The following is a 44,759-nucleotide window of genomic DNA, read 5'->3' as shown; positions in this document are numbered from 1 at the left end:
TTTTGGGTGTCGGGAGAGGACGGGGGGAGGGGGGGGGGGGAGTTGGTAGGGGCGCAGGGGGCCGACTGTCTTGTTTCCCCCCGGGGGGGGGCCCCCGCCCCCCCCCCCCCCCCCCCTCTCCGTCGGCAGCGGGCGTCCTACGCGGTCACGCGGGTCCCGGCCCAGTGGCAGGCGACCTGCGCCTCGCCGCCCCCGCCGAGCACTTCCAGGTCCTGCCCGCGGCACGCGTCCGCGACCCCGGCCCGTTCGGCCTCTCCGCTCGCCAGGATCTGGCATCGGACGTGGAAACGGCAGCCGGGCGGGATGCGGGAGGGGTCCGGCGGCTCGCCGGTCAGCACGACCGGCTCGCCCGGCGCCTCCGGCAGCACCGACAACAGGGCCTGTGTGTACGGGTGCTGAGGTGCCGTCAGTACCTGCTCGACCTCGCCCGTCTCCACGATACGGCCGAGATACATCACGGCGACCCGGTCGGCGATGTTCCAGGCAAGGCCCAGGTCATGGGTCACCACCAGGGCGGAGAGGCCCAGTTCGGTGCGCAGCCTCAGGAGCAGGGCCAGGATCTCGCCGCGTACCGAGGCGTCCAGGGAGGCCACCGGCTCGTCGGCGACGAGGAGTTCGGGTTCCAGGACCAGCGCGCCCGCGATCACCACGCGCTGGCGCTGGCCGCCGGAGAGCTCGTGCGGGTAGCGGAGGAAGAAGCGCTCGGGGGGCCGGAGCCCGGCCCGGGAGAGCGCCTCCGCCACGGCCGCACGTTCGTCGCCGCCGTAGCGGTGGATACGCAGTCCCTCGGCCACCGCGTCGTACACGGTGTGCCGCGGGTTGAGCGAACCGCTCGGATCCTGGAGGACCAGCTGGACGCGCTTGCGGTACGCCTTCAGGGCGCGGGAGGTGTAGTCGAGCGGCTTCCCGTCGAAGGTGACCCCGCCGCCGGTCGGCGGGACGAGGCCGAGCAGGGACCGGGCCAGCGTCGTCTTGCCGCAGCCCGACTCCCCGACCAGGGCCACGACCTCGCCTGGCCGGATGTCCAGGTCGACGCCGTCGACGGCGCGGGCCCGCTCGGCCCCGTGCCGTCCGGGGAAGGAGACGCGCAGCCCCTCGGCACTCAACAGCGGTTGCGTGGCGGGGCGTTCACGACCGGCGCCGGGGGAGGTGGTCACGCGGTACTCCTCGCGTCGTCGTCCGTGGTGCCCGGGCGGGCGGTTGTCGCGCCGGGGGCGGGGGGTGCGGTGCCCGCGTGGGCGGTGGAAGTGCCGGTGGCGGAGGGTGAGTCGTCCGAGCCGGCCATGGGGGTGGCGGGTCCCGCGTGTGCGGTGGCGGGCCGGGGGTCGGTCGTGCCGTCAGGGCCGGCGGGTGCGGCGCCCGAGTGGGCGGCGTGGGTGCCGGGATCGGGGGTGGTGCGGGCCGGGGCCGGGGCGTCCTGTCCGGGTGCGGTGCCGACGTGCACGCAGGCCGCCCGGCGCCGCGGGCCCGCCGTACGCAGCGGCTGGTCCTGCGTGGCGCAGCCGTCCAGTGCCACCGCGCACCGGGGATGGAACGTGCAGCCGGCCGGCAGGTCGGCCGGGTCCGGCGGGTCGCCCGGCAGGCCGCGCGGCGCGAACCGGGACGCGGCGTCACCGATCCGCGGGAACGCCGCCGACAGGGCCCTGCCGTACGGGTGCCGCGCGTCCTCGTACACCTGCCGGGCGGGGCCCTCCTCGACCACGCGGCCCGCGTACATCACCGCCAGCCGGTCGCACGTGTCGGCCAGCACCGCGAGGTCGTGGCTGATCATGACGAGGCCCAGGTCCTGGTCCGCGACGAGCCGTTCGATCAGGCGCAGGATCTGCGCCTGGATCATCACGTCGAGCGCGGTGGTCGGTTCGTCGGCGACGACCAGCCGCGGGTCGCAGGCCAGGGCCATGGCGATCATGACGCGCTGGCGCTGTCCGCCGGACAGCTCGTGGGGGTACGCCTCCGCGCGGGCGGCGGGGAGTCCGACCTGCTCCAGCAGTTCGCCGGTCTTCTTCCTCGCGCCCGCGGGGGTGGCCTTGCGGTGCAGCAGGATCGGCTCGGCGATCTGGTCGCCGATGCGGTGCACGGCGTTCAGCGAGTGCATCGCGCCCTGGAAGACGATCGAGGCGCCCGCCCAGCGGACCGCACGCACCCGGCCCCACTTCATCGTCAGGACGTCCTCGCCGTCCATCAGGATCCGTCCGCTCGTGCGCGTGCCCGCGGGCAGCAGCCGCAGCAGCGCGAGCGCCAGCGTGGACTTGCCGCAGCCGGACTCGCCGGCGATGCCGAGCTTCTGCCCCGCTTCCAGGCAGAGGCTCACCCCGCGTACGGCGGCTGCCCCGCCGGCGTAGGTCACTTCGAGGTCGCGGACGTCGAGCAGGCTCAACGGGACACCCCCAGCCTGGGGTTGAGGACGGACTCCACGGCACGTCCGCACAGCGTGAAGGCGAGGGCCACGACGGCGATCGCCACGCCCGGCGGCACGAGGTACCACCAGTCGCCGGAGCTGACCGCACCCGCCTCACGCGCGTCCTGGAGCAGCCCGCCCCAGGACACGACCGTCGGATCGCCGAGGCCGAGGAAGGCGAGCGTCGCCTCGGCGAGGATCGCCGAGGAGATGATGAGGGTCGTCTGCGCCAGCACCAGCGGCATCACGTTGGGCAGCACATGGCGGGACATCACGTGCCAGTGGCCGCCGCCGAGCGCCTTGGCGCGTTCGATGTACGGCCGGGACTCCACCGCCAGCGTCTGGGCGCGCACCAGCCGGGCCGTCGTCGGCCAGGTGGTGACGCCGATCGCCAGGATGATGGTGCCGAGGGAGCGGGACAGGACGGTCGCGAGGGCGATCGCCAGGACGAGCGTCGGCATCACCAGGAACCAGTCCGTGATCCGCATGATCACCGTCGCGTACCAGCCGCGGAAGTGCCCGGCGGTGATGCCGATGAGCGCGCCGATCGCGACGGACAGGACGGCGGCGAGCAGCCCCACGAGCAGCGAGACGCGGGACCCCCACACCACCAGGCCCAGCAGGTTCCGGCCGAACTGGTCGGTGCCCAGCGGGAATTCGGCACTGGGGCTCTCCATGGGGCCGCCCGGCGCGTCCGTCACGTTCTGCACGCCCGCGCCCACGGTCAGCGGCGCGGTCAGTGCGACCAGCGCGAACAGCGCGAGCGCGGCGAGACCGACGACACCGGCCCGGTGGGCGCGGTACTGCCGCCAGAAGCGCGCGGCGGAACGGCGGCGGCGCTGCCGGGCGAGGGCGCGCGGTCCGGCCGTGGACACGCGGGGGACTGCGCCGGGCGTCAGCGGCCCGTCCGACTCGGTCGTGGTCATCGGCCCACCCGGGGGTCCAGAAGCGGATAGATCAGGTCGGCCAGCGTGTTCATCACGATCACAGCCGCCGCGAAGATGAAGAACAGCCCCTGCACCAGCGGCAGATCGGGCACGCTCAGCGCCTGGTAGAACAGGCCGCCCAGCCCCGGCCAGGAGAACACGGTCTCCACGAGGATGACGCCCGCGACCGTACGGCCGAGGTTGACGAAGATCAGCGTGACCGTCGGCAGCAACGCGTTGGGCACCGCGTGACGGCGGCGGACCTGGTCGTCCCGCAGGCCCTTGGCGCGAGCGGTGGTGAGGTAGTCGCTGCCCATCTCGTCCAGCAGCGCGGAACGGGTGACGAGCAGGGTCTGCCCGTACTCGACGGCGACCAGCGTGACCACCGGCAGGACCAGGTGGTGGGCGACGTCGAGGACGTACGCGAAGCCCTGCTCGCCGCCCGACTCCATGCCGCCGGTCGGGAAGAGTCCGGGGACCGGCCCGATGCCCACCGAGAAGACGATGATGAGCAGCAGCCCGAGCCAGAACGACGGGATCGAGTAGAGGGTCAGTGCCAGACCGGTGTTGAGCCGGTCGCCGAGCCCGCCGTTGCGCCACGCGGAGCGCGTGCCGAGGAAGATGCCGAGCACGGTGTACAGGACGAACGCCGTGCCGGTCAGCAGCAGTGTGTTCGGCAGCGCCTCGGTGACCTTGTCCATGACGGGCGCCCGGAACTGGTACGACGTTCCGAGGTCACCGGTCAGCGCCTTGCCGCAGTAATCCGTGAACTGCTGCCACATCGGCAGATCGAGCCCGAACTCGCGCCGGTAGTTGGCGAGTTGCTCGGCCGAAACCTGGCGGCCGCCCGTCATGTACTTCACCGGGTCGCCCGGGATCAGCCGGAAGAGGAAGAAACTGGTGACGAGAACGGCGAGGAGCGAGACGGCCGCGCCGCCCAGCTTGCCCGCCACATAACGCAGATACGCCGTGGTGGTGCGCGCCCTCGGGCCGCGGGCCGACGGCCCGGCCGTAGCCGGACCGCCGGTCTCCTCGACCAGCGCTGGTGTTGCCTCAGCGGTCATCAGTGGCTCTTACTACTCGCTGTTCGCGGTCTTCTCGTCGATCGCGACCCGCTCCCTACTCGCGGTCCTCGGCGGTGGAGCGGCGCCGCATCGCGAGGAACACCCCGGCACCCGCCAGGACGACGACCCCGGCGACGATGCCGATGATGACGCCCGTCGAACTCGAATCGCCGGAGGACTCACCGGAAGAGGCGGCGGGAACCGCCGACCACCAGCTCCAGTAGCCGTCCTGCCCGAAGATGTTGCCCGCGGCCTCGGGCATGGTGGTGATCGACTTGATCTGGTCGGTGCGATAGGCCTCGACCGCGTTCGGGTACGCCATCACGTTCATGTAGCCGGAGTCGTACAGCCGCGACTGCATCTGCTTGACCAGGTCCGCCCGCTTGGCCGTGTCGTACTCGGCGAGCTGCCGCGCGTACAGGTCGTCGTACTTCTTGTCGCAGATGAAGTTGTCGGTCGCGCCGGTGTCCTTGGGGGTGGCGGGCAGCGCCGCGCAGGTGTGGATGGAGAGGACGAAGTCCGGGTCCGGATTGACGGACCAGCCGTCGAACGCGAGGTCGTACTCGCCCGCCAGCCACGGATCGGTCACGTTGTCCAGGCAGTTGAGCGTGACGCCGATGCCGAGTTTGCCGAACCACTCCTTGAGGTACTTGCCGACCGCCTTGTCGTTCGGGTCGGTGGCGTGGCACAGGACGCGGTAGTTGATCGGCTTGCCGTTCTTCTCGACGCGCTTGCCGTCGCCGTTCTTCTTGTAGCCGGCCTCGTCGAGGAGCCGGGCCGCCTCGGCCGGGTCGTACGCGAGTTCCTGCCCGGCCGACGGCTTCCAGTAGTACGTCGAGAAGCGCGGCGGGATGTACCCTTCGCCCTCGACGGCGTGGCCTTGGAACACCTTGTCGATGAGGGCCTTGCGGTCGACCGCCCGGAACAGCGCCTGGCGGACCTTCTGATCGAGCAGCGACCTGGCCCCGTCGCCGAAGTGCTTGCCGTTCCTGGCCTGGGCGCCCGGGTTGGTGGCCAGGGCGTAGAAGCGGCGGCCGGGGGCGTCGTTGACCTTGATGTCGGACTGGCTCTTGAGTGCGGACGCCTGGGCCGGCGCAAGTCCGGAGACGAACGACACCTCCCCCTTCTGCAGGGCCGCGACCGCCGCGTCACCGTCCTTGTAGTACTTGAAGACCAGCTCGTCGAACTTGGGCGCACCGCGCCAGAACCTCTTGTTGGGCTCGAGCCGGACGTAGCTGTCGGCCTTGTAGTCGGTGAGGACGAACGGTCCGTTGCCGACGATCGGGAAGGTCTTGTCGTTGTTGAACTCGGAGAAGTCGTCGACCTTCTCCCACACGTGCCGGGGCACGATCGGCACGTCGAGCGCCGCCATCGTGGCCTGCGGCTTCTTGAGCTCGATGACCAGCTCGGTGGGGCTCGGGGCCGTGACCTTCCTGAAGTTGGCGACGAAGCTGCCGTTGGCCGTCGCCGCGCCCTCGTCGGTCATCATCTTGTTGAACGTCCACGCCGCGTCCTCGGCGGTGGCCTGCTCGCCGTCCGACCACTTGGAGTTGGAACGGATCGTGTAGGTCCAGGTGAGCTTGTCCGCGGAGGGCGACCACCTGGTGGCGAGGCCCGGGATCGCGTGGTTGTCCTTGGGGTCGTAGTTGGTCAGGTACTCGTACATGAGCCGGTGGATGCTCGTACTGACCAGGCGCGACGCCAGGAACGGGCTCAGCGAGTCGACACTCTGCGCGACCGCCACGGTGAGGACCCGCTTGCCCTCCTTGGCCTGGGCCGGCTGCGACGCCGGGTTGAGCGGGGTCGCGAGACCGGCGGTGAGAGTGAGTGCTGCGGCGCCTGCGAGGGCGACGAGCCGGGGCAGGCGGATCCGTGGGCGCAACGGCACTCTGCCGTGCTGATCGGGTGTGTTCATGGGTCGGTGACCTCGCGTCATCGCTCGCACGGGGATGGCTTGTCGAACTGCTGGACCAGGGTTGATCGGGTGACGCCGGCGGGGTTGATGTGTGTGTCTATCAGCGGCGGTCTCCGCACGTCAACGGCGCGTGAACCCCATGTGGCCTGCGGAAATAACGAGTTGATGCGGATTTCCCGCTCATTGGTCCAGACCCCTGAAGCCGCCCAGGTGGGGGCCTGACGCCTCGTATCGTCCATGCGTACGCGAGGCAGGGGTGAGAGGGGATCCGGCTGACATGCGAAGGGCCCGCACCGTCCTCGACGGTGCGGGCCCGAGCGGCGACCGGCCCCCGGGAGGGACCGATCGGGTTACTGCTGAGGGGGCGGGGGCGGGGTCTGCCCCGGGTGCGGCGGGTAACCGGGCTGCGGGGCGCCCTGGTGGGGGACATCCGGCTGCGGGGCGCCCTGGTGGGGCACGTCCGGCTGCGGGGCGCCCTGGTGGGGCACGTCCGGCTGGGGGGCGCCCTGGTGCGGGATTCCGGGCTGCGGGGCACCTTGCCGCGGCGCACCCTGCTGCGGGTGGGCCTGCTGGGGCGGGTAGGGCTGGCCGGGATGCGGCGGGTACACCGGCCCGGGCTGTGCCTGCGGCTGCGGCTGCTGAGGCACCTGTCCCGGCATCGGCTGTCCCGGCACCTGGCTCGGAACCGCCTGTCCGGGTGCGTACTGGCCCGGAACCGGCTGTCCGGGCACCTGTCCCGGCATCGGCTGTCCTGGTGCGTACTGTCCCGGCATCGGCTGGCCGGGTGTGTACTGGCCCGGGATCTGCCCGGGGAAGGGGCCGCCCGGCGCCTGTCCGGGCAGGGCCTGCCCCGGCATCGGCTGCGGCGGCACCGCCTGGCCCGGCAGCGGCGGCGCCGCCACGGGCGGCGGATTGCCGTCGGACGTCCACAGGCCGTGCGACTGCTGGTGGCGCGCGATGTCCTCGGCCACCATCGCCGACAGGTTGAAGTACGCCTCACGCACCTTCGGCCGCATCATGTCGAGATCGACCTCGGCACCGGCCGCGAGGTGCTCGTCGAACGGTACGACGACGACACCCCGGCAACGCGTCTCGAAGTGCGCGACGATGTCGTCCACCTTGATCATCTTGCCGGTCTCACGCACCCCGGAGATGACCGTGACGGACCGCGAGACGAGATCCGCGTACCCGTGTGCCGACAGCCAGTCCAGCGTCGTACTCGCGCTGCTCGCACCGTCGACGGACGGAGTCGAGACGATGATGAGCTGGTCGGCGAGGTCGAGCACGCCGCGCATGGCGCTGTAGAGCAGGCCGGTGCCCGAGTCGGTGAGGATGATCGGGTACTGCTTGCCGAGCACGTCGATCGCCCGGCGGTAGTCCTCGTCGTTGAAGGCCGTCGACACCGCGGGGTCGACGTCGTTGGCGATGATCTCCAGCCCGGAGGACGCCTGCGAGGTGAACCGCCGGATGTCCATGTACGAGTTGAGGTGCGGGATCGCCTGCACGAGGTCGCGGATCGTCGCGCCGGTCTCCCGGCGGACCCGGCGGCCGAGCGTACCGGCGTCCGGGTTGGCGTCGATCGCGAGGATCTTGTCCTGCCGCTCGCTGGCGAGCGTGGAGCCGAGGGCGGTGGTCGTGGTCGTCTTGCCCACGCCGCCCTTCAGGCTGATGACCGCGATCCGGTAGCAGGACAGCACCGGGGTACGGATCAGCTCCAACTTCCGCTGGCGCTCCGCCTCTTCCCTCTTGCCGCCGAGCTTGAACCGCGAGGCGCCCACGGTCGGACGGCCGCTCTTCGGCTTCTGCTTCTTGTTGTTGAGCAGCCGGTCGGAGGACAGCTCCACCGCGGCGGTGTAGCCGAGGGGTGCGGCACCCGGGTTGGTCGGCTGCCGCTGATCGTGCTGGATGGGCTGCGGCCAGGCGGCACCGGCACGGGGATCCACGGGCGCGGCCGGGGGCTGAGCCTGCTGCGGGTGCCCTTGGTACGGAGGGTCCTGCTGCACGGGGCCCTGCTGCGCGGGGCCCTGCTGGACGGGCGGCTGCGGAAAGCCGTAACCGGGCTGCTGCGTCGGGGTGTTGGGCGCGGCCGGCGGAGCGGTGTGCGGGAATCCGTACCCGGACTGGGCGGCCGGGGGCTGGGGCGCGGGTGCCTGCGGGGCCGGTGCCTGCGGGGCCGGCGCGTCGGGAGCGAGGGTGCCGGGCTGGGGGAAACCGTAACCACCCTGCGGCGGGACCGGTGCCCCGGTCTGCGGGAAGCCGTAACCGGACTGCGGTGCCGGGGCCTGCGGGGCCGGCGGCTGGGGAGCGGGCGCGTGCGGAGCGGGGACGCCCGGCTGCGGGAAGCCGTAACCGGCCTGGAGGGCCGGCGGGGCGTCGGCGGGCGCAGGCTGTGCCTGGGCGGCGTGGGGCTGCTCCGGCGCGGAAGCCGTGGCCCAGGTGGCCGGGGCCTGCTGCGGGGCCTGCGGCGGGAAGGGTTGCGGCGCCTCGGGCCGGGACGGCTGCTGGGGCTGGAAGGGCGGCGGCTGCGGCGCGGGTGCCTGGGGCGGCACGGGTGCCTGTGCGGGGGCCTCGGCCTGCTGTACGTGCGTGGCCTGCGGCTGGGGCTGCGGGGGCACCGGAGCCTGGGGCGCCGTCGGCTCGGCCGGCTGCGTCGACGCGGGCCACTGAACCGCCGGGTCGGGCGCCGCGGGCTGGAACGCGGGCGGCAACGGCGGAAGCCCGCTCTGCGGCACCGGCGGCGGAGTCCAGGCCGGGGAAGCCGCCGGTACGCCACCGGAGGGGTCGGCGGTGACATCCGCGCCGGCGTCGGGCCGGGCGTCGGGCTGCGCCGGTGGTTCCGAGACCTGGGGGGCGGAGGTGTCCTCCGGGACGTCGGGGTCCGGCGCTGCGGCGGCGGTCTGGACGGAGCCGGATACGGCGGCTGCGTCGTCGGGTGCGGCGTCCGGCGTCGCGGAAGGGGCCCCGCCCTCGGCGCTGGCGCCGGCACCGGGGTCCTGGGCGGCGTCGGCCGTCTCCGCGGCGCCTGCGCCCTCACCGGCACTGCCGACCGCGGGCGGCTGCGCGGAGTTTTGGGCCGGCTCCGGAGAGCCGCCGTCCGTGCCGCCGTGCGGATGGGCCGCGCCGGCGGTGTCGGCGACACCGGGGGCGGCCGGAGCCGCGGCTTCGGGAGCGGACGCGGCGGGTGCCACGTCGACGGGCGCGGTTCCGTCGGACGCGGTTCGGTCCGACGAGGTGCCGTCCGACGCGGAGGCGGCGGAGGGTGCGTGCGTGGGCGCGTCGGAGGAAGCGACCTCGGCCCCGGTGCTGTTCCCGGCCTGTTGCCCGGACGCAGAACGGTCGGATCCGGATCCCGAGCCGCCTGAACCGGATCCGCCTGAACCGGATCCGCCTGAACCGGATCCGCCTGAACCGGACCCGCCTGAACCGGACCCGCCTGAACCGGACCCGCCTGAGCTGGACCCGGAGGAACCACCGGCCGCGTCGGACCCGGGCCCGGAGGCACCGGCCGCGTCGGAACCGGCTCCGGACCCGGAGGCTCCGGACCCGGAGGCTCCGGACCCGGAGGACCGGGACCCGGAGGACCGGGACCCGGAGGACCGGGACCCGGAGGACCGGGACCCGTCGGAACCGGCGTTCACCCCACCGGTTCCCGCCCCCGTCCCGTCGGCAACCGCCGACTCGGCGGCCCGCGACGCGATCTCACGCCTCAGCGCCGCGGAGGAGAAGCGCATGGTCGCGCCGCTCTCCAGATCCCCGTTCCCGGCATCCGCCTCGGCGGTCGGCGCGGTCGGCGGGGCCGGAGGTGCCGGTGGCGTCCAACTCTGCTGCTGGAAGCCGTCCGGAGGCGGCGGAGGAAGGTCGACGGGCACGCCGACCGGCGGAGCGTGCGTCGGCACCGCGCCGACGGGATGGGCCGGATCCACCGCGCCGACGGGAGGGGCAGGAGGCGCCGGGGGAGCCGCCGGTGACGGGGCCTGCGGCTCCGGAACCGGTGCCGTCTCCGCCGAACCGCCCGAGGCGTTCTGCGTGTACCAGGCAGGCGGCGCGTAGTCGATGGTGAACTCGCCCGTCGTCTCGATGGCGGACTCCGCGTCGGACTGGTCATCGCCGGGCGTGGCCCAGCCCCCGCGGATCCCGTCCCGATCGCTGTTCACAATTCCTCCTGGTGTGGTCGAGCACCCTCATGCCGTGCTGGGGCGACCGCTCTCGTTGTCCGAAGTCGTCCGAATCCGCCCAGCTGTCCCCCTGGGGTGCCGACGGCCCCTCTCACGGGTCTCGATGTCGCGCCCGGTCCCAGCCTAATCACCACAAGCGCCCCCAGGGCAGGCCCGTCCGCCCCTCCGCGCCCGCCCGCTCCGTCACCCGTCGCCAGGAGGCCGCGCACGCACCTTCCCCGCGCACGAACAAAACGGGTGATTGCGGTGAACGAGCCGAGCGAAAGCAGGGCCGAATCGGCCACAAATGCCCCATACGGGGCGGTCGTTGGTCGGATCAGTCCATCCTGCGTGGCGTACCCAACAATCCGGTCTCGGCGTCCGTCGGCTGGGTCATCACGTACTGCCGGTCGCGGTCGGCGCACCAGAGTGTGACGCCGTCGGCCAGCGTCGGCAGGGAGTCCATGTCCCCCCGGGGCAGCGCCAGCGTGCGGCCTATCTCCGCGGCCTCGTCCGGGGAGACGCGCTGCACCCCGACGAGCCGCGCCTGCCGCATCAACCGCGGGGCCACCGGGCTGAGATACGGCAGCAGCGTCAGCACCGCCTGCCAGGGACCCGAGACGACCCGCCCGCGCGGCGGCCGCATCCCGCAGTCCCGCACCACGAGCACCGGGTTCCCGGCCGACGCACCCTGCGGCGGCACCCGCCCCACGTCGTACACGGTCATCCCGGTCTGCCCGCCACCGACGGCCTGCACCATCTGCGCCCAGGCCTGCGCCCGCCCCGTCTCCACGGCGACACGCGTCCCCGTGGCCGCCGCCCGCAGGGCCAGCACCTGCGCGGTCCACAGTCCGCCGATCAGGACGACGTCGTACGGAGTGGGCCTGTTGAGGCCCAGCACCGCGGGCTGTCCCTCCGCGTCCACACCGATGACGACCCCGTCGTCCCCGATGGGCAGCGCGAGGGACTCCAGCTGGTCCGCGGGCAGGGTGTGGCGGCCGTGCCGCGGGCCGAGCAGCCCGAACCCGCTGCGCACCCGGCCGCGGAGCCGGTCCGCGGCCGACGGTTCCGGAGCGCCACCGGACCCCGGGCCCCCGCCGGGCGCGAACCCTCCCGCGCCCGCGCCCGGCACGTACTGTCCGGGGGGATACGCGCCCGAACCGCCCGCCGGCTGTGACGTCGTGGCCGTCATCGAGCACCTCCGAGAGGCAGAGTGGCGAGCACGCCGGGCAGTTGCTGACGGTCGAGCCGGGCGAGACCCACCCCGGCCTGCCGTGCGGCGCCCTCCAACGCGCGCCGCGCGGCGACCAGTTCGTCGTCGGAGCGCCCCGTCACCCGCAGATGCCCCGTGAGCGACACCTCCTGCCGCTCACCGCGCGCCATCGTGAGACTGAACGTCGTGGCCAGCGCCGGAACGGCCGTGAGCAGCGCCACGAGCTGCGGCAGCGCGGGCCCCCGCCCGCCCAACTGGGGCCAGCGGCGCACCCAGTACGTCGTATGTCTGCGGTTGTCGCAGCGCCAGCTCCGGCCGGACTCCTCGGTCCGCCGCTCCGGCACGTCGGTCCGCCCGGCCTCCGCGGTCACCAGCGGGTTCGCACACGCCGACGTGGCGACGGCCGCGGTCAGCTCCTCCTCGTCGAGGACCGTCGTACGGAAACCGGCCCCCGTCAGCCTGCTGGCGAGATGGTCGGCGGCCCGCACGACACACTTCTGCGCCCCGACGAGCCCGCCACCGCGCGCGGCCACGGCCTCCGGGCACAGCTCCGGGTCCAGCTTCAGCGCGATCCAGGTGATGCGCACCGCGGGGGCACCGGTCTGTGCCTGCAACGGCGCGTAGTTGCTCACCGCGACGGACTGCTGGGGGAGATGCAGCGCGGGCGCGGGCTGCGTGTGCAGCACGACCTGCGCCGACTCCAGCCGGATCCCGTCCACGTGCAGAGCGTCCGCCACCAGGCCCAGCGGCAGCGGCTGCCGGCTCCGCTCGGCCCGCAGCGCCGTCGCGTCGGCCTCCACCTGGAGAACCGCGGTCACGAACGTGCCGTCACCGATCATCCCCACGGACCGCCGGTCCCGGCCGCCGTACGCGTAGGTGCGCAGGCTCGGGTCGCACTCCACGGCGGGGGCCAGCCCGGGCTCCGTGCCCGGCTCTATGGGCGTACCCGCCGCCTGGCGGAGACGGGTGCGCAGGGCCCTGGCCGTACCGAGCCATTCGGGCAGGGAGCGGCCGCGGCGGCGTACGAAGGCGAGGAGCACGAGGACCAGCGCGACCACGCCGGCCACGGTCAGCGCCAGCGGGCCGATGACCCAGCCGGTCAGCAGCACGGCGGCGGCGAGCTCCAGCAGAACGACCCGTTGCAACCGGAACGACCCGAACTGCCCGGGCCGCGTACGCAGTTGCAGCGCGTCCGGTTCCCGCGGCTGCGTGCGCGACGCTGACGGCTGCCCCGCGTGCGGCGGCCGGGGCTCTGCGGCACCGCGCGCACGCGACCGCTCGCGCATTCGGGCACGCGTTCCGGAAGCCATCACTCCATCCCCCCGCTCTGCTCACAACTCGCTGGAAATCCGCCACCACAAAGGGCCCTTGAAGGTCCAGGTACCCTACCCGCTCCACGAGACCGTCCTCTTACCAGGCATAGTAGGGGGCCGGTCCGACAACGGAGGGCGGGGGGACGGTGCCCCCCGAGCGCCGACCAGGCGAAACACGGGGAGAAGCAGGCACACATGGCATCTCGGCGGGACCAGCTCAACGCCTACACCTTCGCGAAGCGCCGCATGCTGGCATCCTTCGTCCAGTCGTCCCCCGACGGCTCCGAGGAAGGGGCGCCGCGCCCGCTGCGCGCCGTGGTCCCGGGCATCGTCGTCGGAGTGATCGTGATGGCCGCCTTCGGGGCGTGGGGCATGTTCAAGCCGACCGCTCCGAAGGGCTGGGACGCCCCCGGCGAGAAGGTGATCGTCGCCAGCGAGTCCACCACCCGCTACGTGGTCCTGAAGACCAGGGGCAAGACCCGGCTGCACCCCGTCCTCAATATGGCGTCCGCGAAGCTCCTCCTCAAAACGGGTGAGGGTGAGGTCGTCACCGTGGACGAGTCGGTCCTGGACAAGGGCGACATCCCCCGCGGCGTCACGATCGGCATTCCGTACGCCCCCGACCGCCTCCCGTCCGAGAAGGAGGCCGGCTCCGCGAAGCGCTGGGCCGTCTGCGAGCGCCCCAGCGCCGGCGGCCGGTCCATCCAGAAGGCCGCGTTCGTCCTCGCCCCCCGCGACATGAACAGGACCGAGGGCACGAACAAACTGCGCGGCGGCGAGCTCATGTACGTCGTCGGACCGGACAGGACCCGCTACATCGTGGACGCGCACGGCACCGCCTACGAGGTCGGAAAGGACGAGCTGCTGCTGCGGACCCTCGTCGGCTCCGGGCGCGAACCGGAGCGGGTGTCCGACGCCTGGCTGAAGACCCTGCACCGGGGCGACGCCGTCACCTTCCCCGAGGTGCACGGACGGATCGGCGCCGCAGCGGACATCGAGGGCAGCCTGCCGGCCGAGGCGAACAAGGTCGGCATGGTCCTCAAGGCACCCGACGGCGACACCGACCAGTACTACGTCGTCCAGCCGGGCAAGGTCGCCCCCGTCTCCGACTTCACCGCCACGCTGCTCCTCAACAGCCGGGCCCTGGTGGACCTCGGCCAGGCCAGCCGGGCGCTCGACGTCAGCGCGGGTGCCTTCGTCCCCACGACGGACGAGTTCGCCGCGGACCGCGACTGGCCGACCCACGAACCGAAGGCCGTCAACGACGCGGGCACCGCCGAAGGCAGCCGCAACACCGTCTGCAACGTCCTGCGCGACGTCGACGAGGAGAACAAGGGCGCCACCACGCTGAGCACTTGGGCGGGCACCGCCTTCCCCGCCGTCCTGCCGACCGGCTCCGACAGCGCGTACGTCACGCCCGGGTCCGGCCAGCTGTACCGCCAGTTCAAGGGCGAGGAGATCAAGGCGGGCGGCGTCTTCCTCGTCACCGACACCGGCCTGCGCTACGCCATCCAGTCCAACGACGACGGCGACACCGGCGGTTCGGGCATCGGCATCACGGCCAAGGAGCGCAAGCAGCTCCAGCAGGAGGCCAAGCAGGCCCAGATCCGCCTGGGTTACGCCGACGTGGACCCGGCGCCCGTCCCGGCCGAATGGTCCCGGTTCCTGTCCACGGGTCCCCGCCTGTCGACGTCTGCGGCCCGCCAGCCGCAGGGCTCGTAGGACGGGGGAGACCATGCCGTACGCATCCTCCGGCGCCCTGGGCTCCGTCCGTACGGTCGCCGCCGCGGCCGCGACGCTGATCCTCGCCACCCTCGCCCTCGCGCCCCCGGCGACCGCCGACTCCTCCACCGACCAGTGCACCTTCCCCAACAAGAAGTACGCGGGCCGCCCTTGGTCCCTGCAACGCGTCCTCCTGGACGAACTGTGGAGCCAGTCCCGGGGCAAGGGCGTACGGGTGGCGGTTATCGACACGGGCGTCGACGTCAAGAACCCCCAGCTCACGCACGCGGTGGACGCGTCGACCGGCGCCAACTTCCTGCCGGAGAAGGACGACAAGGGCGAGAAGATCGACCGCGGCAACGCCCAGGGCACCACGGACACGGTGGGCCACGGCACGCGCGTGGCGGGCATCATCGCGGCCCGCCCCACCTCGGGGACGGGCTTCGTGGGACTCGCCCCGGCGGCGACCGTCATCCCCGTCAAGCAGAACGACGCGGAGGGACACGGCACGGCGGACTCGCTCGCCCGCGCCATCCGCCACGCGATCAAGGTCAAGGCCGACGTCATCAACATCTCCCAGGACACCGCGAACGCCGTCGAGCCCGCCCCCGCCCTGAAGCAGGCGGTGGACGCGGCCCTGGCGCAGCAGATCGTGGTGGTCGCCTCCGCGGGCAACGACGGCCTCGGCGGCAACGTCAAGCGGACCTACCCGGCGTCGTACCCCGGCGTGCTGGCCGTGGCGTCCTCCGACCGCAACAACGAACGCGCCCCGTTCTCCCAGTCGGGCGGCTTCGTCGGCGTGGCCGCCCCCGGCGTCGACATGATCTCCACCGTCCCCGGGGGCGGCCACTGCACCGACAACGGCACCAGTTTCTCCGCCCCTTACGTGGCCGGAGTCGCCGCGCTCATCAAGGCGAAGCACGGCGACTGGACCCAACGCCAGATCGTCGCCCAGATCGAACAGACCGCGGAGCGTTCCGTCGCCGGTCACGACCGTTACGTCGGCTGGGGCGTGGTGGACCCGGTCCGCGCCCTGACGGAGGACGACCGGCCCGTCGAGACCCCCACCCCCCACGAGGGCGTCACCAAGGCCGAGGCTCCCACCCCCGCCGAGCTCCGGCTCGGCGAGTCCCCGGACGAGCGCAACGCCCGCCTCGGCACGTACGTGGCGGTGGGCGCGGCGGTCCTGGTCGCCGCGCTGGGCGGAACGGCCGTGGCCCTCCGCGACGCGCGGCGCCGGGCCCGCCGCGTGACGGGCAGCGGGCCCGGCCCTACCCCTTGAGGCAGCCGAGCGTCTTCACGGTCGCCGGCATGTACGCCCGCATGAACCTCTCGATGGCCACCCTGCGGTCCGCGTCGAACTTCCCCCGCGTCACCTTGAGCGCGAGGGTGAAGTGATCGGCCCCGCTCCCGTCCCGGCAACGGGTGGTGGCGATGGCCCCGTCATCACCGGCAACGGCACTGTCGGCGAGACGGAGGGGACGGGGGTTCTGGAGCCCGGTGACGGAGTTGCCGGGGGAGGCGGCTTCCGTTAGGTCGGCTGGGCCGCCGTGCCGCGCAAAGTTGAAGCGGAGGGCATCACGCTTTCCGACAGATACGACGCACCAGTAGGACTGGCCCACTTCACGCCCTGCGCTGGTCCACTCTTTCACCTCTCCGAGCGGACGCAGTAGAGGCTCTGAGAGACGTTTACCGACAGGCGTCCCGCAGAGGGAAGCGGGGATCTGCTCATCCGGTGTCGCCTGGGCACAAGCGGTCAGCATGATGGTGAGGGCAACAGGCCACACACACCTTCCCGAACGCCTACGGACCGAGCTCATGTCGTCCCTCCAGAGATGCCGGCCGCACGCGCGATTCCAGCATCCGCCGCCTGATCGGTATCAAATTGGCGGCTCAACGGCACACCACCACCTGATCCGTGTACCTTCCACCATTGCTCGGTCAGCGCCATCAGCTGACCATTCCGATTCCTGTACGTGGTGACTGTTTCTTCCGCCGCCTTCTCATCAAGGCGCCTCTGTTCGTCGGCGAGCCACCGCTCAGTCACGTAGTCCACCCCCGCCTGGACCTCTCCGCTGCCCACCGGCAGGTGACCGATGGCCTGGTCCACCACCCACTTGCCCGGCAGCTCGGCCGTCTTGGGCTCCGAGGCGGTCTGCGCGCGGGCCTCCTCCAGGAAGCCCACCGTGCGCCCCGCGCGGAGGAGCGACTCCTCGGGCTCCCGCTGACCGGGCTCGTGGATGTCGGAGACCAGCGCGTGGTTGATCCCGCGATTCAGGGTCCCGTACGCGCCCTGTTCCTTGGAGACCTGCTTCACGACCTCGAGAAGCTGCTCCTGCTTCAGCGGAGACGCGGACATGTCGACACTGCTGGCCGAGGCGTGCACGGCGTCACCGTGATTGGCGAGGATCCCGGCGACGGGCTCCCGCAGGGAGGGCGGGAAGTCGTCCCCGCTGTCGGCCAGGTACCGCAGCGACGACCGGAGGACGGCGTCGTTGTCCTTGGTGTGCCGTACGAACTCCGCGTCCTTGTCGGAGGGATCGATCCCGGTCGTCGCGGCCTGGAGCGCGGCACCGAACCCGGCACGATCGTCCCCGTCCAGGACGGCGCCGTAGGCCGGAGCCTTGGCGCCGTCCTGAGCCTGCTGGACGACCTTCCAGTCACGTTCCTCCATCAGGTACTTCATCCGGTCGTCCGATTTCAGATAGGACGCGGCGGTGTCCGGGTCGTGGCTCATGACACCGAGCAGCCCGTCCAGTGGATCGTTGGCGAACCAGCCGCCCCGCTTGCCGGCGTACTCGCCCTTCAGATCCCAGATGCCGGGGTCGTTCTTCTCCGCCCGGATGATGTCGTCGCCCATGTCCGCGAGGAACTGGGGCGCGTAACCGTCCCCCTTGTCCATGAGCGTGACCAGTGACTGGTACCCACGGGCCTTGTCGAGACGGGCACCTTGGTAATCAGTCTCGTAGCGCTCCACGCCCGCCTTCCGCATGTCGGCCCGCCAGCCCTCGTACCACTGGGACCTCGTGTCCCTGGTGGCGGTGGCGAGCGTGCGCGCCAGCCCGGACTCGATGGCGGAGAAGTCGCCGGCGCCCCTGCCGCCCCGGACGTGGATGAGGTCGTTCAGCCGGTTCGTCATCCTGATCGTCCCGCCGGCGCCGAGCCCGTCGAGGAACATGCGGCTGAACGCCTGGTCGCGGCCGTTGTCGCGGAAGGTGCGCCGCAGCTCCGCGATGTCGCGGTCGGACAGTTCCGCACCGCTGTTGAGCCGCAGGGCGATGGCGTCCGCGGCCTCGGCCTCGTACTGCTCGATGTCGCCGCGGGCACGGGAGTTGAAGCCGTTGAAGGTGCCGTCAGAGACGTCCGAGTCGACGGCGACGGCCTTCAGGGCGATCTCGACTCCCCGGTCGGCGTCTTCGACGGCCCGGACCGCACGGTCGAGACTGTCCTGCCAGGAGGACGTCGACGTACAGGCCTTCTGCGCACCACCTGCCTTGTCGTGGCCCTCGTACGAGACGACTCCCCGCTCGGAGACCCGCATCCCCGCCGCGACGGCGTCCTTCCGCACGGCCCGGACCTTGGCGCGCAGCTCGACGAACTGCGTGTGGGCGTCCCGCAGCAGCGACGCGACCGCTCTGGCCTCGGTCTGTGCGGCCCGGAACTCCTTGAGGGTGATGTCGAAACGGGCGTTCGCGGCATGCGCGCTCTGTCCCTTCCAGGAGTGCCCCACGGAAACGCCGTGCACGTCCCGCTTGTATTGGGCCTCCCGCTTCTCGAATTCCGCGGCCATGGCGTCCCAGCGTTCGGCGGCGGTGGTGAGGGCCGAGAGGTCGGTGGTCATGATCTCGTGGTACGTCGGCATGGCTTCCCGGGATGAGGGGCTCGGTGGGTGCGAACAGCGCAACGGGGGCGCCGGCTGCGGGCGTTGGCGGGGCGGACCGGCTCAGAGCAGGTCGAGGCCCGAGGGCCGTCGCACCTGCGCACCGATCCCTGCGTCCGTCTTCTGGAAGAGCACGGAGGTGCTCCGCAACGCGTCCTTCTCCGAACCGAGCCGGTCCATGAGAGCTTTGACCTGGTCGCTCCAGGCCCTGTGCGCCCGCTTGAGGGCCCCGGACGTCACCCATCCGTGCCCGTCCCGGCCCGCGAACTCCTTGACCACCGTGCCCGTTTCCTCGTCGGCCCAGGCTCCGGCTTTCCGCGTGTCGGGCTCGAGGTGCTCCTCGATCGCCCGCGCGGCGGCCTTCTTCTCAGCCGGACGTGACGCCAGATCGGGCCCACCGCCACCGGTGGCACTCCGCTGAGCCGGCAACTGATCCAGCCGCACCCCGGCGCCCTGCCCCGCGACCCGCCCCCGCGTCTGCTCCCACTCGTCCCACGTCACGGCAAGCTTCCTCCCCTGCGCGCACCCTGAGTTGTTGTCAGTGACGCAGAGTAGCGTCGATGGAAGCTGGCAGCCGGACTGTGAAGAGGGGTGGAGGGTCGGGGGGCGCGGGTGAGTGCCGTGGGCGGGTTGCCGCGACTCGTTGGAGGGACAGGGGTGGTGCCACTTGACCGTCCGGCCGGACGGGGCGAACGACGTCAACGCTGCGCAGGGCGGTGCACCCGCAGGTTTTGTAGTTGCAAAGATCCGCTCGGATCGACGGCGACGGCCGGGGATGGTGAGAGTCACCACTCGACCACGGTGGAGATGTGCGATTTGGCGCTCTATTTGGACATTTGAGATCGCCTGCCGGTCAACACCCGGCGACGTCCCGGCGGTTTCGTAACTGACTCAGCACAAAGTTCAGTTGGCCGGGATTTACACAGTGACTACAGTGGTCAACGAGTGTGTCGCGTGCGGCTGGGCCGCCGCGGCCACTCAGTGGCTGTACAAACGGGGAACGGGGAAGGGGACTGATCGTGCTTCCTGCGGACATGGGCGGCGGGGGCGTTGGCCTCAAGCGGGGCCTGGAGGCGCTCAAGGACTTCAAAAAGCGCGTGGACACACTGCTGACGGAGTTCGAGGGCTCGGCGGCCAGCTCGTCCAAGGTCGCCGCGCACACGATCCCTCAGCACGCCTTCAGCGGGACAGGCAACTTCCCCGAGGCCGCCGGTCTGTACACCCAGTACCACCGTGTGCACGAGCGCCTCACCTCCCTCTCCAAGACGCTGGGCCTGCAGATCGAGGCCATGGGCATCGCCGTGCACGGTGCGGACGTCACGTTCGACAACCTCGAAGAGGATCTGCGGCACCGCTTCTGGGCCATCAAGGCCAAGGTGGACCACGAACACGAGGCAGCGCAGCGGGCCAAGGACGGCAAGGCCCAGCCTGAGCGCAACAACGACAAGAAGGTCGACGGCGGGTGGGCGTATGACCGATAAAGAGCAGCCCAAGAACGTACACGAGGCCGCCGCCGTTCAGGTGGGCGTCACCGACATGCCCAACCGGGTGTCGGAGATCATGCACGACGCCTTCGGGTTCGGGCGCATGAACGCCTTCGGCAGCACGAACTTCGAGGGACACACCCTCAACGCCATGATCGACCTGGTCGAGAACACGCAGCCCGAGGAACTCGAACGCGCCGGCGAGGCTTTGTGGAAGGCGCGCGACGCCATCAGCGCCGCGGCGAAGGAGCTCAGCGAGCACATCGACCGTGTCGAATGGGAGGGCGAAGCGGCCGACGCCTTCCGTACCTGGGGGAAGAACCTCGCCAAGGACTCGACGCTCCTCGCGGACTACGCGGAGGTCGCGGGCGTGCAGATCACCGCCGCGGGGACGGGCCTGGCGTCCGTGCGCAAGGCGATGCCGCCTCGGGACAACAGGGCCGACAAGAAGACCGTCGACGACATCCCCACCCCGGGCAGGGTCGAGGGGAACAAGGACTACGCCGCGGCCCTGAAGGTCGAGAAGGACCGCCAAGAGGCGATCAACCAGATGAACCGCCTCGCGTCCTTCTACTCGGTCTCGGAACAGACCCTGGCGGCAAGCGAGCCGCCTACGTTCTCGACGATGCCGGATCTGGGGGTTCCGAAGCCTGTCACGCGTGCGAAGAACCCTGATCACATCTCAGGCCCTATCCCTTCGGAACAGGGCACCGGGCGAAACACGAGCGACTCGGGGACGTCAGTCGGGCACGCAAGCCCCGTCCTTGAGAAACACTCAGGGGTAGCGGACTTGCAGGAACCCGACCCCCTTCCCACCTCACACATCGGCACGCAGATCGACAGCGTCGCCACGCCGCCGACGGTGAACACGCCGCCAATCACCAGCACACCCGTGTCCACCACAGGTGTAACGCCGCCCTCCACCAATGTCCCTGTGCCATTGGCTCAAGGGTTCGTGAAAACGGGCACGACCGGTCCGTCAAAACCGATCCGCGCCTCGGGTGTTCCCCGGGCTTCTGCTCAGGCGCAGGGGGTCGCGCGGCAAGGTGCGGCAAGAGCCGGAAATCCAGCCGCCACCGGACGCACCGGGAACCCGGCTGCCGCCGGGCGGGCCGGAACTCCTGCCGCCGCCGGGCGCGCGGCCGCGAACGCAACGAACCGCACTGGCAATGCGATGGGACGTGCCGGATCGACCGGTCAGGGTGGGGCCGGGGGACGGTCACCAATGGGCCGGGCGGTGACCGGAGGCACGCCGAAGGTCACCGGGGCGAGCGGCGCACCACGAAGCGGTGCCACGGGCGCAGGACGTGCCAACGGAGTTGTGGGTGGGCGTCCGACAGGGACTGCCCGAAGCGGGTCGGGTTCGCGAGTGCCCCGGGGCACGGTCATCGGCGGCGAGGCTCAGGCTTCCGCCCGGAACACCGGCACCGGATCAAGAGTCGGACAGCGTGGCGTGATTGGAAACCCGCCCGTGACGAGCGGTGAGGGTCGCGCCGTGGGTCGATCGGCAACCAATCCCGATGGGGTGGTTGGTGCCCCCCAAAGGCGCTCTGCACGGAGCGCGCGCGGAGGCACCACTGGCGGTTCGGGGCTGGTGCGTAGCCCTTCGGGCAACAACCAGCCCGCTGACGAGGCTGAGCGAAGCGCCTCGCGGAGGACGGACCGGCGTGTGACAAGGGAAGAAGCCAGCCCGCCCGACAGGCAGGGTTCTGCTTCATCAGTGACCGACAGCCGCGAGCAGGGACATCCAAAGGCATGAAGTCAGAAATCAGCCGACCCGGCACTGAAATTGGCACGCGCCGGGGCAGGGTTTGGAGGCGGACTGCCTCGACAACGGCGGCATTCGGAGTCTGCGTCGCCGCCTCTACCGCTATCGCTCCGCACGCCTACGCTGACGGCACCTCCCCGAAGCAGTGGTATTTGGATGCCATGTCCGCCCAGGAGATGTGGAAGGTCAGCACCGGTAAAGGCATCAAGGTCGCTGTCCTGGATACCGGCGTAAACGCCTCGACACCGGCGCTGAAAGGGCAACTGCTGACCGAGGACATCCCGCGGGAAGTGGCTTACGGGGCGACCAAGGACTACGACGGTCACGGTACGAGCATGGCCGAGTTGATCGCAGGCACGGGCCGTGGAAGTGGCGTCAAAGGCCTCGCACCAAGCGCGAAAATCATTCCGATCCGGGTCTCGTTGTCCTCACTGAAAGACAAAGCGGAAATCAAGCGTACAGCTTCGCCCGCTGAGGCGATTCGGGCAGCTGCGGACTCCGATGCGCAGATCATCAACATGTCGTTCGGTGGCTTCCTTCCGGAGGACGACGAGAAAGCGGCTGTAAAATACGCGGCGTCGAAGGGGAAGCTGCTTTTCGCTGCTGCTGGCAATAGTGAGAGCACCAACAGAGACGAGTTCATCGGATACCCGGCAGGATTCTTCGAGGTCGTCGGAGTAGGAGCGGCCGACAAGAGCGGTGCCGTAGGGAAGTTCTCGCAGTCAGGTGACTACGTAGATTTGGCGGCCCCCGGCCTCGACGTACCCGTCTGGTGCGACAACACCTTCCAGCGGTACTGCATGGGCAAGGGAACGAGTCAGGGTTCCGCAATCGCCTCCGCCTCCGCCGCCCTCATCTGGTCCGCTCACCCCACCTGGACCGCGAACCAGGTGCTCCGTGTCCTGATCGACACGGCAGCGCGCGACTGGCCCAAGAACACGCCGAGCAAGTACCTGGGCTACGGCCTGATCCGGCCCGGATCCAATCTGATCAAGGGCAAGGGCGACCCGGGTCCCGCAGACGTCAATCCGATCACCAACGAGAAGACGCCGGCCGGTGAGGCGGGCGCCACTCCCTCCGCATCCGTCCCAGCCTCGTCACAGCCCTCGAAAAGCACTTCAGGCGGCCGGACTTCAACGGCAGGATCAAGCTCGGAGCCGTCCGACGGCAACACGCTGTGGGTGGTCCTGGGTGCCGTCGCCGCGGCGGCGGTGATCGCGGGAGGCTGCTTCGCCGTGCTGCGTGCGCGCCGCAACGGCTGAGCACGTCCTCCCCTCCGGCCCAACTTTCCAGGCCGGGCCGCGCATTCGCCGACCGGTGACCCGCGCACCCGGCACGTTCGTACGGCAATCCAGGAAGGAAGCCCATTCATGGCAGACGGCCAGCGGCTATCAGATGCCCAAGTAATCAAGCTCGAGCAGGACATCGCGACGAAGTTCGAGTCGATCAAGGGGCAGGTCCACCGTCTTCAGGGGACCATCGACAGCCTCGAGAGCGGTCAGTGGAAGGGCATCGGTGCCGGTGCCTTCAACACCAAGCAGTACGAGATCAACACGTCCCTGGTGCGGATCGGCAACATCCTCACCAAGTTCCTCGAGGCCATGACCGCCACCAGGAAGATCAAGGACGGCACCGAGGACGACGTCCGCCAGGCCGTCAACAGCATCAACGTGCACGACGGAGCCCCGAAGTCGAGTCTCGCCGGGTTCTGAGCGAGTGCCGCCTCGGACACCCGAGGCCGGATCCGTCGATGCACAACATGAAGGAGTGGAGTGAGTATGGCCGGCAACAGCCACGATGAACTCGTAGTCAAGTACGGGGCGCTTGACGCAGCCGCGACCGAGATCGGCAACCAGGCCAAGCAGCTTGAGCAGGACCTGGAAGAGATCAAGAAGATGGTCGCCAGTGTCGCCTCGGGCTGGGAGGGCGACGCGCACGACATGTACAAGCAGCAGCAGGCCCTGTGGGACAAGGAAGCCCGGGACATCCACCAGGCTCTGGTCTCCATCGCGCAGGTCGTCGGCCGCGCCGGCGGTGACTACATGGGCGGCGACAAGAAGGCCGCCAGCTACTACGCGTAGCGCTGATGCGCACAGGTCACTGGGGTGGGCGCGCGCGGGAGGCGCCCACCCCGAACTGTGCCCGAGCGCTCTGCCCGCGTTCTGGCCCTCAGGGACCGGCGGTCACGACAGGCATCAAGCACCGCTCATACGCGCCGACGCCGTCTCGCCGTCCTGAACCCGGCGCGCGCGTTTCGCGAACGTGGTGACGGCCTCGGTCATCAGCTCATTGCTCATGTCGACGCCGGTCGCTGCTTCCCCCATGGTCAACGCTGACCGATCGTGGCCTGGACGAAGAACCCGATTGGCGTCGGCAACCTACTGGGAACCTGCTGTGCACTCGGCTGACTCCTCGACATCCCTGGTGTAGGAGACGATGAGGCGCTTCATGGCCTCAGCGTCCTTGTGCTTCGACCCCTCTGCCTGTACGGCGGTGTACAACTCCTGTCCGTGCTCCTTATCGATGCAGCCGCGAGTCTTCCCGAAGGCCTCGTTGTCCGAGTATCGGAACCTACCGTCAGCTGAAGAATTCTCAGGCGCGTCAAGAGTCTGGCCGGCCGCGAAATAGGCTGTCGTCTTGCCCCTTTCCAGCCAGGCCTGCGTAGTGGAAACGACGAGCTTATTGTCGACGAGGACCTCGCATCCCTTGACTGCCGTGTGGGAATCATCTCTCACGGTGATCTGTTTTCCTGGGGGGAGGAAACGGGCGAGCTCATCGGAGGAGATGGCCGTTCCGCACAGCTCGTGAGGAACGGCATATTCGCGATTCTCCTTGTCTCCGCTGCACCCAGTGGCCATAAAAGACAGGGTGACGAACGCGGCAGAGGTAACTAAAAGGGGGAGTCCCGCAGCGTTTCGACGATGACTCATCGCGATTCTCTTCCAATGCTCGACTTGGTCAGGAGTAAGCGATACTTCCCGGGGCCTGGCCTTCCAGAATGGCCCGCGCATTGACATAACCCTGGCGTCCGGCCTCCCGCGCCCAGGTGGAAGCGTCACCGGCATCGACCGAGCGGTGTTCCTCCGCTGCGAGACGAGCAGCCTGCCCGGAGACCTCTGCGTTCCTCATCAGGCCGTCCTGCCAACGCTCACCCATCGTCTTCTGGACGTCATCCAGAGCATGCCCTTCCGCATCTTTGAAGACAGACTCGAGAACCACGCTGGTCACAGTGCCGGCGCCGCCACCGACTGCCGCTCCGACCCAAGGTGTCGCGACGAACGACGTGCCCACTCCGACAACTGTGCCAACCCCACCGGAAATGAGGTTCTTGTACTGGGACACGGATTGCTCGTAATCCTTGTCCTTGTCGGAGGCATCTTCTCCGATGGCTTCCTGACGGCCGAGCCCGAGGGTGCCGGAGACTTCGCCGGACCTCCCCGCGATCTGCCGGACTACGAGTTCCTCGTCCTCGGAGACGCGTTGGGCTGACGGCAGGTCCGGGTCCAAGTGGTAGTCCATCAGCTTGGCCATGTAAGCCTTCTGGCCGACCTCGACCGCGGCATATCCCTCTTCATTCTGTCCGACAGTGAAGAGGAGCTTGGTGATGTCCGTATGCTGGAGTTCGGCCTCCGAACCGGCGACTGGGTAGAGCTTCTCGATGTCTCGCCAGTCGTCCGAGTCCGGGTCTCGTTGCACGTCACTCATGCCTCTGTTGATGTCAGGCAGATATTCTGACGTGATCTGACCGACACTGTCGGACATGTACCCATACTTAGTCAGTCGCTCGGGATCGTCTGCAATCGATGCCACCAGGCTCTCCATGAGCTTGGCCTGTTCCAGGTTGTGTGGAGGGGTGTCCGCCGTAGGCAGCTCACCGGCAGGATGCCCCGTGGTCGCCGCCTCCAGAGCCAGCGCCAGATTGTTGCGACCCTCGTTGCTGTCGTCGCCCTTGTCGTTCTGGTCCAGCGGCCAGTCCCGCTCCTCGAAGAGGTAGTCGAAGTTGGACAGGGACTTCCTGACGTCCTTGCCGTCCTTCTTCTCGGTGAAGTCGTGGTCCTCGTCCTTGCTGACGAAGTCGTCGTTGAAGAACTCGGTCGCCGCGTCCGGGCTGTTCGACAGCGCTTTCAGGTAGCCGGTCATCGGGTCCCAGCCAGAGTCCGTGCCGGTGCGGTTGATGAGCAGGTCCACGCCCAAGCCCTCGCGCCGCCAGGCCCCGTGACGGCCGTTGTCCGTGAACTTCTTCTCCGTCGCGATCAGCTTGTCGCCGTAGTCGACCAGGAACCTGTCGTCGTAGTCGCCCCACCGCATCAGGTTGGACATGACCTGCGCACCGAGGGGGAAACCGCCGCCCCGGCCGACGGGCTTGTCGGCCAGGTCGACCATGCCGCTCTTCCACTCGGTCATCGCGCCCGTGTCGCTCTGTGTGGCGTTGGCCAGAGTGAGGCTCAGACTCTTCTGCAGGTCGTCGTACTGGTCCACCCGTTTGCTGCCCACCGCATAGGCGCTGTGCACGTCGTTGAGCCCGGTCCAGAAGTCGAGCGTCCCCCTCGGCCCGAGCTGCGTGGCGAACTCCTCGGCGAACAGGTCGTCGTTCGCGTACTTCTTCAGGCCGGCGTTGAGCCGGTCGAAATCCGCGACGCTGAGGTCCTCCGGCTTCTTCTTCGCCAGTCCGGCCAGCTCATCGGCTTCCTTGATGGCGTCGGCGGCGGCGTCCCGGTTGGCGTAGCTCGCGTCGGAGAAGCCGAGTCGGCTCTGGTCTGCCAGCGCTTGCAGGACCTTGCTGGCGGAGTTGTCGCTCTCCGTCGCGTCGTCGAGGATCTTCTGGATCTCATCGCGCAGACTCGTGACATCGCCGGCGTCGTGTTCGGGCGTATCCGCACGATCAGGATGGACGTGTGTGGCCACCGTGAACCCGCCGCCCGCTGTGGTCGTGATCGTCAGGTTCTTCTTCAGGCCGCGTGCGATGGCGTCTTCGAGCTTGCCCTTGTGGTTCTTCAGTTCGCCGAGGGTGTCCCGGAGGATGTTCCGGATCGAGGTCGCCTGGGTGTGGGCGTCCTCGAACTCGCCGGCTGTCTTGCCGACGAACTCCTTGGAGACGGTGGCGTTCTCGCCGGTCCAGTTGGCTTTGTTGGCGGCGCCCCTGAGGCCCTTGTCGGCGGACTCCTTGAGTTCGTCGAGGTCACCGATCATCGTGGTCCAGTCGGTGACCGCATCTTCGAGCAGCTTGAAGTCGGCGAAGCGGAGCGCGTCGAGGTCCATCAGTCGCCCTTCTTGTCCTTCTTCTCGTCCTTGTCGGCGTAGGCGGGGTTCTTGTCGCCCGGAGCACCGACGCGTTCGTCGAAGCCCTGGTCCAGGACGTCGATGCTGCTCATCTGGCGCCGGATGTAGTGGTCGTCGCCGGCGTGGAGTTTCTTGGTGACCTGCATGTGGTTCGAGATGTGGGCGCATGCGTCTCGCAGCGACGAGAGCTGCTCGTCCCAGCGGGCGGAGACGTGCTGGAGCCCGCCACCGAGGGCGAAACCCTGCTTGGTCAGGTCACCGGCGGCCTTGTCGCTGCTGGGGACGGCTCTGCGACCCTTGTTCCACAGGTCGTTGTACAGCGTGAACGCCTGCTCGCCGATCTTCGCCAGGTCACCCTGATGCACGGTGAGATCGCCGTACCGGCCGGGATCCGTGACACGGCCGCCACCGCCGCCCGGCTCCAGCTGATTGAGCTGCATGTGGGCCGACTGACGCTCGGCCGCCTGCGACTTCAGCTGTTCCCACTCGTCCCACGCCATGCGCGAACCCTTCCCCGTGTCCCCGTCGAGCCCACCTCAAGGAGAGGCCCGTTCCGTCAACGACCAACTGGTCAGATCCGCGCGCCCGACACAAGAGCCTCCACGGACCCGGCCACCCTCTCCACAGACCCGGCCACCCTCTCCACAACGCCCGAAGCGCCCAACACCCGAGCCTCACTCAAGCCCACCCGAGCCCCGTCAGTACTCGCCCGCGACCAACCCCGTCTGCACCAGGGGCTTTCCGCGTCGCCGGGAGACGAAGACCCCCCGGCCCACCGGCATCGGCCGGGGACGCACCCCGCCGAGGATGTCCCCCTCGCCCGGGTCACCGGCCATCACGACACCCTGCGCGCCCAGTTCCTTCATGCGCTGCATGAACGGCTCGTACGCCGCGCGCCCCGCGCCCGCCGTCGACCGCGCGATGATGAAGCGCACGCCGACGTCCCGGGCGAAGGGGAGGAGTTCCGTCAGGCCGCCCAGCGGGTTCCCGCTCGACGTGGACACCAGGTCGTAGTCGTCCACGATCACGTAGACCGTCGGCCCCTGCCACCAGCTCCGGTCCCGCAGCTGCTGCGCGGTCACGTCGGCCGTGGGCGTCCGGCGCTGCATCAGGTCGGCGAGCGCGGTCATGTGGTGGTCCATGGCGTTGGACATCGGGATGTACTCCGCCAGATGCGAGGACGGCGTGACACCCAGCAGGGACCGCCGGTTGTCGACGACGAACAGCTTGCACTCGTCGCCGGAGTAGCGCGCGGTCAGCTGCCGGATGAGCAGCCGCAGCAGGTTCGACTTGCCGGTCTCGCTCTCGCCGAAGACCAGGAAGAACGGGTCCTGCTCGAAGTCGACGAAGACGGGTTCGAGGTTGTCCTCGTCGAGGGCGAAGGCCACCCCGCGCCGGGGGAACCGGTCGCCCGGAGGCAGTTGCTCCGCCGGGAACTCGCGCGGCAGCAGACGTACTTCGGGCGCACCCGGCCCCTGCCAGTGCCGGGCGACCTCCGTCGTCAGCGCCGCGGTGGCGTCGGCGAGGTCGGTGTCCGAGGTGAGGCCGTCGATCCGCGGGACGGCGGCCATGAAGTGCAGCTTCTGCGGCGACTGGCCGCGTCCCGGCACACCCGTCGGGACGTTCGCCGCCACCTTGCGGTCCAGCTCCGAGTCCATCGTGTCGCCGAGCCGCAGCTCCAGGCGGTTCATCAGGTGGTCCTTCAGGTTGGACCTGACCTCCATCGACCGGGACGCGGACAGCACCACGTGGATGCCGTAGCCGAGGCCCCGCGCGGCCATGTCCAGGACGACCTGCTCCAGACCCTCGTAGTCGGTGCGGAAGTTCCCCCAGCCGTCGATGACGAGGAAGACGTCGCCCCACGGCTGCTCGGTCAGTGAGATCTCGCCGCGGCCGCGCTTGGTGCGGAACTCCGCGATGGAGGAGATGCCGGACGAGCGGAAGTACTCCTCGCGGCGCGTCATGACGCCGTACACCTCGGCGACCGTGCGGCGCACCCGCTCGGGGTCCAGCCGGGACGCGACACCGCCGACGTGCGGCAGCCCGGCGATCGCCGACATCCCGCCACCGCCGAAGTCGAGGCCGTAGAACTGCACTTCGGCCGGGGTATGGGTCAGGGCGAACGAGGCGATCAGCGAGCGCAGCAGCGTCGACTTGCCGGACTGCGGGCCGCCGACGATCTGCATGTGGCCGGCCGCGCCGGAGAAGTCGACCCACAGCGGGTCGCGGCGCTGCTCGTACGGCTTGTCGACGAGTCCGACGGGGACGACAAGGCGTCCCGCTCCCTCGTACCCGGGCTGGGTGAGCCCCCGGCCCTCGACCGCGGTCAGACCGGGCAGCAGCCCGTCCAGCGACGGCGGGCTGTCCAGCGGCGGCAGCCACACCTGGTGCGCCGCCGGCCCCTGCGCCTCCAGCCGGCGCACGATCACGTCGAGGACGGTGTCCGCCAGCGCGTCGTCCGTGTCGGACGCCTCCGGACGCTGCTGGGGCACGGTCACGTACTGCACGGGCACCTCGGCCGCGGTGAACACCACCGGCCGCCGGTCCAGCGGCAGCGTCCCGCCGAGCGCGGCGGCCCGCGCCGAACCGGAGCGGTACACCCCGGACACGTACGCCGCCTTGAACCGCACCATCTCGTCCGTGCCGTATTTCAGGAAACCCGAACCGGGCACGTTCGGCAGCTCGTAGGCGTCCGGCACGCCCAAGGCCGCACGCGACTCGGCGGCGGAGAACGTGCGCAGACCGACGCGGTACGACAGGTACGTCTCCAGGCCGCGCAGCCGTCCCTCCTCCAGGCGCTGGGACGCCAGCAGCAGGTGCACGCCCAGCGAACGGCCGATACGGCCGATCTGCACGAACATCTCGATGAAGTCCGGCTTCGCGGTGAGCAGTTCGCTGAACTCGTCGATCACCAGGACGAGGGAGGGGATCGGCTGGAGCGGGGCGCCGGCCGCGCGCGCCTTCTCGTAGTCGTGGATGTTGGCGTAGTTGCCCGCGTCGCGCAGCATCTCCTGGCGGCGGTTGAGCTCACCGCGGATGGAGTCGCCCATGCGGTCGACCAGCGTCAGATCGTCCGCGAGGTTGGTGATGACGGCCGCCACGTGCGGCATCTGCGCCATGCCGGCGAAGGTGGCACCGCCTTTGAAGTCCGCGAGGACGAAGTTCAGGGTCTCCGAGGAGTGGGTGACCGCGAGGCCGAGCACCAGGGTGCGCAGCAGCTCCGACTTGCCGGAACCGGTCGCACCCACACACAGGCCGTGCGGCCCCATGCCCTCCTGGGCGGCCTCCTTGAGGTCCAGCATCACCGGACGGCCGTCCTCACCGACGCCGATCGGCACCCGCAGCCGCTCGGCCAGCGAACGCGGCCGCCAGGTGCGCTTGGTGTCCACCGACGCGGCGTCGCCGAGACTCAGCAGGTCGGTGAACTCCAGGTTGGCGAGCAGTGGTTCGTCGTCGTCGCCGCCCGACGCCATGCGCAGCGGGGCGAGTTGCCGTGCCAGCGCCTCGGCCGACTCGTAGGAGAGGGCGTCGGGGATCCCCTCGTAGACGACGCCGTGCCCGGACTCCAGGTGCAGCTCCTGCGGCTGTACGACGATGGACAAGTCGCCCTGTGTGCCCGCCGGTTCACCGGGCACGACCTCGAGGACCGTGACGCCCTGGAGGCCTTCGGCGGAGGCGAGGACCGAGTCGGGCAGCAGCGACAGGCCGTCGAGTACGACGACGATGTGCGGTTCGTCGGTGAGCGGGGCGGCGTTCGGGTGGAAGCGGGGGCGGCCGGTCAGGCGGGTGGCGAGCAGGTCCTCGAGCTCGTGGGTGTCGCTGCCGATCAGGCGGCGGCTGCCCGCGCCGTCCACCGCGCCGGGCGCCTGCACATGGGGCAGCCACTTGGCCCACTCCCAGTGCGGCAGGGCATCCCGCCCGGCCGCGACCACGATGATCAGGTCCTCGGGGGAGTGCAGGGCGGCCAGCGAACCGGTCAGGGCGCGCGCCGAGGCACGTACGGACTGCGGCTCACCGCTGATGCTCACGTGGTAGAAGGCGCGCAGCGAGACCGCCATCGGCAGGTCGTCCAGGGTGCTGTGGGTGGCGACGAACCGCTGCATCGCGCCCGCGGTCAGCGGCTCCAGCTGGTCCACGGGGCCGGTCTCGGGGGTGAGCAGCGGGGTGGCGAGGGACTGCGGGCCGAGACCGACGCGGACCTGCGCGAAGTCCTCGTCGCCCGGGCGCCGCTCCCACAGCCGGCTGCCCTCGGCGACCAGCGCCCACAGCTGCTCGGGCGAGGGGTGCAGGTAGTACTGGGCGTCGCGCTGCGCCTTCGCGGTGCCCACGGCGGCGCGCCGGGTCTGCGACAGGTAGCTCAGATAGTCGCGGCGCATGTCGGCGAGCTGGCCCTGGGAACCGCGCCGGAACCGCACCACCATCGCGATGGACATGGCCACCGTCGAGGCGATCATCACCATGCCCATGATCTTCATGAACGGCTGCCCGCTCGTGAAGAAGAACACCACCGAGCCGCCCATGCCGAGGGTCGGCAGCAACTGCATGAGGACGCTCTCCTGATGTCCTCGCGGCAGCTCGGGCGGAGGCTGCAGGACGACTTCGTCCGTGGGCACCTCGGACGGCAGCGCCCGCGGCGGGCGCTTCACGACGATGTGGCTCACTGCTCACCAATTCCCTTGCCGGCCCCAGGGTCTTCCGCCCGCCGCCCCGTGTCAGGCGGACGCAGGCCGCCGCGTGATCCTACTGACTTCACGCGGGACCGGTGGGCGGTAGGGTGCCGGATGTTCGCGTGAGCACACACGAACCAGGCTGGAGAATCAGGGCATTTCGCGCCATGTGGAGGTGCGTGGGGCCCGCTGGCCGACCGGACGGGCCCAGGATCGGCGCCTCGCCGGGCGATCGGCGGAGCACCCCGCGGAAACGGGCGCAGGACCTTCACAGCCCAGTTCCACAACCATCACTGAGGGGGAGCAGCAGGTGAGCATGACGGCCTCCGCGACGATCACCGGAGCCGGCGGTCCCGGTCCCGCGGCCCCTTCCGGGGCGGGCGCGGGTCTCGGTTTCTGCCGGGTCACCATCGTCGCGCCGGACAGCCGGATCGACGTGGCGCTGCCCGACGACATCCCGGTCGCGGACATCTATCCGGAGATCCTGCGGCTCTCCCGGCAGAGCCCCGCCGAGGGCGCCCCGGTCGGCTACCACCTGGTACGCCGCGACGGTACGGTCCTCGACAGCTCCCGCTCCTTCGCCGCCCAGCGCATTCTCGACGGCGAACTCCTCACGCTGCGCCCCTTCTCCGAGTCGCTGCCGCCCGCCGTCTTCGACGACGTCTCCGAGGCGGTGGCCTCCGCGGTCACCCGCGAGCGCACCCTGTGGAACGGCGACCTGACGCGCGCCGCGGGCCTCGTCGGCGGCGGTGTCCTGCCGGCGCTGCTCGCCTTCGTCGCCTGGACCGCCGACCCGCTGCACGACATGCACAGCCTGCCCGGCATCCTCGCGGCCGTCGCCGGCGTCCTCCTGGTGGTTTTCGCCGCCGTGCGCGCCCGGGTCTACGACGACCGGGCGTCCGCGATCGCGCTCGGGCTCGGCGCCCTGCCGAACACGGCGGTGGCGGGCTCCGGACTGCTGGCCCTCGCCGCAGGCCAGGGCATCGGCAAGCTCCAGTTCCTCCTCGGCTGCGCCGCGGTCCTGGTGGCCTCGGTGGTCCTCACTCTGTGCTCCCCGCGCGGCGACGGCCCGTTCGTGGCGTTCGTGTGCGCCTCCGCCATCGGCCTGATCACCGTGTTCGTGGCGCTCCTCGCGCACTGGACGCCCCCGGAGACGGCCGCGCTGTGCGCGCCCGTCGCCGTGGGCGCGCTGGCCTTCCTGCCCGGCCTGTCCATGCGCTTCGCCCGCCTGCCGATCGGCTTCGACCCGCCGAACAACGCCCAGCGCAGCGCGTACGGCACCGATCCCGTGCCGCCCGAGCCGGTCGACGCCGAACGCATCCAGGCGCAGGCCCGCCGAGGCCACGAACTGCTCGTCGGCCTGGTGGGCGGCTGCGCGCTCGTGGCCGTCGCGGCCTGCGCGGTGCTCGGTTTCTCCGACGACGTGTGGGGCCGGCTGCTCGCCCTCGCGACCGGCGTCGCGCTGCTGATGCGCGCCCACCTCTTCCGCTACACCGCCCAGGTGGCGCCCATCCTCGCCGCGGGCCTCACCGCCCTCGTCCTGCTCGGCCTCGGCCTGGCGCTGAACCCGCCGTCCCCCCTGATGCGCGACGCCCTCGCCGGGGACCGCGCGGCCCTCGACCTCCGTACGATCTGGCTCGTCGCCGTGATCGCGGCGGCGGCGGCCCTGGTCACCGCGCTCGGTCTGATCCTCCCGCGCGGCGGTCTCACCCCGTTCTGGGGCCGCTTCCTGGAGATCGCCGAGGGTTTCGTCCTGCTGACGCTGGTACCGCTGGCGCTCGCCGTCTTCGACGTGTACGCGACCGCCCGCGCCATGACCAGCTGAGAGGTCCCGACCGTGTGAGCGGGCAGCGAGAAGGGGCGGGACGCGGGTGGGAGACCCGCGTGCCGCCCCTTCTCCCGTTCCGTCACGTCCGTACGGCACGGGCGTCCGTACGGCACGGTCAGGACGCCGGCCCCGCGTCCACTCCGCCGCCCGGCGCCGGCTCCAGGTCGAACTCCCCGTCCCGCGCCCCCAGCACGAACGCGGTCCACTCCGCCTCCGTGTAGCGCAGGACCGTGTCCGGGTCCAGCGAGGACCGCATGGCCACGGCACCCGCAGGCAGATACGCGATCTCGACCCGCTCCTCGTGCTCCTCGGTACCCGGCGCGCTGTGCCACTCGACGCCCGAGATGTCGAGGGCGTAGAGCTCGTCCTTCTCGCGCTCCTTGCGGGCCCTGACGTCCTTGTCCTGTGCCTCGGCCATGGCGAAGCGACCCCTTCCCGTACGAAACGATCCGAGCGTTCACCCTAGTGGCCGCCCCCTCCGCGCCAGGGGTCCTTCCGGGACCCCGGCGAGCGCGTCCTTCCAGGCTGGTACGCTGTGTAACGGCCGTTTGTGTACGCACCCCCGGAGCCATGTGTTCTGGAGGTCGCGCCCAGCGGATCCCCGCCTCCCGAGTTACGGAAGCTCCCCTGAGATGTGGACCAGGGGCACTCGGTGGCCATCACAAAGACTACGAGGAGTACGCGTGCCGCTCGACGCCGCTACGAAGAAGCAGCTCATCAGCGAGTTCGGTCAGAAGGAGGGCGACACCGGCTCCCCCGAGGTCCAGGTCGCCATGCTGTCCCGCCGGATCTCGGACCTGACCGAGCACCTGAAGACGCACAAGCACGACCACCACTCCCGTCGTGGTCTGCTGATCCTGGTCGGTCAGCGCCGCCGTCTGCTGCAGTACCTGGCCAAGAAGGACATCCAGCGCTTCCGTGCGCTGGTCGACCGCCTGGGCATCCGCCGCGGTGCGGCGGGCGCCAAGTAACACGCCGTGAAGGGAGCGGTTCCCACCTCAGGAGGGAACCGCTCCCTTTGCCGTACGTGCGGAACATCGCCGCCTCTTTGTAATGTGGTAGCACGACGCAGGACGTACGACACCACGTGACAGCGCCTGCCCGCACCGGGCAGGCCGAGGTCACACACTGAACGAGGAGAAGCGCGCCTCGCCGCCGCCGGTCCTCGGTAGTGGCCCCCGGGGAAGCAAGCCCGGGTGCTTCGATCGAAGACCGGCCCGCACCAGACGGAGCGCTTCTCCGCCACCGTCCCCCTGTCACACGGACAGGCGGGACGAAAGACGAAAAGTATCGGAGAAATTGCTAGTGGAGAACGAGACCCACTACGCCGAGGCCGTTATCGACAACGGTTCCTTCGGCACCCGCACCATCCGTTTCGAGACGGGCCGCCTGGCCAAGCAGGCCGCCGGCTCCGCCGTGGCGTACCTGGACGACGACACCATGGTGCTGTCGGCCACGACCGCCTCGAAGAACCCCAAGGACCAGCTCGACTTCTTCCCCCTCACGGTGGACGTCGAGGAGCGGATGTACGCCGCCGGCAAGATCCCCGGCAGCTTCTTCCGCCGTGAGGGCCGGCCCTCCGAGGACGCCATCCTCACCTGCCGCCTCATCGACCGTCCGCTGCGCCCGTCCTTCAAGAAGGGCCTGCGCAACGAGATCCAGGTCGTCGCGACGATCATGGCACTCAACCCCGACCACCTGTACGACGTCGTGGCGATCAACGCCGCGTCCGCGTCCACGCAGCTGGCCGGTCTGCCCTTCTCCGGCCCGATCGGCGGCGTCCGCGTCGCGCTGATCAACGGCCAGTGGGTCGCGTTCCCGACGCACACCGAACTCGAGAACGCCGTCTTCGACATGGTCGTCGCCGGTCGCACCCTCGAGGACGGCGACGTCGCGATCATGATGGTCGAGGCCGAGGCCACCGAGAAGACGATCCAGCTCGTGCAGGGCGGCGCCGAGGCGCCGACCGAGGAGGTCGTCGCCGCCGGTCTGGACGCCGCGAAGCCCTTCATCCGGGTGCTCTGCAAGGCCCAGGCCGACCTCGCCGCCAAGGCCGCGAAGCCGACCGGCGAGTTCCCCGTCTTCCTCGACTACCAGGACGACGTCCTTGAGGCGCTCACCGCCGCCGTCAAGGGCGAGCTCTCGCAGGCCCTCACCATCGCCGGCAAGCAGGAGCGCGAGGCCGAGCTGGACCGCGTCAAGGGTCTCGCCGCCGAGAAGCTGCTCCCGCAGTTCGAGGGCCGCGAGAAGGAGATCTCCGCCGCGTACCGCTCGCTGACCAAGTCCCTCGTGCGTGAGCGCGTCATCAAGGACAAGAAGCGCATCGACGGCCGCGGTGTCACCGACATCCGCACGCTGGCCGCCGAGGTCGAGGCCATCCCGCGGGTGCACGGCTCCGCGCTGTTCGAGCGTGGCGAGACCCAGATCCTGGGCGTCACCACCCTCAACATGCTCCGTATGGAGCAGCAGCTGGACACCCTCTCCCCGGTGACCCGCAAGCGCTACATGCACAACTACAACTTCCCGCCGTACTCCGTCGGCGAGACGGGCCGCGTCGGTTCGCCGAAGCGCCGCGAGATCGGCCACGGCGCCCTCGCCGAGCGCGCGATCGTGCCGGTCCTGCCGACGCGCGAGGAGTTCCCCTACGCGATCCGTCAGGTGTCCGAGGCCCTCGGCTCCAACGGCTCGACGTCCATGGGCTCCGTCTGCGCCTCCACCATGTCGCTGCTGAACGCCGGTGTGCCGCTGAAGGCCCCCGTCGCCGGTATCGCCATGGGCCTGATCTCCCAGGAGATCAACGGCGAGACGCACTACGTCGCCCTCACCGACATCCTCGGTGCGGAGGACGCCTTCGGCGACATGGACTTCAAGGTCGCCGGCACCAAGGAGTTCGTGACCGCCCTCCAGCTCGACACGAAGCTGGACGGCATCCCCGCCTCCGTCCTGGCCGCGGCCCTCAAGCAGGCCCGTGACGCCCGCCTCCACATCCTCGACGTGATGATGGAAGCGATCGACACGCCGGACGAAATGTCCCCCAACGCCCCGCGGATCATCACCGTCAAGATCCCGGTGGACAAGATCGGTGAGGTCATCGGCCCGAAGGGCAAGATGATCAACCAGATCCAGGAGGACACCGGCGCCGACATCACGATCGAGGACGACGGCACCATCTACATCGGTGCCGCGCAGGGCTCGCAGGCCGAGGCCGCCCGCGCCACGATCAACGGCATCGCCAACCCGACCATGCCGGAGGTCGGCGAGCGCTACCTGGGCACGGTCGTCAAGACGACCACCTTCGGTGCGTTCGTGTCGCTGCTCCCGGGCAAGGACGGTCTGCTGCACATCTCGCAGATCCGCAAGCTCGCCGGTGGCAAGCGCGTGGAGAACGTCGAGGACGTCGTCGGCGTGGGCCAGAAGGTCCAGGTCGAGATCGCCGAGATCGACTCCCGCGGAAAGCTCTCCCTCATCCCCGTGGTCGAGGGCGAAGAGGGCGACGACCAGAAGGACGACACCGACAAGTGACGTCGAGCAGCTCCACGGCGACGGCCCGCACCTCCTCGGAGGCGCGGGCCGTCGCCCGTACCCAAACCCTCGTCAAGGGCCGCAACGGCATCGGCACGGTCCGTAAGACGACGCTCCCCGGCGGCCTGCGCATCGTCACCGAGACCCTGCCCTCCGTACGCTCCGCCACCTTCGGCATCTGGGCGCACGTCGGTTCCCGCGACGAGACGCCCGCGCTGAACGGTGCCACGCACTACCTGGAGCACCTCCTCTTCAAGGGCACGCGGCGCCGGTCCGCCCTGGACATCTCCTCCGCCATCGACGCGGTCGGCGGCGAGATGAACGCGTTCACGGCGAAGGAGTACACGTGCTACTACGCACGCGTGCTCGACACCGACCTGCCGCTCGCCATCGACGTCGTGTGCGACATGCTCACCGGCTCGCTGGTCGAGCAGGCCGACGTCGACGCCGAGCGCGGCGTGATCCTCGAAGAGATCGCCATGACCGAGGACGACCCGGGCGACTGCGTGCACGACCTGTTCGCGCACACGATGCTCGGCGACACCCCCCTCGGCCGCCCGGTCCTCGGCACGGTCGACACGGTCAACGCCCTCAGCGCCGACCGCATCCGTCGCTTCTACCGCAAGCACTACGACCCGACGCACCTCGTCGTGGCCTGCGCGGGCAACGTCGACCACAACAAGGTGGTACGCCAGGTCCGTGCCGCCTTCGAGAAGGCCGGCGCCCTCCAGGGCCCCGAGGCCGCCCCGGTCGCCCCGCGCGACGGCCGGCGCACCATCCGCACCGCGGGCCGCGTCGGCCTGCTCGGCCGCAAGACCGAGCAGGCCCATGTCGTCCTCGGCATGCCGGGCCTGGCCCGTACCGACGACCGGCGCTGGGCGCTGGGCGTCCTGAACACCGCCCTGGGCGGGGGCATGTCCTCCCGCCTCTTCCAGGAGATCCGCGAGAAGCGCGGCCTGGCCTACAGCGTGTACTCGTACACCACGGGCTTCGCCGACTGCGGTCTCTTCGGCGTGTACGCGGGCTGCCGCCCGAGCCAGGTGCACGACGTGCTGAAGATCTGCCGCGACGAGCTCGACCACGTCGCCGAGCACGGTCTCTCGGACGACGAGATCGGCCGGGCCGTCGGCCAGCTCCAGGGCTCCACGGTCCTCGGCCTGGAGGACACCGGCGCGCTGATGAACCGCATCGGCAAGAGCGAGCTGTGCTGGGGCGACCAGATGTCCGTCGACGACATGCTGGCCCGGATAGCGGCGGTCACCCCGGACGAGGTCCGTTCGGTCGCCCACGAGATCCTGGGACAGCGGCCCTCGTTGTCGGTCATCGGCCCGCTCAGGGACAAGCAGGCGTCCCGGCTGCACGACGCGGTCGCGTAACCCCCGTCTCAGGTAAGGAACCAAGCATGAGCAAGCTGCGCGTGGCGGTCCTCGGTGCCAAGGGCCGCATCGGGGCCGAGGCGGTACGAGCCGTCGAGGCCGCCGAGGACATGGAGCTGGTGGCCGCGCTGGGCAGGGGCGACACGCTGGAGACGCTGACCGCGTCGGGCGCGCAGGTCGCGGTGGAGCTGACCACACCGGACTCGGTGATGGACAACCTCGACTTCTGCGTGCGCAACGGCATCCACGCCGTGGTCGGCACGACGGGCTGGACCGGGGAACGGCTCGCGCAGCTTCGGACCTGGCTGGACGGCTCGCCGGAGACGGGCGTGCTCATCGCGCCCAACTTCTCCATCGGTGCCGTACTGACCATGAAGTTCGCCGAGGCCGCCGCACCGTACTTCGAGTCCGTCGAGGTCGTAGAGCTGCACCACCCGAACAAGGTGGACGCCCCCAGCGGCACCGCCACGCGCACGGCGCAGCTCATCGCCGCGGCCCGTGAGCGGGCCGGCAGCGCCGCGCAGCCGGACGCCACGGCGACCGCCCTGGACGGCGCCCGCGGGGCGAACGTCGACGGGGTGCCGGTGCACGCGGTCCGCCTGCGCGGCCTGCTGGCCCACCAGGAGGTCCTGCTGGGCGCGGAGGGCGAGACCCTGACCATCCGCCACGACTCGCTGCATCACAGCAGCTTCATGCCGGGCATCCTGCTCGGCGTGCGCCGCGTCGTGAGCAGCCCGGGCCTCACCTTCGGCCTGGAGCACTTCCTGGACCTCGGCTGAGCGGCCGCCGAAGACCGTCGACAGATAGCTGAGACATGCGCGCGAAGATCACCTACGCCATCACGGCGGCCGTCCTGGTCGCCTACTTCGTGCTGGTCGGCTGGCGCGGAGTCCTCCTGATCCAGACCGGTACGGTCCTCACGGTCACCTTCGGCGTCTCCGTACTGATCCTGCCGGTCATCGGCGTCTGGTTCCTGTGGAAGAACACCCAGTTCGTCCGCAGGGCCAACCGGCTCGCCGCCGAGCTGGACGCCGAGGGCGGCCTGCCCGTGGACGAGCTGAAGCGCACGCCGGGCGGCCGCATCGACCGCGACTCGGCCGACGAGGTCTTCGCCCGGCGCAAGGCCGAGACCGAGGACACCCCCGACGACTGGCGCAGCTGGTTCCGCCTCGCCGTCGCCTACCACGACGCCCGTGACACCCCGCGTGCCCGCAAGGCGATGCAGCGCGCGATCGCCCTGCACGAGGGCCGCCCGGTCCGCGTCCGACCGACCGCGTAGGAGTCCGGGCCGCCCGCCCGGGGGCACGACGAAGGGGCCGGCCCGCGGTGGGGCCGGCCCCTTCGTCGTGCTGCGGCTCAGCTCCTGCGGTACTCGTCGGCCCACACCTCGACGGCGTCCGCCGCCCGGTCGAAGGCCTCCATGCGCGCCAGGAAGTCCGCGCCGTGCGTGGTGAGCAACGGCACCAGGGCGTCCGGCGCACGGTCCCTGCGGACGAGGACCAGGGCCTGCCCCTGCACCGTGCGCGGCAGCCCGAGCCAGCGCACCGGCTGCTGCACCGTCCGCACCGCGGCGACCTGCTCCCAGGGGGCGGTGCTCGTGCGGAGGAAGCTCACCCGGCGCAGGCCGCTCGCGCTGACCCAGACACCCACCCGCAGCAGCCGCAGCGCGCACAGTATGACCAGCAGCGCCCCGCCCAGACACACGGCGGCGCCCGCCATCGTCCCGGTGAGCGCGATGATCACGGAGGCGAAGAGCACGTACGAGGCGAGCAGCAGGACGAGCGCCGCCGCGCCCACCCGCCAGGGCCCGGGCCGGTACGGACGCCGCCACTGGTCGCGGTCGTCGAACGGCAGTGCGCGATCGTCCGCCGCCTCGTCAAAAGCGCGGTCCGCCGTCAGGAAGGGCAGGGGCACGACTGGTCCTCACTCGATCCACACAGGGGCTATGCCCGGTGAGGCTATCGAGCCGGATCCCCGCTCACCACCCTTGGGGGGCCAAGGGGGTGCCCCGGGTGCCGTGCGGTGCCGTGCGGTGCCGTGCGGGTCAGCGCCCGTCGGAGGCCTCGGAGTGCTGCGTCGTCGGGGCCGACTGGTCCGCCGAGAGCGCGGGCATCCCGATGAGCAGGGATCCGACGAGACCGGCGACCACGGTGAGCCCGATGAGCCAGCGGCCGGCCAGCTGCCCGGCGGAGGCGCGCTCACGGGGCGGGGGAGCGACATTGCTGCGGAACTTGTCGGCTTCGGCGATGAAGGCGAACGGGACGGGCTCGCGCCGACGGAACATGGGCGGTGCTTCTCCTCTGCGGACTCGAAGGGATCCGTGTCACTCCTACAGACGTACGAACCTCCCGAAAGGTGCCCGCTTTCACCGATTTTCTCCTTGGCGGGGCACGGAAATCTCCGGGCTCGCCGGGCCGTAGAGTGGCGGCGTTCAGAGCTGTGATGGAAGGACCCTTCGAATCGTGACCGACACCCCCGCCGACGATTTCAAGATCGACCTCAGGAACGACGTCGCCGTCGAGCTGGTGAAGTCCAGCGCCGCCGACTCGGACGTGTTGTTCGCCGCCCGTGTCTCGACCGTCGGGGAGCAGTCCCTCGACGAGCTGACCAAGGACCCGGAGCGCTCGAAGGGACTGATCAACTACCTCATGCGGGACCGGCACGGCAGTCCCTTCGAGCACAACTCGATGACGTTCTTCATCAGCGCCCCGATCTTCGTGTTCCGCGAGTTCATGCGGCACCGCGTGGGCTGGTCGTACAACGAGGAGTCGGGCCGCTACCGGGAGCTCCAGCCGGTCTTCTACGTCCCGGACGCGTCCCGCAAGCTGGTCCAGGAGGGCCGCCCGGGGAAGTACGTCTTCGTGGACGGTTCGCAGGAGCAGCGCGAGATCGCGGCGGACGCCATGCAGGAGTCGTACATCGAGTCCTACCGGGCGTACCGGAAGATGCTCGCCGCCGGTGTGGCCCGTGAGGTGGCCCGCGCCGTCCTCCCGGTGGGCCTCTACTCGTCGATGTACGCCACGTGCAACGCACGCTCGCTGATGCACTTCCTCGGCCTGCGCACCCAGCACGAACTCGCCAAGGTCCCGTCCTTCCCGCAGCGGGAGATCGAGATGGTCGGCGAGCAGATGGAGGCGGAGTGGGCGAAGCTCATGCCGCTCACGTATGCGGCCTTCAACGCCAACGGACGCGTCGCGCCGTAGCGCGCTCCCGCACGCATCCGGCACAGATGTACGCATCAGCCGGACGAAGTGTCCCGATTGCGGCATTTCTGGAAGTTCATCTAGCCTGATCAAACGGACCCGGCACTGCTTGAACCCCCGAGCAGGCAGTGCCGGGCTCCGCATTTGTCCGGACTTGTCGCCTGCCCCGAGGGCAGACCCCGCGTTGAGCAGCGAGTAGCGTGTTACCCATGGCTCCGACCTCCACTCCGCAGACCCCCTTCGGGAGGGTCCTCACCGCCATGGTCACGCCCTTCACGGCGGACGGCGCACTCGACCTCGACGGCGCGCAGCGGCTCGCCGCCCACCTGGTGGACGCAGGCAACGACGGCCTGGTCATCAACGGCACCACCGGCGAGTCCCCGACCACGAGCAACGCGGAGAAAGCCCGGCTCGTACGCGCCGTGGCCGAAGCGGTCGGCGACCGGGCGCACGTGGTCGCGGGCGTCGGCACCAACGACACCAGCCACAGCATCGAGCTCGCCCGCGACGCCGAGAAGGCCGGCGCGAGTGGCCTCCTGACCGTCACGCCGTACTACAACAAGCCCCCGCAGGAGGGCCTGTACCGGAACTTCACGGCGATCGCCGACGCGACCGAGCTGCCCGTGATGCTCTACGACATCCCCGGCCGCAGCGGCGTCCCGATCAACACCGAGACGATCGTCCGCCTCGCCGAGCACCCCCGGATCGTCGCCAACAAGGACGCCAAGGGCGACCTCGGCCGCGCCAGCTGGGCCATCGCACGCTCCGGCCTCGCCTGGTACTCGGGCGACGACATGCTGAACCTGCCGCTGCTCTCCGTGGGCGCCGTCGGCTTCGTCTCCGTCGTCGGCCACGTCGTCACGCCGGAATTGCGCGAGCTGCTCGACGCGTACCTCTCGGGCGACGTCCAGAAGGCGACCGAGATCCACCAGAAGCTGCTCCCCGTATTCACCGGCATGTTCCGCACTCAGGGCGTCATGACGACCAAGGCCGCGCTCGCCCTTCAGGGCCTGCCCTCCGGACCGCTGCGCGCCCCCATGGTCGAGCTGTCCCCCGAGGAGACCAACCAGCTCAAGATCGATCTTGCCGCCGGCGGGGTACAGCTCTGACCACAGACTTCACAACTGAATACGTACGACCGCGGGCCACCGGCCTGCGTCCCACACAGACAACTGCTACTGCACGAACGTCACGCGCGCCACGTGCCTTGCCGGGTACGTGGCGCGCGTGGTGAGGAGAGTCTTTTGAGTCATCCGCATCCCGAACTCGCGCCGCCGCCGAAGCTTGCCCAGGGCGGCCTGCGGGTCACCCCGCTCGGTGGTCTCGGCGAAATCGGCCGGAACATGACCGTCTTCGAGTACGACGGGCGCCTGCTGATCGTCGACTGCGGAGTGCTCTTCCCCGAGGAGGAGCAGCCCGGAATCGATTTGATCCTGCCGGACTTCACGTCCATCAGGGACCGCCTCGACGACATCGAGGGCATCGTCCTCACACACGGCCACGAGGACCACATCGGCGGTGTCCCCTTCCTCCTGCGCGAGAAGCCGGACATCCCGCTGATCGGCTCCAAGCTGACCCTCGCCCTCATCGAGGCGAAGCTCCAGGAGCACCGCATCCGTCCGTACACGCTCGAGGTCACCGAGGGGCACCGTGAGCGCATCGGCCCCTTCGACTGCGAGTTCGTGGCGGTCAACCACTCCATCCCGGACGCCCTCGCGGTGGCCATCCGCACCCCGGCGGGCATGGTCGTCCACACCGGCGACTTCAAGATGGACCAGCTCCCGCTGGACGGCCGCCTCACCGACCTGCACGCGTTCGCGCGGCTGAGCGAGGAAGGCATCGACCTTCTCCTCTCGGACTCGACGAACGCCGAGGTCCCGGGCTTCGTCCCGCCCGAGCGCGACATCTCGAACGTCCTGCGGCAGGTCTTCGCCGGCGCCGGCAAGCGGATCATCGTGGCGAGCTTCGCCAGTCACGTCCACCGCATCCAGCAGATCCTGGACGCGGCCCACGAGTACGGCCGCCGGGTCGCCTTCGTCGGCCGGTCGATGGTCCGCAACATGGGCATCGCCCGCGACCTGGGCTATCTGAAGGTCCCGCCGGGCCTGGTGGTCGACGTCAAGACGCTCGACGACCTTCCGGACCACGAGATCGTGCTCGTCTGCACGGGCTCGCAGGGCGAACCGATGGCCGCACTGTCCCGCATGGCCAACCGCGACCACCAGATCCGCATCGTCCAGGGCGACACGGTGATCCTGGCGTCGTCGCTGATCCCCGGCAACGAGAACGCGGTCTACCGCGTCATCAACGGCCTGACCCGCTGGGGCGCCAACGTGGTCCACAAGGGCAACGCCAAGGTGCACGTCTCGGGCCACGCCTCCGCGGGCGAGCTGCTGTACTTCTACAACATCTGCAAGCCGCGGAACCTGATGCCGGTCCACGGCGAATGGCGCCACCTGCGCGCCAACGCCGAGCTCGGCGCCCTGACCGGAGTTCCGCACGACCGCATCGTCATCGCCGAGGACGGCGTCGTCGTCGACCTCGTCGGCGGCAAGGCCAGGATCGCCGGCAAGGTCCAGGCGGGATACGTGTACGTCGACGGCCTCTCGGTCGGCGACGTGGGCGAGACCGCGCTGAAGGACCGCCGCATCCTCGGCGACGAGGGCATCATCTCGGTCTTCATGGTGATCGACTCCAGCACGGGCAAGATCACCGCAGGCCCGCACATCCAGGCCCGCGGCTCGGGCATCGACGACAGCGCGTTCTCGGCCGTCGTCCCGAAGATCACGGAAGTCCTGGAGCGCTCGGCCCAGGACGGCGTCGTCGAGCCCCACCAGCTGCAGCAGCTCATCCGCCGCACGCTGGGCAAGTGGGTGTCGGACAACTACCGCCGGCGCCCGATGATCCTCCCGGTCGTCGTCGAGGTCTGACCTCGGCCACGTCCAACCCGGAGCGGGGGGGGGGGGGGGGGGGGGGGGGGGGGGGGGGGGGGGGGGGGGGGGGGGGGGGGGGGGGGGGGGGGGGGGGGGGGGGGGGGGGGGGGGGG

The 44,759-nt window shown here is 70.3% G+C and carries 34 protein-coding genes; 16 read left to right on the top strand and 18 right to left on the bottom strand.

All coding sequences use genetic code 11. The annotated features are described in order from the left end of the window. Window positions 1-137 precede the first annotated feature (137 nt). From AC069T_RS33325 to eccE, 8 genes are all read right to left on the bottom strand, one after another. Complete coding sequence (locus AC069T_RS33325) at window positions 138-1,157, bottom strand: ABC transporter ATP-binding protein (RefSeq protein WP_478786291.1); 1,020 nt, start codon at window positions 1,155-1,157, stop codon at window positions 138-140. After that, a complete protein-coding gene (locus AC069T_RS33320) occupies window positions 1,154-2,377 on the bottom strand; it encodes an ABC transporter ATP-binding protein (protein WP_478786290.1) in 1,224 nt (407 codons plus the stop codon). Before AC069T_RS33320 ends, AC069T_RS33325 begins: the two co-directional genes overlap by 4 nt. Further along, the gene (locus AC069T_RS33315; protein ID WP_478786289.1) at window positions 2,374-3,324 is read right to left on the bottom strand and encodes an ABC transporter permease; all 951 of its coding nucleotides are present in this window, start codon (window positions 3,322-3,324) and stop codon (window positions 2,374-2,376) included. The genes AC069T_RS33320 and AC069T_RS33315 overlap by 4 nt, the downstream gene beginning before the upstream one ends. After that, window positions 3,321-4,388, bottom strand: coding sequence for an ABC transporter permease (locus AC069T_RS33310; RefSeq protein ID WP_478786288.1), 1,068 nt, complete (start codon window positions 4,386-4,388; stop codon window positions 3,321-3,323). Before AC069T_RS33310 ends, AC069T_RS33315 begins: the two co-directional genes overlap by 4 nt. 55 nt (window positions 4,389-4,443) lie before the next feature. Beyond that, window positions 4,444-6,303, bottom strand: coding sequence for an ABC transporter substrate-binding protein (locus tag AC069T_RS33305; RefSeq protein ID WP_478786287.1), 1,860 nt, complete (start codon window positions 6,301-6,303; stop codon window positions 4,444-4,446). Window positions 6,304-6,653: 350 nt separating this feature from the next. Continuing rightward, a complete protein-coding gene (locus tag AC069T_RS33300) occupies window positions 6,654-10,457 on the bottom strand; it encodes an SCO5717 family growth-regulating ATPase (protein WP_478786286.1) in 3,804 nt (1,267 codons plus the stop codon). 337 nt (window positions 10,458-10,794) lie between these two features. Further along, window positions 10,795-11,649: a hypothetical protein gene (locus tag AC069T_RS33295; protein WP_478786285.1), complete on the bottom strand. Its 855-nt coding sequence runs from the start codon at window positions 11,647-11,649 to the stop codon at window positions 10,795-10,797. After that, window positions 11,646-12,980, bottom strand: coding sequence for a type VII secretion protein EccE (gene eccE, locus AC069T_RS33290; RefSeq protein WP_478786284.1), 1,335 nt, complete (start codon window positions 12,978-12,980; stop codon window positions 11,646-11,648). The genes AC069T_RS33295 and eccE overlap by 4 nt, the downstream gene beginning before the upstream one ends. A gap of 198 nt (window positions 12,981-13,178) precedes the next feature. Between eccE and eccB the strand changes: the two genes are divergently transcribed. Beyond that, window positions 13,179-14,705 carry a type VII secretion protein EccB gene (gene eccB / locus AC069T_RS33285; RefSeq protein WP_478786283.1) on the top strand — a complete coding sequence of 509 codons (1,527 nt, stop codon included), beginning with the start codon at window positions 13,179-13,181 and terminating at the stop codon, window positions 14,703-14,705. 13 nt (window positions 14,706-14,718) lie between these two features. After that, the gene (mycP, locus tag AC069T_RS33280; protein ID WP_478786282.1) at window positions 14,719-15,987 is read left to right on the top strand and encodes a type VII secretion-associated serine protease mycosin; all 1,269 of its coding nucleotides are present in this window, start codon (window positions 14,719-14,721) and stop codon (window positions 15,985-15,987) included. On the opposite strand, the gene AC069T_RS33275 is transcribed toward mycP, so the two are convergent. The 3 genes from AC069T_RS33275 to AC069T_RS33265 form a co-directional block, all read right to left on the bottom strand. Next, window positions 15,977-16,357 carry a hypothetical protein gene (locus AC069T_RS33275; protein WP_478786281.1) on the bottom strand — a complete coding sequence of 127 codons (381 nt, stop codon included), beginning with the start codon at window positions 16,355-16,357 and terminating at the stop codon, window positions 15,977-15,979. The genes mycP and AC069T_RS33275 overlap by 11 nt on opposite strands. Before the next feature lie 164 nt (window positions 16,358-16,521). Then, complete coding sequence (locus tag AC069T_RS33270) at window positions 16,522-18,546, bottom strand: hypothetical protein (RefSeq protein WP_478786280.1); 2,025 nt, start codon at window positions 18,544-18,546, stop codon at window positions 16,522-16,524. Window positions 18,547-18,648: 102 nt separating this feature from the next. Beyond that, window positions 18,649-19,086 (bottom strand): hypothetical protein, encoded by a 438-nt coding sequence (locus AC069T_RS33265; protein WP_478786279.1) that lies wholly within the window; start codon window positions 19,084-19,086, stop codon window positions 18,649-18,651. A gap of 518 nt (window positions 19,087-19,604) precedes the next feature. Here AC069T_RS33265 and AC069T_RS33260 point away from each other — a divergent pair. The 5 genes from AC069T_RS33260 (at window position 19,605) to AC069T_RS33240 (ending at window position 23,918) form a co-directional block, all read left to right on the top strand. Beyond that, window positions 19,605-20,066 (top strand): hypothetical protein, encoded by a 462-nt coding sequence (locus AC069T_RS33260; RefSeq protein ID WP_478786278.1) that lies wholly within the window; start codon window positions 19,605-19,607, stop codon window positions 20,064-20,066. After that, window positions 20,056-21,828 (top strand): WXG100 family type VII secretion target, encoded by a 1,773-nt coding sequence (locus tag AC069T_RS33255; RefSeq protein ID WP_478786277.1) that lies wholly within the window; start codon window positions 20,056-20,058, stop codon window positions 21,826-21,828. The genes AC069T_RS33260 and AC069T_RS33255 overlap by 11 nt, the downstream gene beginning before the upstream one ends. Before the next feature lie 170 nt (window positions 21,829-21,998). After that, window positions 21,999-23,099 carry a S8 family serine peptidase gene (locus tag AC069T_RS33250; RefSeq protein WP_478786276.1) on the top strand — a complete coding sequence of 367 codons (1,101 nt, stop codon included), beginning with the start codon at window positions 21,999-22,001 and terminating at the stop codon, window positions 23,097-23,099. 108 nt (window positions 23,100-23,207) lie between these two features. Further along, the gene (locus AC069T_RS33245) at window positions 23,208-23,549 is read left to right on the top strand and encodes a WXG100 family type VII secretion target (RefSeq protein ID WP_358854436.1); all 342 of its coding nucleotides are present in this window, start codon (window positions 23,208-23,210) and stop codon (window positions 23,547-23,549) included. 66 nt (window positions 23,550-23,615) lie between these two features. Continuing rightward, a complete protein-coding gene (locus tag AC069T_RS33240) occupies window positions 23,616-23,918 on the top strand; it encodes a WXG100 family type VII secretion target (protein WP_358854447.1) in 303 nt (100 codons plus the stop codon). Window positions 23,919-24,215: 297 nt separating this feature from the next. Here the strand turns inward: AC069T_RS33240 and AC069T_RS33235 are convergent, their stop codons facing one another. The 4 genes from AC069T_RS33235 to eccCa form a co-directional block, all read right to left on the bottom strand. Beyond that, window positions 24,216-24,695, bottom strand: coding sequence for a hypothetical protein (locus AC069T_RS33235; protein ID WP_478786275.1), 480 nt, complete (start codon window positions 24,693-24,695; stop codon window positions 24,216-24,218). A 100-nt stretch (window positions 24,696-24,795) separates the two neighbouring features. Continuing rightward, the gene (locus AC069T_RS33230; protein WP_478786274.1) at window positions 24,796-27,096 is read right to left on the bottom strand and encodes a hypothetical protein; all 2,301 of its coding nucleotides are present in this window, start codon (window positions 27,094-27,096) and stop codon (window positions 24,796-24,798) included. Further along, window positions 27,096-27,617: a hypothetical protein gene (locus tag AC069T_RS33225; protein ID WP_478786273.1), complete on the bottom strand. Its 522-nt coding sequence runs from the start codon at window positions 27,615-27,617 to the stop codon at window positions 27,096-27,098. The genes AC069T_RS33230 and AC069T_RS33225 overlap by 1 nt, the downstream gene beginning before the upstream one ends. A 198-nt stretch (window positions 27,618-27,815) precedes the next feature. Further along, a complete protein-coding gene (gene eccCa, locus AC069T_RS33220; protein WP_478786272.1) occupies window positions 27,816-31,778 on the bottom strand; it encodes a type VII secretion protein EccCa in 3,963 nt (1,320 codons plus the stop codon). Between the two features lie 316 nt (window positions 31,779-32,094). Here eccCa and eccD point away from each other — a divergent pair, with 316 nt between their 5' ends. Beyond that, window positions 32,095-33,609 carry a type VII secretion integral membrane protein EccD gene (gene eccD, locus AC069T_RS33215; protein ID WP_478786271.1) on the top strand — a complete coding sequence of 505 codons (1,515 nt, stop codon included), beginning with the start codon at window positions 32,095-32,097 and terminating at the stop codon, window positions 33,607-33,609. Between the two features lie 118 nt (window positions 33,610-33,727). Here the strand turns inward: eccD and AC069T_RS33210 are convergent, their stop codons facing one another. Further along, window positions 33,728-34,030, bottom strand: a complete 303-nt coding sequence (locus AC069T_RS33210; protein ID WP_478786270.1) for a DUF397 domain-containing protein — start codon at window positions 34,028-34,030, stop codon at window positions 33,728-33,730. A 265-nt stretch (window positions 34,031-34,295) separates the two neighbouring features. Here AC069T_RS33210 and rpsO point away from each other — a divergent pair, with 265 nt between their 5' ends. The 5 genes from rpsO (at window position 34,296) to AC069T_RS33185 (ending at window position 39,789) form a co-directional block, all read left to right on the top strand. After that, complete coding sequence (rpsO, locus tag AC069T_RS33205) at window positions 34,296-34,583, top strand: 30S ribosomal protein S15 (RefSeq protein WP_057579463.1); 288 nt, start codon at window positions 34,296-34,298, stop codon at window positions 34,581-34,583. 334 nt (window positions 34,584-34,917) lie between these two features. After that, complete coding sequence (locus AC069T_RS33200; RefSeq protein WP_478786269.1) at window positions 34,918-37,134, top strand: polyribonucleotide nucleotidyltransferase; 2,217 nt, start codon at window positions 34,918-34,920, stop codon at window positions 37,132-37,134. After that, on the top strand, window positions 37,131-38,510 hold the full coding sequence (locus AC069T_RS33195) for a M16 family metallopeptidase (RefSeq protein ID WP_478786268.1): 1,380 nt from the start codon (window positions 37,131-37,133) through the stop codon (window positions 38,508-38,510). The genes AC069T_RS33200 and AC069T_RS33195 overlap by 4 nt, the downstream gene beginning before the upstream one ends. 26 nt (window positions 38,511-38,536) lie before the next feature. Then, complete coding sequence (gene dapB, locus AC069T_RS33190; RefSeq protein WP_478786267.1) at window positions 38,537-39,289, top strand: 4-hydroxy-tetrahydrodipicolinate reductase; 753 nt, start codon at window positions 38,537-38,539, stop codon at window positions 39,287-39,289. Between the two features lie 35 nt (window positions 39,290-39,324). After that, complete coding sequence (locus AC069T_RS33185) at window positions 39,325-39,789, top strand: hypothetical protein (RefSeq protein WP_478786266.1); 465 nt, start codon at window positions 39,325-39,327, stop codon at window positions 39,787-39,789. Window positions 39,790-39,866: 77 nt separating this feature from the next. Here the strand turns inward: AC069T_RS33185 and AC069T_RS33180 are convergent, their stop codons facing one another. Further along, the gene (locus tag AC069T_RS33180; protein ID WP_478786265.1) at window positions 39,867-40,424 is read right to left on the bottom strand and encodes a PH domain-containing protein; all 558 of its coding nucleotides are present in this window, start codon (window positions 40,422-40,424) and stop codon (window positions 39,867-39,869) included. A 130-nt stretch (window positions 40,425-40,554) separates the two neighbouring features. After that, the gene (locus tag AC069T_RS33175) at window positions 40,555-40,794 is read right to left on the bottom strand and encodes a hypothetical protein (RefSeq protein ID WP_478786264.1); all 240 of its coding nucleotides are present in this window, start codon (window positions 40,792-40,794) and stop codon (window positions 40,555-40,557) included. A 178-nt stretch (window positions 40,795-40,972) separates the two neighbouring features. Here AC069T_RS33175 and thyX point away from each other — a divergent pair, with 178 nt between their 5' ends. The 3 genes from thyX (at window position 40,973) to AC069T_RS33160 (ending at window position 44,643) form a co-directional block, all read left to right on the top strand. After that, complete coding sequence (gene thyX, locus AC069T_RS33170) at window positions 40,973-41,713, top strand: FAD-dependent thymidylate synthase (RefSeq protein WP_478786263.1); 741 nt, start codon at window positions 40,973-40,975, stop codon at window positions 41,711-41,713. A gap of 209 nt (window positions 41,714-41,922) precedes the next feature. Then, the gene (gene dapA / locus AC069T_RS33165) at window positions 41,923-42,822 is read left to right on the top strand and encodes a 4-hydroxy-tetrahydrodipicolinate synthase (protein ID WP_478786262.1); all 900 of its coding nucleotides are present in this window, start codon (window positions 41,923-41,925) and stop codon (window positions 42,820-42,822) included. Between the two features lie 135 nt (window positions 42,823-42,957). After that, window positions 42,958-44,643, top strand: a complete 1,686-nt coding sequence (locus AC069T_RS33160) for a ribonuclease J (RefSeq protein WP_478786261.1) — start codon at window positions 42,958-42,960, stop codon at window positions 44,641-44,643. The last annotated feature ends 116 nt before the right edge of the window (window positions 44,644-44,759 follow it).

It is taken from the genome of Streptomyces sp. NPDC043867 (assembly GCF_056435845.1).
The sequence above is the reverse complement of the archived record's forward strand: the minus strand, read 5'-3'. Positions and strand labels throughout refer to the sequence as shown.

Excerpts from the sequence above, each read along its gene's own strand:
- AC069T_RS33315 (WP_478786289.1), bottom strand. The coding sequence starts at position 3,324 with ATGACCACGACCGAGTCGGACGGGCCGCTGACGCCCGGCGCAGTCCCC.
- AC069T_RS33310 (WP_478786288.1), bottom strand. The coding sequence starts at position 4,388 with ATGACCGCTGAGGCAACACCAGCGCTGGTCGAGGAGACCGGCGGTCCG.
- AC069T_RS33305 (WP_478786287.1), bottom strand. The coding sequence starts at position 6,303 with ATGAACACACCCGATCAGCACGGCAGAGTGCCGTTGCGCCCACGGATC.
- AC069T_RS33295 (WP_478786285.1), bottom strand. The coding sequence starts at position 11,649 with ATGACGGCCACGACGTCACAGCCGGCGGGCGGTTCGGGCGCGTATCCC.
- eccE (WP_478786284.1), bottom strand. The coding sequence starts at position 12,980 with ATGGCTTCCGGAACGCGTGCCCGAATGCGCGAGCGGTCGCGTGCGCGC.
- eccB (WP_478786283.1), top strand. The coding sequence starts at position 13,179 with ATGGCATCTCGGCGGGACCAGCTCAACGCCTACACCTTCGCGAAGCGC.
- mycP (WP_478786282.1), top strand. The coding sequence starts at position 14,719 with ATGCCGTACGCATCCTCCGGCGCCCTGGGCTCCGTCCGTACGGTCGCC.
- AC069T_RS33270 (WP_478786280.1), bottom strand. The coding sequence starts at position 18,546 with ATGACCACCGACCTCTCGGCCCTCACCACCGCCGCCGAACGCTGGGAC.
- AC069T_RS33255 (WP_478786277.1), top strand. The coding sequence starts at position 20,056 with ATGACCGATAAAGAGCAGCCCAAGAACGTACACGAGGCCGCCGCCGTT.
- AC069T_RS33250 (WP_478786276.1), top strand. The coding sequence starts at position 21,999 with ATGTCCGCCCAGGAGATGTGGAAGGTCAGCACCGGTAAAGGCATCAAG.
- AC069T_RS33245 (WP_358854436.1), top strand. The coding sequence starts at position 23,208 with ATGGCAGACGGCCAGCGGCTATCAGATGCCCAAGTAATCAAGCTCGAG.
- AC069T_RS33240 (WP_358854447.1), top strand. The coding sequence starts at position 23,616 with ATGGCCGGCAACAGCCACGATGAACTCGTAGTCAAGTACGGGGCGCTT.
- AC069T_RS33235 (WP_478786275.1), bottom strand. The coding sequence starts at position 24,695 with ATGGCCACTGGGTGCAGCGGAGACAAGGAGAATCGCGAATATGCCGTT.
- AC069T_RS33230 (WP_478786274.1), bottom strand. The coding sequence starts at position 27,096 with ATGGACCTCGACGCGCTCCGCTTCGCCGACTTCAAGCTGCTCGAAGAT.
- AC069T_RS33225 (WP_478786273.1), bottom strand. The coding sequence starts at position 27,617 with ATGGCGTGGGACGAGTGGGAACAGCTGAAGTCGCAGGCGGCCGAGCGT.
- AC069T_RS33210 (WP_478786270.1), bottom strand. The coding sequence starts at position 34,030 with ATGGCCGAGGCACAGGACAAGGACGTCAGGGCCCGCAAGGAGCGCGAG.
- dapB (WP_478786267.1), top strand. The coding sequence starts at position 38,537 with ATGAGCAAGCTGCGCGTGGCGGTCCTCGGTGCCAAGGGCCGCATCGGG.
- AC069T_RS33185 (WP_478786266.1), top strand. The coding sequence starts at position 39,325 with ATGCGCGCGAAGATCACCTACGCCATCACGGCGGCCGTCCTGGTCGCC.
- AC069T_RS33175 (WP_478786264.1), bottom strand. The coding sequence starts at position 40,794 with ATGTTCCGTCGGCGCGAGCCCGTCCCGTTCGCCTTCATCGCCGAAGCC.
- dapA (WP_478786262.1), top strand. The coding sequence starts at position 41,923 with ATGGCTCCGACCTCCACTCCGCAGACCCCCTTCGGGAGGGTCCTCACC.